Annotated in this window: 50 protein-coding genes, 1 other RNA gene and 1 pseudogene (2 of these 52 running past the window's edge); 24 read left to right on the top strand and 28 right to left on the bottom strand. The window is 63.5% G+C overall.

The genetic code is table 11. From position 1 onward, the window contains the following. A protein-coding gene (mltG, locus tag AACZ65_RS04495; protein WP_339668377.1) for an endolytic transglycosylase MltG crosses the window boundary here: on the top strand, positions 1-861 show its 3' portion. 297 nt of this gene lie to the left of the window's left edge; 861 of the gene's 1,158 nt are visible here — the last part of the coding sequence; its start codon lies off the left edge, out of view; it ends in the stop codon at positions 859-861. Positions 862-928: 67 nt separating this feature from the next. Here mltG and AACZ65_RS04490 read toward each other — a convergent pair whose 3' ends face one another. The 3 genes from AACZ65_RS04490 to AACZ65_RS04480 form a co-directional block, all read right to left on the bottom strand. Next, on the bottom strand, positions 929-1,861 hold the full coding sequence (locus AACZ65_RS04490; protein ID WP_339668376.1) for an ABC transporter permease: 933 nt from the start codon (positions 1,859-1,861) through the stop codon (positions 929-931). Further along, entirely contained in the window at positions 1,854-2,861 is a 1,008-nt protein-coding gene (locus AACZ65_RS04485) for an ABC transporter permease (RefSeq protein WP_339668375.1), read from the bottom strand. Before AACZ65_RS04485 ends, AACZ65_RS04490 begins: the two co-directional genes overlap by 8 nt. 89 nt (positions 2,862-2,950) lie before the next feature. After that, complete coding sequence (locus AACZ65_RS04480; RefSeq protein ID WP_339668373.1) at positions 2,951-4,651, bottom strand: peptide ABC transporter substrate-binding protein; 1,701 nt, start codon at positions 4,649-4,651, stop codon at positions 2,951-2,953. A gap of 252 nt (positions 4,652-4,903) precedes the next feature. Here AACZ65_RS04480 and AACZ65_RS04475 point away from each other — a divergent pair, with 252 nt between their 5' ends. The 5 genes from AACZ65_RS04475 (at position 4,904) to AACZ65_RS04455 (ending at position 11,557) form a co-directional block, all read left to right on the top strand. Beyond that, positions 4,904-6,724, top strand: a complete 1,821-nt coding sequence (locus AACZ65_RS04475; protein ID WP_339668371.1) for an ABC transporter ATP-binding protein — start codon at positions 4,904-4,906, stop codon at positions 6,722-6,724. Between the two features lie 2 nt (positions 6,725-6,726). Then, positions 6,727-7,890, top strand: a complete 1,164-nt coding sequence (argE, locus tag AACZ65_RS04470; protein WP_339668369.1) for an acetylornithine deacetylase — start codon at positions 6,727-6,729, stop codon at positions 7,888-7,890. An 80-nt stretch (positions 7,891-7,970) separates the two neighbouring features. Beyond that, positions 7,971-9,326 (top strand): proline--tRNA ligase, encoded by a 1,356-nt coding sequence (gene proS, locus AACZ65_RS04465; protein ID WP_339668368.1) that lies wholly within the window; start codon positions 7,971-7,973, stop codon positions 9,324-9,326. Positions 9,327-9,594: 268 nt separating this feature from the next. After that, positions 9,595-10,881, top strand: coding sequence for a lipoprotein-releasing ABC transporter permease subunit (locus AACZ65_RS04460; protein ID WP_339668367.1), 1,287 nt, complete (start codon positions 9,595-9,597; stop codon positions 10,879-10,881). Then, positions 10,874-11,557: an ABC transporter ATP-binding protein gene (locus tag AACZ65_RS04455; RefSeq protein WP_339668365.1), complete on the top strand. Its 684-nt coding sequence runs from the start codon at positions 10,874-10,876 to the stop codon at positions 11,555-11,557. Before AACZ65_RS04460 ends, AACZ65_RS04455 begins: the two co-directional genes overlap by 8 nt. 10 nt (positions 11,558-11,567) lie before the next feature. Here the strand turns inward: AACZ65_RS04455 and AACZ65_RS04450 are convergent, their stop codons facing one another. Together AACZ65_RS04450 and AACZ65_RS04445 are read right to left on the bottom strand one after the other, a co-directional pair. Beyond that, on the bottom strand, positions 11,568-12,497 hold the full coding sequence (locus tag AACZ65_RS04450; protein WP_339668363.1) for a dihydroneopterin aldolase: 930 nt from the start codon (positions 12,495-12,497) through the stop codon (positions 11,568-11,570). A gap of 196 nt (positions 12,498-12,693) precedes the next feature. After that, positions 12,694-12,891: a hypothetical protein gene (locus AACZ65_RS04445; RefSeq protein ID WP_339668361.1), complete on the bottom strand. Its 198-nt coding sequence runs from the start codon at positions 12,889-12,891 to the stop codon at positions 12,694-12,696. Positions 12,892-13,046: 155 nt separating this feature from the next. Between AACZ65_RS04445 and AACZ65_RS04440 the strand changes: the two genes are divergently transcribed. Continuing rightward, entirely contained in the window at positions 13,047-13,673 is a 627-nt protein-coding gene (locus AACZ65_RS04440) for a LysR substrate-binding domain-containing protein (protein ID WP_339668359.1), read from the top strand. Here AACZ65_RS04440 and AACZ65_RS04435 read toward each other — a convergent pair whose 3' ends face one another. The 10 genes from AACZ65_RS04435 to gatC all read right to left on the bottom strand — a co-directional run bounded on the left by AACZ65_RS04435 (position 13,674) and on the right by gatC (position 22,085). Next, positions 13,674-14,060, bottom strand: coding sequence for a hypothetical protein (locus tag AACZ65_RS04435; RefSeq protein ID WP_339668357.1), 387 nt, complete (start codon positions 14,058-14,060; stop codon positions 13,674-13,676). Between the two features lie 121 nt (positions 14,061-14,181). After that, entirely contained in the window at positions 14,182-14,592 is a 411-nt protein-coding gene (locus AACZ65_RS04430; RefSeq protein ID WP_037268202.1) for a DM13 domain-containing protein, read from the bottom strand. 224 nt (positions 14,593-14,816) lie between these two features. Next, positions 14,817-16,490 (bottom strand): cytochrome c oxidase subunit I, encoded by a 1,674-nt coding sequence (gene ctaD, locus AACZ65_RS04425; RefSeq protein ID WP_339668353.1) that lies wholly within the window; start codon positions 16,488-16,490, stop codon positions 14,817-14,819. A gap of 418 nt (positions 16,491-16,908) precedes the next feature. Continuing rightward, positions 16,909-17,688, bottom strand: coding sequence for a 23S rRNA (adenine(2030)-N(6))-methyltransferase RlmJ (gene rlmJ / locus AACZ65_RS04420; RefSeq protein WP_339668351.1), 780 nt, complete (start codon positions 17,686-17,688; stop codon positions 16,909-16,911). A gap of 198 nt (positions 17,689-17,886) precedes the next feature. Continuing rightward, positions 17,887-18,387: a DUF2244 domain-containing protein gene (locus AACZ65_RS04415; RefSeq protein WP_339668349.1), complete on the bottom strand. Its 501-nt coding sequence runs from the start codon at positions 18,385-18,387 to the stop codon at positions 17,887-17,889. Between the two features lie 34 nt (positions 18,388-18,421). Then, positions 18,422-18,835: RNase P RNA component class A (rnpB, locus tag AACZ65_RS04410), an RNA gene on the bottom strand. A gap of 12 nt (positions 18,836-18,847) precedes the next feature. Further along, on the bottom strand, positions 18,848-19,480 hold the full coding sequence (locus tag AACZ65_RS04405; protein ID WP_339668486.1) for an N-acetylmuramoyl-L-alanine amidase: 633 nt from the start codon (positions 19,478-19,480) through the stop codon (positions 18,848-18,850). Positions 19,481-19,544: 64 nt separating this feature from the next. After that, the gene (locus AACZ65_RS04400; protein WP_339668347.1) at positions 19,545-20,273 is read right to left on the bottom strand and encodes a hypothetical protein; all 729 of its coding nucleotides are present in this window, start codon (positions 20,271-20,273) and stop codon (positions 19,545-19,547) included. A gap of 37 nt (positions 20,274-20,310) precedes the next feature. Further along, positions 20,311-21,798, bottom strand: a complete 1,488-nt coding sequence (gene gatA, locus AACZ65_RS04395; protein ID WP_339668345.1) for an Asp-tRNA(Asn)/Glu-tRNA(Gln) amidotransferase subunit GatA — start codon at positions 21,796-21,798, stop codon at positions 20,311-20,313. Next, positions 21,798-22,085 carry an Asp-tRNA(Asn)/Glu-tRNA(Gln) amidotransferase subunit GatC gene (gatC, locus tag AACZ65_RS04390; RefSeq protein WP_037268196.1) on the bottom strand — a complete coding sequence of 96 codons (288 nt, stop codon included), beginning with the start codon at positions 22,083-22,085 and terminating at the stop codon, positions 21,798-21,800. Before gatC ends, gatA begins: the two co-directional genes overlap by 1 nt. 144 nt (positions 22,086-22,229) lie before the next feature. Here gatC and AACZ65_RS04385 point away from each other — a divergent pair, with 144 nt between their 5' ends. Beyond that, on the top strand, positions 22,230-22,922 hold the full coding sequence (locus AACZ65_RS04385) for a metal-dependent hydrolase (protein WP_339668340.1): 693 nt from the start codon (positions 22,230-22,232) through the stop codon (positions 22,920-22,922). 118 nt (positions 22,923-23,040) lie between these two features. Here AACZ65_RS04385 and AACZ65_RS04380 read toward each other — a convergent pair whose 3' ends face one another. The 4 genes from AACZ65_RS04380 to betI form a co-directional block, all read right to left on the bottom strand. Continuing rightward, positions 23,041-23,721, bottom strand: a complete 681-nt coding sequence (locus AACZ65_RS04380; protein WP_339668338.1) for a thermonuclease family protein — start codon at positions 23,719-23,721, stop codon at positions 23,041-23,043. A gap of 63 nt (positions 23,722-23,784) precedes the next feature. After that, on the bottom strand, positions 23,785-25,443 hold the full coding sequence (gene betA / locus AACZ65_RS04375; protein ID WP_339668336.1) for a choline dehydrogenase: 1,659 nt from the start codon (positions 25,441-25,443) through the stop codon (positions 23,785-23,787). A 73-nt stretch (positions 25,444-25,516) separates the two neighbouring features. Continuing rightward, a complete protein-coding gene (gene betC / locus AACZ65_RS04370; protein ID WP_339668335.1) occupies positions 25,517-27,025 on the bottom strand; it encodes a choline-sulfatase in 1,509 nt (502 codons plus the stop codon). Next, on the bottom strand, positions 27,022-27,609 hold the full coding sequence (betI, locus tag AACZ65_RS04365) for a transcriptional regulator BetI (protein WP_339668334.1): 588 nt from the start codon (positions 27,607-27,609) through the stop codon (positions 27,022-27,024). Before betI ends, betC begins: the two co-directional genes overlap by 4 nt. 241 nt (positions 27,610-27,850) lie before the next feature. Here betI and AACZ65_RS04360 point away from each other — a divergent pair, with 241 nt between their 5' ends. The 4 genes from AACZ65_RS04360 to choV all read left to right on the top strand — a co-directional run bounded on the left by AACZ65_RS04360 (position 27,851) and on the right by choV (position 32,363). Continuing rightward, entirely contained in the window at positions 27,851-29,404 is a 1,554-nt protein-coding gene (locus AACZ65_RS04360; protein WP_339668333.1) for an ABC transporter substrate-binding protein, read from the top strand. A gap of 100 nt (positions 29,405-29,504) precedes the next feature. Beyond that, the gene (locus tag AACZ65_RS04355; protein ID WP_339668332.1) at positions 29,505-30,434 is read left to right on the top strand and encodes a choline ABC transporter substrate-binding protein; all 930 of its coding nucleotides are present in this window, start codon (positions 29,505-29,507) and stop codon (positions 30,432-30,434) included. Between the two features lie 67 nt (positions 30,435-30,501). Beyond that, positions 30,502-31,338, top strand: a complete 837-nt coding sequence (choW, locus tag AACZ65_RS04350; RefSeq protein ID WP_339668331.1) for a choline ABC transporter permease subunit — start codon at positions 30,502-30,504, stop codon at positions 31,336-31,338. After that, positions 31,335-32,363 carry a choline ABC transporter ATP-binding protein gene (gene choV / locus AACZ65_RS04345; protein WP_339668330.1) on the top strand — a complete coding sequence of 343 codons (1,029 nt, stop codon included), beginning with the start codon at positions 31,335-31,337 and terminating at the stop codon, positions 32,361-32,363. Before choW ends, choV begins: the two co-directional genes overlap by 4 nt. Before the next feature lie 6 nt (positions 32,364-32,369). On the opposite strand, the gene AACZ65_RS04340 is transcribed toward choV, so the two are convergent. Next, positions 32,370-33,290, bottom strand: coding sequence for a DMT family transporter (locus AACZ65_RS04340; protein ID WP_339668328.1), 921 nt, complete (start codon positions 33,288-33,290; stop codon positions 32,370-32,372). Between the two features lie 95 nt (positions 33,291-33,385). Next, the gene (locus tag AACZ65_RS04335; protein WP_339668326.1) at positions 33,386-33,979 is read right to left on the bottom strand and encodes a LysE/ArgO family amino acid transporter; all 594 of its coding nucleotides are present in this window, start codon (positions 33,977-33,979) and stop codon (positions 33,386-33,388) included. 118 nt (positions 33,980-34,097) lie between these two features. Between AACZ65_RS04335 and AACZ65_RS04330 the strand changes: the two genes are divergently transcribed. Then, positions 34,098-34,988, top strand: coding sequence for a LysR family transcriptional regulator ArgP (locus tag AACZ65_RS04330; protein WP_339668324.1), 891 nt, complete (start codon positions 34,098-34,100; stop codon positions 34,986-34,988). Here AACZ65_RS04330 and dusA read toward each other — a convergent pair. The 3 genes and pseudogenes from dusA to AACZ65_RS04315 all read right to left on the bottom strand — a co-directional run. Beyond that, entirely contained in the window at positions 34,978-35,991 is a 1,014-nt protein-coding gene (gene dusA, locus AACZ65_RS04325) for a tRNA dihydrouridine(20/20a) synthase DusA (protein ID WP_339668322.1), read from the bottom strand. The genes AACZ65_RS04330 and dusA overlap by 11 nt on opposite strands. A gap of 362 nt (positions 35,992-36,353) precedes the next feature. Then, a complete protein-coding gene (locus tag AACZ65_RS04320; protein WP_339668320.1) occupies positions 36,354-36,623 on the bottom strand; it encodes a hypothetical protein in 270 nt (89 codons plus the stop codon). A gap of 365 nt (positions 36,624-36,988) precedes the next feature. Next, positions 36,989-37,384, bottom strand: a pseudogene (locus tag AACZ65_RS04315) (molybdopterin cofactor-binding domain-containing protein); the annotation flags it as partial. 82 nt (positions 37,385-37,466) lie between these two features. Between AACZ65_RS04315 and AACZ65_RS04310 the strand changes: the two are divergent. Beyond that, positions 37,467-39,653, top strand: coding sequence for a molybdopterin cofactor-binding domain-containing protein (locus AACZ65_RS04310; RefSeq protein WP_339668319.1), 2,187 nt, complete (start codon positions 37,467-37,469; stop codon positions 39,651-39,653). 369 nt (positions 39,654-40,022) lie between these two features. Here AACZ65_RS04310 and AACZ65_RS04305 read toward each other — a convergent pair whose 3' ends face one another. Both AACZ65_RS04305 and AACZ65_RS04300 read right to left on the bottom strand, forming a co-directional pair. After that, entirely contained in the window at positions 40,023-40,724 is a 702-nt protein-coding gene (locus AACZ65_RS04305) for a GntR family transcriptional regulator (RefSeq protein ID WP_339668317.1), read from the bottom strand. After that, positions 40,721-42,088 (bottom strand): formimidoylglutamate deiminase, encoded by a 1,368-nt coding sequence (locus AACZ65_RS04300; RefSeq protein WP_339668315.1) that lies wholly within the window; start codon positions 42,086-42,088, stop codon positions 40,721-40,723. The genes AACZ65_RS04305 and AACZ65_RS04300 overlap by 4 nt, the downstream gene beginning before the upstream one ends. A 114-nt stretch (positions 42,089-42,202) precedes the next feature. Here AACZ65_RS04300 and hutI point away from each other — a divergent pair, with 114 nt between their 5' ends. The 10 genes from hutI (at position 42,203) to AACZ65_RS04250 (ending at position 54,560) form a co-directional block, all read left to right on the top strand. Beyond that, a complete protein-coding gene (gene hutI / locus AACZ65_RS04295) occupies positions 42,203-43,363 on the top strand; it encodes an imidazolonepropionase (protein WP_339668484.1) in 1,161 nt (386 codons plus the stop codon). Continuing rightward, on the top strand, positions 43,360-44,886 hold the full coding sequence (hutH, locus tag AACZ65_RS04290; RefSeq protein WP_339668313.1) for a histidine ammonia-lyase: 1,527 nt from the start codon (positions 43,360-43,362) through the stop codon (positions 44,884-44,886). The genes hutI and hutH overlap by 4 nt, the downstream gene beginning before the upstream one ends. A 2-nt stretch (positions 44,887-44,888) precedes the next feature. After that, a complete protein-coding gene (gene hutG / locus AACZ65_RS04285; RefSeq protein ID WP_339668482.1) occupies positions 44,889-45,674 on the top strand; it encodes an N-formylglutamate deformylase in 786 nt (261 codons plus the stop codon). Then, the gene (hutU, locus tag AACZ65_RS04280; protein WP_037273959.1) at positions 45,671-47,344 is read left to right on the top strand and encodes a urocanate hydratase; all 1,674 of its coding nucleotides are present in this window, start codon (positions 45,671-45,673) and stop codon (positions 47,342-47,344) included. Before hutG ends, hutU begins: the two co-directional genes overlap by 4 nt. A gap of 68 nt (positions 47,345-47,412) precedes the next feature. Continuing rightward, complete coding sequence (locus tag AACZ65_RS04275; RefSeq protein ID WP_339668310.1) at positions 47,413-48,498, top strand: TRAP transporter substrate-binding protein; 1,086 nt, start codon at positions 47,413-47,415, stop codon at positions 48,496-48,498. A 60-nt stretch (positions 48,499-48,558) separates the two neighbouring features. Beyond that, a complete protein-coding gene (locus AACZ65_RS04270) occupies positions 48,559-49,056 on the top strand; it encodes a TRAP transporter small permease subunit (protein ID WP_339668308.1) in 498 nt (165 codons plus the stop codon). Beyond that, positions 49,053-50,603 (top strand): TRAP transporter large permease subunit, encoded by a 1,551-nt coding sequence (locus tag AACZ65_RS04265; RefSeq protein ID WP_339668306.1) that lies wholly within the window; start codon positions 49,053-49,055, stop codon positions 50,601-50,603. Before AACZ65_RS04270 ends, AACZ65_RS04265 begins: the two co-directional genes overlap by 4 nt. Positions 50,604-51,091: 488 nt before the next feature. Beyond that, on the top strand, positions 51,092-51,931 hold the full coding sequence (locus AACZ65_RS04260) for an alpha/beta hydrolase (RefSeq protein ID WP_339668304.1): 840 nt from the start codon (positions 51,092-51,094) through the stop codon (positions 51,929-51,931). Positions 51,932-51,960: 29 nt separating this feature from the next. Then, entirely contained in the window at positions 51,961-53,013 is a 1,053-nt protein-coding gene (locus tag AACZ65_RS04255) for a hypothetical protein (RefSeq protein ID WP_339668302.1), read from the top strand. Beyond that, positions 53,013-54,560: an ABC transporter ATP-binding protein gene (locus tag AACZ65_RS04250; protein ID WP_339668300.1), complete on the top strand. Its 1,548-nt coding sequence runs from the start codon at positions 53,013-53,015 to the stop codon at positions 54,558-54,560. Before AACZ65_RS04255 ends, AACZ65_RS04250 begins: the two co-directional genes overlap by 1 nt. 70 nt (positions 54,561-54,630) lie before the next feature. Here AACZ65_RS04250 and AACZ65_RS04245 read toward each other — a convergent pair whose 3' ends face one another. Then, positions 54,631-55,584, bottom strand: coding sequence for an FAD:protein FMN transferase (locus tag AACZ65_RS04245; RefSeq protein WP_339668298.1), 954 nt, complete (start codon positions 55,582-55,584; stop codon positions 54,631-54,633). Next, a protein-coding gene (locus tag AACZ65_RS04240; protein ID WP_339668296.1) for a PepSY domain-containing protein crosses the window boundary here: on the bottom strand, positions 55,565-57,671 show its 3' portion. The gene runs 101 nt beyond the window's last position; 2,107 of the gene's 2,208 nt are visible here — the last part of the coding sequence; its start codon lies beyond the right edge, outside the window; the stop codon is at positions 55,565-55,567. The genes AACZ65_RS04245 and AACZ65_RS04240 overlap by 20 nt, the downstream gene beginning before the upstream one ends.

The raw sequence follows: 57,671 nt of genomic DNA, 5'->3' as shown, positions 1-57,671 counted from the left end.
ACCGACATCATCACGCGCGGCGGGGCCAGCACCTGTGGCACCGAGGTTGTATATCGCCTGGGCGTGACCAGCGCCGAAGTGGTGGTGCGCGAGTTGGATGCCGCCACCGGGCGCTATGAAGAGCGGGCCAAGTTCGATCCCAATGCCGAGGGCGCGCCACCGGCGGAGTTTACGGATGTGCGCGAACAGGCCGATACGCGCTATCGCGTGGCCCTGGCCGAAGGCGTGACAAGCTGGCAGGTGGTCGAGGGGTTGAAGGCGGTTGATGTGTTGACCGGCGAGGTGGCCGAAGTGCCGGCCGAGGGCACGCTTGCGCCCGACAGCTACGAGGTGCGCGCGGGCGATACGCGCGAGAGCGTGCTCACCCGCATGAGCGAGGCGCAGGCGGTCATTCTGGCCGCGGCGTGGCAAGGGCGGGCCGAGGGACTGCCGCTGAAATCGGCGGAAGAGGCGCTGATCCTTGCCTCGATCATCGAGAAGGAAACCGGCGTGGCGGATGAGCGGCGGCAGGTGGCGAGCGTGTTCGTCAACCGCCTCAACCGTGGCATGCGGCTCCAGACCGACCCGACGGTGATTTATGGCGTGACCGAGGGCAAGGGCGTGTTGGGCCGGGGCCTGCGGCAGAGCGAATTGCGCGGTGCAACGCCTTGGAATACCTATGTGATCGAGGGGCTGCCGCCCACGCCTATCGCCAATCCGGGCCGCGCCAGCATCGAGGCGGCGGTGAACCCGGACAGCACGGATTACGTGTTCTTCGTGGCCGATGGCACCGGCGGCCATGCCTTTGCCGAGACATTGGACGAGCACAACCGCAACGTCGCCCGCTGGCGTCAGATCGAGGCGGAGCGCGGGAATAACTGAGGGGCCATTCGCCCCAAGCCCCCGCGCGGAACAAGGCGCATAGCGCCGCCACGCGGATCCAGTCCCCTCACCGCCCCCTTATTCTCGGGTCCAGCGCGTCGCGCAGGCCGTCGCCCATGTAGTTGATCGACAGCACCGTGAGCGAGATGCCAAGGCCGGGCCAGAACACGCGTTCGGGGTAATCCTGCAGATACTGCACCGCGTCATTCAAGAGCCGCCCCCATGTCGGGAAATCGGGGGGAAAGCCCAAGCCCAGAAAGCTGAGCGCGCTTTCGGTGATGATCGCATTGGCGATGCCAAGCGTGGCCGAGACCATGATCGGCGACATCACATTGGGCAGGATATGCCGGGTGATGAGGCCGAAATTGGTGGTGCCGATGGACCGCGCGGCGAGGATGAATTCGCGCTCTTTCAGCGCCAGAACATCGCCGCGCACGATCCGCGCCGTGGGCATCCAGCTTGTGACGCCAATGGCGACCACGATCAGGATGAAAATCCCGGTCTCGGGGCCAAAGACACCGTTCAGGCTCTCGCGAAAGAGGAGCACCATCACGAGCAGGAGCGGCAGAAGCGGCAGCGACAGGAAGAGGTCCGTGAGCCGCATGAGCGGCCCGTCAAGGCGGCGAAAGAATCCCGCCAGAACCCCCACCAGCGAGCCCAGCACCAGCGCCAGCAGCATCGCCGTCAGACCCACCGCAATCGAGGTCTGCCCGCCCGCCATCATCCGCGCCAGCGTGTCGCGGCCAAGCTGGTCGGTGCCAAAGGGATGCGCCCAGCTTGGCCCCTGATTGCGCGCGCGAATGTCGATGAAGGTGGCGTCATAGGGCCAGACCAGCGGGCCAAGAAAGACGGCGGCGCTGATCGCGATCAGCACAATACTGCCAATGAGCGCGCCGCGATGGCTGCGGAACTGATCCCAGACGTCGCGCCACTGGCTGCGCGGCGGGGCGGTGGGGCCGGTGTCGGCGAGGGCCGCGATGGGTTTGGGGGTCTCAGTCATAGCGAATCCTCGGGTCGAACACGCCATAGAGCACGTCGGCGACGATGTTGAAAAAGACGATCAGCACGGCAATCATGAAGGTCACGGTCTGCACCATCGGCAGGTCGTTGGCCTCGATCGCGGTGATCAGAAGCTGGCCCAGCCCGTTCACCTTGAAAATCTGTTCGGTGATGATCGCGCCGCCAAAGATCGAGGGCACGCCAAGGGCGATGACCGTGATCACCGGGATCATCGAATTGCGCAGCACATGCACCATGACCACCGACCATTCCGACAGCCCCTTGGCACGCGCGGTGCGCACGTAATCCTGATTGAGGTTGTCCAGCATCGAGGCGCGCATGAAGCGGCTGATCTGCGCCGTGGTCTGCAGGGCGAGCACCATCACCGGCATGACCATCTGCATCAATTGCTGTTTGAAGGTGGCCCAGTCCACCACCACCAGCGTGGTGTCGTAGATCGAGGGCAACCAGCCCAGTTGCACCGAAAAGATCACGATCACCAGCACGCCGGAAAAGAACGGCGGCACCGAATAGCCGACCATGGTCACAAAGGTGCCGGTCTGATCGAACACGGAATATTGCCGATAGGCGGAATAGATGCCGATGGGCAGGGCGATGAGGATGCCCACCACATAGGACATGGCCACCACCCAGAGGGTCTGCGGCATGCGCTGCACGATCACATCCATGACCGGCGAGCGGAATTGCCAGCTGAGCACGCGCTGTTGCCCTTCGGCCCAGGCCGTACCGAAAAGCCAGTCGATGAACATCATCGGCTCGACCACAAAGAATTGCCACATCCATTTGACAAAGCGGATATGCGTGGGCTCGCCCAGACCGAGAGCGAGGCGCATCTTTTCCTTGACCTCTGGGGGCACGGTCAGGGGGACCTGTGCCATGGGATCGCCGGGGGCCAGTTCGAGCAAGAGAAAGATCACGAGGCTGATGAACAGCAACGTCGGGATCGCGAGGACGAACCTTCGGATCGTATAGGTCAGCATGCGCGGCGCCTTATGCGGGTCGTTCTTATTGGTGTCTGACAGTCAAAGCGCCGCCCCGGAGATGCTCCGGAGCGGCCTTTGCCGTCAGATCACTTGATCCGGAACCAATCCGCGGCGTTCCAAAGCTCGGTGTCCCAAGTGTTCAACTCGACCCCGCCCAGCGAGTTGGAGCGCGCAGAGACGCGGCCCCGGTCAACCAGCGGCACGATGGTATAGCTGTCCTTGGTCAGCATGTCGTTGAGTTTGCGGGCAATCTCGCCGCGCTTGTCCAACTCGGCGGTGCGGCCCAGTTCCTTGACCAGTTCGTCATAGGCCGGATCGCAGAAGCGGTTGATATTCTCGCCCTGCCATTGGGTTTCCGGGCGCGGGGCCTTTTCACAGGTATAGCCGGCCAGATAGCTCTGCGGATCGGTTCCGTCGAAGTTGTTGGCATACATTTCCACATCGGCGTAGAACTTGGGGAAGGTATCGGGGCTGCCCGGATCGCTGCCAAAGAACACGGAGGCAGAGATGTTGCGCAGCTCGGTTTCGACGCCGATTTCGGACCACCACTGTTTGATCAGCGCCTGAAAGTCCTGACGCACGGCGTTGGTCGACGTTTGATAGAGCAGCGAGAGTTTCTTGCCGTCCTTCTCGCGGATGCCACCGGCGCCCACGGTCCAGCCCGCCTCTTCCAAGAGCGCCTTGGCGCCTTCGATGTCCTGCGTCAGGCAATCGGTGTTGTCGGAGGCAAAGATTTCCGGTGCCGGCACGAGGTTGCAGGTGGGCCGCCCCGCCTTGCCATAGCCGATTTCGGTCAGCAATTCGCGGTCTATCGCCATCGACAGCGCCTTGCGCACGCGTATGTCGGTCAGGATCGGATGCGGATGCTTGGCGGTCGAGCGTTCACCCTCGGGCAGGTCGGGCGAGGGATCGGTGAGGTTCATCTCGATCCGTTCGACCAGCGTGCCAAAGGCCGACATGGCCACGCCCTTGCCCGCCGCCTCCATATTGGCGATCACGTCGGGGGCGAGTTGCAGGTTCCAGGCATAATCGAATTCGCCGGTTTCCAGCACCGCACGCCCCGCCGCCGTGGCATCGCCGCCACCCTTGAAGGTCATGGTGGCAAAGCGCGGCTTGGCCGGGTCGCGGTAATTGGGGTTGGCCGAGAGCGAGATCACGTCATTGGGACGGAATTCATCCACCTTGAACGGGCCGGTGCCGATGGGGGCGAAGTTGGCATCGGCACATTCCTGCGCCTTGGCCCCCAGACAATTGGCGAATTGCGCCGCCTGAATGATCGGGGCCTGCCCACCCATGAAGGGACCATAGGGCACCGGAGTGGGTTGCGAGAAATTGACCTTGACGGTCAGATCGTCGATCACCTCGACCGAGGACACGCCCTCATATTTGCCAAGCTGGGCGCAGCCGCCCTCGGGGTGCATGCAGTATTCGGCGGTGAATTTCACGTCATTGGCGGTAAAGGGCGTGCCATCCGACCACAATATGCCCGGCTTGATCTTCCATGTGATCGAGGTGAGATCCTCGGACACACCGCCATTGCCGACGGTCGGGATTTCCTCGGCCAGATAGGGGATCATCTCGCCCTTGGTGTTGTAGCGGCCCAAGGGTTCGATCACGAGGCTGGCGGCCTCGACCTCTTTGGTGCCGCCCGAGAGATAGGGGTTCATGATCGACGGCGCTTGCCAGTAGATCAGATTCACATGGCCATCGGCGCCGCGCTCGGCTTGCGCCATGGTGGCGAGACCGGCAAGGGCCGTCGCGCCCAAAAGCAATGGTTTCAGGGTCATTTTGGTTCTTTCTCCACTGTTGGACAGCTCTTTGCGCCGTCTCGTTCGCACTTTTTCAGGGAAAACAGGCCGCGATGGCGCGTGCCGCATCCCCTGATCGGCACGAGCATCACAGACTGGATCAGAATAAAATGCAAGCATTCCATTCATGGCGCCGCTCAACATCGCGTTATGCGTGCGGCGTTATTTGACAGGCGCGCGCGAAAGTGAGTAGCGTTTAGGCATCATCCCCTGAATGCAGAGGCCGCCCCCATGCTGGATACCCCGATTGTCCGGATCGAGAATCTCCGGGTCGAGTTCGAGACGCGGGATGGACCGGTGGTGGGGGTCGAAGATGTGTCCTTTGCCGTCAACCCCGGCGAGACGGTCTGTGTCGTGGGCGAGAGCGGATCGGGCAAATCGGTGTCGTCGCTGTCGCTGATGCGGCTGATTGATTACGGCGGCGGCACGATTGCGGGCGGGCGCATCCTCTTTGACCGCAGAGAGGGCGGCGCGGTCGATCTGGCCCAAACGGATCAGAGCCTGATGCGCACGATCCGGGGCAATGAGATCGGGATGATCTTTCAAGAGCCGATGACCGCGCTCAACCCGGTCTTTACCGTGGGGCGGCAATTGTCCGAGGGGCTGCGCGTGCATCGCGGCATGGACAAGGCGGCGGCACGGGCGCAGGCGCTGGAATTGCTGCGCGAGGTGCGGATTCCAGAGCCGGAGCGCCGGTTGGAGCAATATCCGCACGAGTTGTCTGGCGGGATGCGGCAACGGGTGGTGATCGCCATGGCGCTGGCCTGCAAGCCGCGCCTTCTGATTGCGGACGAGCCGACGACCGCGCTCGACGTGACCATTCAGGCCGAGATTCTGGCACTGATTGACCGGCTCAAGCGTGAGACCGGGACGGCGGTCATTTTCATCACGCATGACATGGCGGTCGTGGCGCAGATGGCTGACCGGGTGGTCGTGATGTTTCGCGGCAACAAGGTGGAAGAAGGGCCGGTCGAGCAGATTTTCGAGGCCCCGAGCCATGACTATACCAAGGCGCTGCTCGCGGCGGTGCCCAAGCTGGGCGAAATGCGCGGCAAAGCCTACCCCGAGCCCATGCGCCTGTTGGGCGCGGACGCCCATGAGGTCAAGCCGATCAAAGGGCAGGATCAGGAGCTGTTGCGCGTCAAGGGGTTGATCACGCGGTTCCCGGTCAAGGGCGGGTTCTTTCGCAGGACGCTGGCCAATGTCCATGCGGTCGAGGATCTGTCCTTTACCCTGCAAAAGGGCCGCACGCTCAGCCTTGTGGGGGAATCGGGCTGCGGCAAATCCACCGCGGGCCGCTCGATTCTGCGGCTGGTCGAGCCGATGGCAGGCGAGGTGGTGCTGGACGGTGTCGATATCATGGCGCTTGGGCCCGCCGATCTGCGCCGTGCCCGCGTGGATATGCAGATGGTCTTTCAAGACCCGTTCGCCAGCCTCAATCCCCAGATGAAGCTGGCGGCGCAGGTGGCGGAGCCGATGAAGAATTACGGGCTGGTGTCAGGGTCCGAGATCGAGGACCGGGTGGCGATGCTCTTTGACCGGGTGGAATTGCCGCGCTCTTTCCTGCGGCGGTTTCCGCATGAGCTCAGCGGCGGTCAGCGGCAGCGGGTGGCGATTGCCCGCGCGCTGGCGCTCAACCCCAAGCTCATTGTCGCGGATGAGGCGGTGAGCGCATTGGATGTGAGCGTACAGGCGCAGGTGCTCAACCTGATGATGGAATTGCAGGCCGATCTGGGGCTGAGTTACGTCTTTATCAGCCATGACATGGCCGTGGTCGAACGGGTGAGCCATGATGTCGGCGTCATGTATCTGGGCCGGATCGTCGAGCGGGGGCCGCGCGCGGCGGTGTTCGAGAACCCGCAGCATCCCTATACGCAGGCCCTGATGAAGGCGGTGCCGATCGCCGATCCGCGGCGGCGCAAATCCGAGAAGGACCTGAATTTCAAGCCGATCCCCTCGCCCATCCACCGGGTCGGGTACGAGCCGGGGCCGTCGGTTTATGAAGAGGTCACACCGGGGCATTTCGTGCTGACATCCGAAAGCGGATATTGAGCATGACCGCGCGTTTGACGCCGTTCGAGATCATGGAGCGGCTGGTGGGTTTCCCCACCGTGAGCCGCGACAGCAATCTGCCGCTGGTGGATTGGGTCGAGAACTATCTGGCGAGCCACGGCATCGCCGCGCATCGCCATTACGACGAGACCGGGCAGAAGGCCGCGATTTTCGCCCATGTCGGGCCCGAGGTGGCGGGGGGTGTCGTCCTGTCGGGTCATACCGATGTGGTGCCCGTGGATGGCCAGCCCTGGAGCAGCGATCCCTTTCGCGTCGTCGCGCGCGACGGCAAATATTACGGACGCGGCTGCTGCGACATGAAAGGCTTTGACGCGCTGGCGATCTGGGCGCTGGTCGAGGCGCATCATTCGGGCGTGGCGCGGCCTCTGCAACTGGCGCTCAGCTATGACGAAGAGGTGGGCTGCATCGGCGCGCCGCCGATGATTGCGGCGATGCAGGGCGTTCTGCCGCGCGCCGACCTCGCCATTATCGGCGAGCCGTCGATGATGCAGGCGGTCACGGGCCACAAGGGCGGGCTGGGTTACGAGGTGCATGTGGTGGGCTATGAGGTGCATAGCTCGATCCTGCATCTGGGCGTGAATGCGATCATGGCCGCCGCCCCGCTGATCGACTGGGCCAATGCGCGCAATGCCGAGAACCGGGCGAAGGTGCCAACGGATCTGGCCGCGATGTTCGAGCCACCTTGGACCACGCTGCATGTCGGGCAGATTTCGGGCGGCACGGCGCATAACATCACCGCCAAGGATTGCCGCTTTGGCATGGATTTCCGGGTGGTGCCGGGCGAGGATGCCGAAGGATGGGGGCAGCGGTTTGTCGACGCGGTGCGCGCCGCCGAGGCCGCGATGCAGGCGGTGCGCCCCGAGGCGCGGATCGACCTGCGCCCGAGGTTCCGCGTGCCGGGCCTGCAACCCGAAGAGGCGGGCGCGGCGGAGGGTCTGGTGCGCCAGATCACCGGCGACAATGGCCGCCATGTGGTCAGCTACGGCACCGAGGCGGGGCAATTCCAGGAGGCGGGCTATTCGGCGGTGATCTGTGGCCCCGGCGACATCGCACAGGCGCACCAGCCCGATGAATATATCACCGTGGCGCAGTTCGAGGCCGGGCACGCCTTCATGCGCGCGCTCTTGGGGAGGTTGGCGGGGTAAAGGCCCCTGCCCCTTGCCCCGCCCCGTGCCCTAGGATACTCCGACGGCATCAAGCATTTCATCTCGAAGGTGCCCTGCCCATGCGTCTGAGCCGTTACTTTCTGCCCGTTCTCAAGGAAACCCCCGCGGAGGCGCAGATTGCCTCGCACCGGCTGATGCTGCGGGCGGGGATGATCAAGCAGGCGAGCGCCGGGATCTATTCCTGGCTGCCGCTGGGCTTCAAGATCCTGCGCAAGCTGGAAAACATCGTGCACGAAGAACAGGTGCGCGCGGGCCATATCCCGGTGCTGATGCCCACGCTGCAATCTGCGGACCTGTGGCGCGAGTCCGGGCGCTATGACGATTACGGCGCGGAAATGCTGCGGATCAAGGACCGGCATGATCGTGACATGCTCTACGGTCCGACCAACGAAGAGTTGATCACCGATATTTTCCGGGCCCATGTCGGCAGCTACAAGGACCTGCCGCTCACGCTCTATCATATCCAGTGGAAATTCCGCGACGAGGTGCGCCCGCGCTTTGGCGTGATGCGGGGCCGCGAGTTCCTGATGAAGGACGGGTATAATTTCGACCTGACCAAGGAAGACGCGCTGCATGCCTATAACCGCCACATGGTCAGCTACCTGCGCACCTATGAGCGGATGGGATTGCAGGCCATCCCGATGCGCGCCGATAGCGGGCCGATCGGGGGCGACGACACGCATGAGTTCCTGGTGCTGGCCGATACGGGCGAATCGGAGGTGTTCTACGACAGCGCCATCACCGATCTGACCCTTGGCAACCGGGTGGTGGATTATGCCAGCCGCGAAGAATGCGAGGCCATCGTCAAGGAATGGACCACGCCCTATGCACGCACCGACGAGACCCATGACGCAGCACTCTACGACGCCATCCCCGAGGCGCGGCGCAAGGCCAGCCGGGGCATCGAGGTGGGGCAGATTTTCTACTTCGGCACCAAGTATTCCGGGCCGATGGGGGCCAATGTGCAGGGGCCGGATGGCAAATCCGTGCCGGTGCATATGGGCAGCCATGGCATCGGCGTGAGCCGTCTGATCGGCGCGATCATCGAGGCCAACCATGACGACAAGGGCATCATCTGGCCCGAGGGCGTGACGCCGTTCCATGCCGGGATCGTGAATCTGAAACAGGGCGACGCCGAGGCGGACGCCGCCTGCGAGGCGCTGTATGCGTCGTTGGTGGCCTTGGGGATGGAGCCGCTTTACGATGACCGCGACGAGCGGGCGGGCGGCAAGTTTGCCACGATGGACCTGATTGGCCTGCCGTGGCGGATCACCGTGGGACCGCGCGGGTTGAAGAATGGCGTGGTCGAGGTGACCTGCCGCCGCACCGGCGAGAGCGAAGAACTGCCGCCCGAACAGGCGGTGGAGAAGCTGGCGCTGGCCTATGCGGGCCATGTGCTGCGGCCGAGTTTGTGAGGGTGTGAGCGGGGGGAGAGCCGCGCGGTCGCTGGGCCGGGGTCTGGCGAGGCAACGGGTTTGGCTGCCACTTTATGCGAGCCAAACCCGTATGACCCCTCAGCAATGCGCTCCCTCTCAAAATCGCTAGGCCGCGGGACGGCCCAGCGATCCGCGCGGCGGCGCTACGCGCCTTGATTCCGCGCGGGGGAGATCCCATCCCCCCTCCCTTGACGCCCCCATCCGAAACCCCCACTCTCCGCCCAGACCCGAGACCGAAGGAACCGGAATGGCCAGAACGCCCACCCCCTTTGCCGCCTTTGAATGGCTGATCGCCTGGCGCTATCTGCGCGCCAAGCGGGCCGAGGGCGGCGTCAGCGTGATGACCTGGATCAGCCTGATTGGCATCACGCTGGCGGTCTTTGCCCTGATTGCCACGCTCGCCGTGCGCTCGGGCTTTCGCGCGGAATTCGTCGATACGATCCTTGGCGCCAATGCCCATGTGACGGTTTACAATTCCGGCGCGGTCGATGCTTCGGGGCGCGTGGACCGCAGCCTTGAGGATTACGCCGCCATGGCCGAGCGCGTGCGCGCGGTCCCTGGCGTGACCCGCGTGGCCCCGCTGGTCAAAGGGCAGGTCATGGCCAATGCCCGCGATCGCAACGCAGGGGTGCAGGTTTTTGGCATCATGGCCGAGGATCTGAAAACCATCCGCCGCGTGGCCGATCCCGAGACCTCTCAAGGGGACATTGCCCGCTTTGAGCAGGGCATCGCCATCGGTTCCGGCGTGGCGCAGGAACTCGGCGTGACAGTGGGCGACCGGATCAAGCTGATCTCGCCCAACGGGGTCAAGACGCCGCTGGGAACCAGCCCGCGCGTCAATGCCTATGAGGTGGTCTATATCTTTACCGCCGGGCGCTATGACATAGACCGGGTGCGTGCCTACCTGCCCTTTGCCGAGGCGCAGACATTCTTCAACCGCGACGGGCGCGCGGATGAACTGGAAGTGATGGTGAGCGCGCCCGAACGCGTCGATGACCTGACCCTGCCGCTGCTGGAGGCGGCGGGCGAGCGGGCCATGCTCTGGACATGGCAAGACGCGAGCGGCGCCTTCCTGCGCGCGCTCGAGGTGGAGGATAACGTGATGTTCGTGATCCTCTCGATCCTCGTGCTGATCGCGGCCATGAACATCACGAGCGGCCTGATCATGCTGGTCAAGAACAAGGGCCGCGACATCGGCATCCTGCGCACCATGGGGTTGACCGAGGGGTCGATCCTGCGCGTCTTTTTCATCTGCGGGGCCTTTACCGGGATGATCGGCACGGCGATGGGGGTGATCCTGGGGTGTCTCTTCGCGCTCTATATCGACCCGATCTTCAGCTTTGTGAACATGGCCATGGGCGGTCAGGTCTGGGATCCGTCGATCCGTGGCATTTACCGGCTGCCCGCAGAATTGCGTGCCGAGGATGTGATGTCGGCGGTGGTTCTGTCGCTGGGCCTGAGTTTCGTGGTCACGATCTTTCCGGCGCGGCGTGCGGCGCGGATGAACCCGGTGGAGGCGCTGCGCTATGAGTGAGGCGGTGTTGCGCCTGAGCGGCGTCGAGAAGATCTACAATCGCGGTCAGACCTCTGAGGTGCGGGTGCTGAATGGTGTCGATCTCACGCTCGCGCGCGGCGAGATGGTGGCGCTGGTGGCCCCGTCAGGGGCCGGCAAATCCACGCTGCTGCACATCGCGGGGCTGCTCGATACGCCCGACGCGGGCCGGGTCGAGATCGGGGGCGAGGATATGACCGGCCTCAACGACCGGCGGCGCACCATGGTGCGGCGGCAGGAGGTGGGCTTTGTCTATCAGTTCCACCACCTCCTGCCCGAGTTCAGCGCGCTGGAAAACATCGTGCTGCCGCAACTGGCCAATGGCGTGGCACGGCGCGAGGCCGAGACGCGGGCACAGGCGCTGCTGGAAGAGGTGGGTGTCGGGCCGCGCGCCGCGCACCGGCCCTCGGCCATGTCAGGGGGCGAGCAACAGCGCGTGGCCTTTTGCCGGGCGCTGGCCAATGCCCCCCGCGTTCTCCTGGCAGACGAGCCGACGGGCAATCTCGATCCCGGCACCTCGGATCAGGTCTTTGCCGCGCTCACGGGGTTGGTGCGCGGCACCGGCCTCTCGGCGCTGATTGCCACGCATAACCTTGATCTGGCGGCCCGGATGGACCGTATCCTGCGGCTGGATCAGGGGCGGGTCGTGCCGGGCTGAACGGCCGGGCTTACAAACCCGATTGCGCCACGTCCTGAAAGAGCACCGGCACGCGGCAGGATTTGGGCGGTGTCTCGCCGATCATCAAGAGGTCCGACGCCTCGATATGGCCCGCGAACCACGCCGCGAGCGCCACGGGGTCATCGGTCGCGACCCCCGGCCCGTCCACGGCATCGAGCACGATCTTGGACGGGGCCCAGACGCTGATCTGTCCGTGTTTCATCGACCAATCCAGCTCGGTCCGAGTGGCCACCACGACGCAGCGCTCATCCTGCCCGGCCAGAACCCAGGCATTCTGCTCCATCGCCAAAAGGTCGACACGGCGCTGTGTCATGCGGTGCCCTGTCTGGGGAGCTGCCACATCGGCACGGCCCACACAAAGGATCACCGGCTCGGCCCGCGCCTCGAGCTGATCAAGCCAACGGGCCAGATTGGGCGAGCGGATCGCGGTATTGGTCAGGAACACCACATGCGGATGCGGCGTGGTCGCGGCATGGGGCGTGATCGGCTTGGTCTTGAGATCATTGACCGAGCGCACGATTTCGACGCCCAAGGCCCCCGGACCCCGATCCAGTTTCTCGATGCGGACGAAGGTGCGCACCGCCTGCGGCTCCCACAGGATACGCTCGGCGATACGTTCCGCGAGGGTTTCGAGCAGGTTCAGCCGCTCTTCGGCCAGTTCGGCGGTAATCGCCTCTGTCACCTTGTCATAGCTCAGGATGCGGTCGACATCATCCTCGATGGCATCGGTCAGCGGGCGCACCTCGACCACCACGTTAAAGCAGATGCGCTGTGTCGTGCCGCGCTCGGCCTGAAAGGCGCCGATCTCGACCTCGACCACGTGATCGCGCACCGAAATGCGGTCCAGCGGCCCATCGGGCGAGGTGGCGCGCGCGCGGGCAGAGGGATGCTCGAAGGCGAGGCGGATTTCGTGTGTCATAGTATCGGTCCTGCGTATCTTGGGCATGGGGATAGCACGCAGGGTCAAGCCCTTGAAAGGGCGAATACGACCGCCAAGCGTGCGGAGGCGGCAGTGACACGCAGGAATGGGCAGACACCGCAACAGGCCCCGGATCGCTCCGGGGCCTGTTCTTCGCACGGCACATGGCCCGGCGGGCGGGCCTAGATCGCGGGCCTCAGGCCTTGCATGCGGGGCAAGGCGCGTCTCCGGCAGAGGGCTGTCGCGGAGACTGGACAAGGACAGGGAGCGACCCGGCGTGCGGACCCTGTTGGCGCTCGGTCTCTGGCATCTCGGCCAAGGCTTCGTGCAGCCCATCGAGATCGGCGCTGTGAAAGAGGCGCGAGGACATCATAGAGAGATAGAGATAGGACATGGGTGTGGCTTTTCGGTCTGCGCCGGTCAGCCGGTGCGTACGGTATCGGGCTGGATGCGCGCCAGCATCATGCGGGTGACGTGAATGGCATCCTTGAGCCCGAGACGTTCCTGTTTCAGCCGCTTCAACATGGCCATGTCAGGCATCGGGCGCTGGTGTTCGGTCGTGATACGGGCGTCGATATCCTGATGGCGGCGGCGCAGGGTGGCGATCCGGGATTGAAACTGATCATCCGCGATGCCGCACCGACGGTCCTGCAAGAGGAATTGCTCGAGGGGCGGCATGATCTCATCCTCGCACAATTGCCGCTCCATTCGGGGGATATCGCCGTGGAGCGGCTCTTTCGCGAACCGCTCAAGCTGGTGGTGGCGCAGGATCATCCGCTGGCCGTCAAGGACATGGCGCGGGATGAGGATCTGACCGGGCAGGACATTCTGGCGCTGCCGCGCGGGTATCCGCTCCATGCGCAGATGGTTGCGCTCTGCGAAGAGGTGGGGGCGCAGTTGCGGCAGGATTACGAGGGCTCCAGCCTTGATGCGCTACGGCAGATGACGGCGCTGAATATGGGGATATGCTTTCTTCCTGCGCTCTATGTGCAGTCAGAGGTCGCACCAGAAACCGGCGACGTGGCGATCCTCAGCTTTCGGCGGGACAGGTTCCTGCGCTCGGTCGGGGTGGCGTGGCGCAGGCGGTCGGCGCATGGGCCGATGGTGGAACAGATCGTGCGGGTGATCCGGGATGTCGCGCGTGACCGTTTTGCCGGTCTGGTGCGGCTGGAGTGATCACGCGCGGCGCTTGCGGGACACGCGCACGAAGGGGGCCGCCAAGAGAGACCAGCCCAACAGCGCCTGACCATGAGCAGACAGGCTGTGCGGACCTTGCAACGCGAGAAGTGCCAGCGCCTCTGCCGGGGTGCGCGGCGGCCATATCACCCATTGCGCAGGCAGGCTTGGGATCAGAAGGCGGTAGTATTCGTAATAGACTTGGGGGGATAACCAGACAAAGAGCCAATAGAGGCTGAAAGCGCCCAAGAGCCGAACCCAGATTGCACCGGTCCGCAACAAAAGCCGGGCCACCAGCAGAAAGGCAATAGACAGCAGGAGGCTCAGAGCGACAAGGCCGCATTGCCCCGCGAGGGACAGATCGAAAAAGGAATCCCGCGCATACATCGGCAAGCTATTTCATAGGGGGCACGCGTGATCGGCGCTTGGGATACCTTGCGCCCCGAATTGGCAGGAAAGGGAAAACCGCCGTTTCCGGCGGTTTTCGGTGTCACGCGCCGACAGCGGATCACTTGAGCGGGGCGACGCCCAAGATGACGCTGAACTGTTCGCAATAGATGTAGAGCTCATCATAGTTGTCGACGTCGATCGATGCAGGCACCTCAAAGCTGGCGGCGCCTTTCTTGACGGTCAGCTTGTCATGGATCTTGGAGCCCTTGGCATATGTCTCGTGATTGCCAAAACCGATCTTGATATCCGGTGGGTTCTTGCTGGGATCAAAGACGTAGTCTTCTGCGAGGTGGACGACGGTCTTGCCATCCTGTTTTTTGATCTTGACCGTTCCCGACACCGTATAGCCCTGCCGGCCCGACAGCGTGCCCTTGCGGATGTCCGGGCCAGCAAAGGACGGCGCGGCCCCGAGCGTGGTGGCAGCAGCGGCCAAAGTGAGGCCAGCAAAGTGTCGACGCGTGATGTGCATGGAAATTTCCCTTTATGACTGTATGGAAACCGCACTTAGGCACCGCTTGGCCGCATGGCAATTACGGGGCCGCTCACGGGTGATCACCTTGGTGATAGCGCGGCAATTGCGGGGTCGCGCAACGGATGCGATGCTTGGGCAATGCCCTGCGGCGCAGGATTGGGCCGCTGCCATGCAAAAGGCCCCGGATTTCTCCGGGGCCTTTGTGTTTCATGCGGTCCGCCTTAGTGCGCGGGCTGTTTGTCCCAGTCTTCACGCTTGGGGAGCTGTTCAAAGGTGTGCTCCGGCGGCGGCGACGGCAGGGTCCATTCCAGCGTGTCGGCATATTCGTTCCACGGGTTCGGACGGGTCTCGCGTGCGCCCCGGAAGAGGGCATAGATCACGAGACCGAAGAAGAACACGAAGGACGCGAAGGAGATGAAGGCACCGATCGACGACCACCAGTTCCAGACCGCAAAGGCCTCGGGATAGTCGATATAGCGGCGCGGCATGCCCTGACGACCCAGGAAGTGCTGCGGGAAGAAGGTCAGGTTCGCACCGATGAACATCGCCCAGAAGTGCAGCTTGCCGCCCCATTCGGGGATCATGCGCCCGGTCATCTTGGGGAAGTAGAAGTAGATCCCCGCAAAGATCGCGAACACCGCGCCCAAGCTCATCACATAGTGGAAATGCGCCACGACATAGTAGGTGTCATGATAGGCACGGTCCACGGCGGCCTGGCTGAGGACAATGCCGGTCACGCCACCCACGGTGAAGAGGAAGAGGAAGCCAAAGGCCCAGAGCATCGGAGTGCGGAATTCGATCGACCCACCCCACATGGTCGCAATCCAAGAGAACACCTTGACCCCTGTCGGCACCGCGATGACCATCGTTGCCAGCATGAAATAGCTCTGCTGCGTCAGCGACATGCCCACCGTGTACATGTGGTGCGCCCAGACAACAAAGCCCAGAACCCCAATCGCGATCAGCGCCCAGACCATCGGCAGATAGCCAAAGATCGGCTTGCGCGCGAAGGTGGCGATCACATGGCTGATGATGCCGAAACCGGGCAGGATGATGATATACACTTCCGGGTGGCCAAAGAACCACAGGATGTGCTGATAGAGGATCGGATCGCCGCCGCCCGAGGGATCAAAGAAGGTAGTCCCGAAATTGCGGTCGGTGAGCAGCATGGTGATCGCCCCCGCCAGAACCGGCAGCGACAGCAGGATCAGCCAGGCGGTGACAAAGATCGACCAGGAAAACAGCGGCACCTTGAAGAGCGTCATGCCCGGCGCGCGCATGTTGAGGAAGGTGGTGATCATGTTGATCGCACCCAGGATCGACGAGGCACCCGACACGTGAACCGCGAAGATCGCAAGGTCCATCGACATTCCGCCCTCATTGACCGAGAGCGGTGGATAGAGCACCCAGCCCACGCCCGAACCCAATTGACCATTGCCACCCGGTGCCAGCAGCGAGGCGACGCCCAGCGAGGTGCCCGCAACATAGAGCCAGAACGACAGGTTGTTCATGCGCGGGAACGCCATGTCCGGCGCGCCGATCTGCAAGGGCATGAAATAGTTGCCAAAACCGCCAAACAGCGCGGGAATGACGACAAAGAACATCATCAGCACGCCGTGATAGGTGATCATCACGTTCCACAGGTGGCCGTTGGGCGTACATTCGGCGACGTCAGAGGCGATGAATCGCGCGCCTTCCATGCACATGTATTGAACGCCCGGTTCCATCAGTTCCATCCGCATATAGACGGTGAACGTGACCGAGATCAGGCCGACGAATGCCGAGACGATCAGATAGAGGATACCGATATCCTTGTGGTTCGTGGACATGAACCACCGGGTGAAAAACCCGCGCTGATCTTCGTGTTCGTGGCCGTGAATGGCTGCATCTGCCATTGTCTGCCTCCTGCTGGTGTTGGTGCCGGAGCATGGAGTGCTTGAGTCTCACATGCCCGTGATGTTTCAGGGTTTTAGAATGTCTGGGGGGGCGCGGCAATGCGCGAATTTGATGCAGATCAAAGAATTTTGTCGCACCCCCTTGCGGTCGGGGGCAGGAATGACGGGGGGTTTGGGGGAGGTAAGCATGGGCAGTCGCCCGCCCCTACGCCTAAACTCAGCCTTAACCAGACCCCGCCCATCATGGCGGGGCGAGACAGGCGGGCGGGCGCGATGAATCACCTCTATTATGGCGACAATCTGAGCGTGCTGCGCCCCATCGAAACCACACCCGTCCCGGGCTTGCCCCGGGACCTCACCGAGGCAGCGCAGAGGCTTCGGCGCGGGGGCCGGGGCGATATGACCCCGATCAGACCCCTCACCCCTTCGCCGCGAACACCTCTGTTATCCGCGCAAGTTCGGCCTCGAGCCCATAGGGCGGGTTGACCACGAAGAGGCCGGAGCCGCCCATCCGGTGCCCGGCGCGGACGGGGGGAAAGGCGACCTCGTGGCGCAGGCCCTCGGGAAAGGCCGCGCCGAGGTGGGTCAGCATCCCCTCATGCGCCCCGCTGGTCAGGATCGGATACCAGAGCATCAGGATGCCCACGTTCCATTTGCGGGCGATCTGGGCGAAGTGTCTCGGGATGCTGTCATACTCGGTCTTGACCTCATAGCTGGGGTCCGCGAGCAAGAGGCCGCGCCGGGGCGTAGGCGGGCAAATTTCTTGTGCCATTTCGAACCCGTCCTGCTGGCGGATGCTTACATCATACCCCGCGAGATTGCGGCGCAGATGCGCGTGCTCTCCGGGGTGCAATTCGGCCAGATGCAGGCGGTCCACGCTGCGCAAGGATAGGGCAGCCATCAGCGGCGAGCCGGGATAGGCGGTGGCGCCATGCGCCGCGCGGGTCTGGGTCAGGCAGCGGCGAAACGGGTGATCGGGGGCAAAGCGCGCCTCAAGCCGCGCCACGCCCTGCGCCGCCTCGCCGGTTTTCAGCGCCGCGGCATCATTCAGATCATAGAGCCCGCGCCCGGCGTGGGTCTCGATATAGCTGAGGGGCTTATCCTTTTGGCACAGATAGGCCAGCACCCAGGCCAGGGCCGCGTGCTTGTGGACATCCGCCGGATTGCCCGCGTGATAATGGTGCTGATAGCTGAGCATGGCGGTTGGTAGCAGGTCGCGGTGGTGTGGAAAAGGGGGCGCTTGGCGTTCCCGTCCCGGGCCTGACCCGGGACCCCTCTGCCAAATCCAGAGGCCCCGGCTCAGGGCCGGGGCGGCAAATACACCCGTCCCGGGCTCGACCCGGGACCTCGTTCGCACCAACCCAAAGCCCGCTGGCTCAGGGCCGGGGCGGTTTCCCTAGCCCGCCGCAGGCGCGCGCAGCGCACGGAGCAATTCGCCGTAGAGCGCCACCCGCTCTTCTTCGGACAGGAACGCGCCGATCTCGACCTCGCGCCCCGCCCCCTTGAGCGTGAGGTAATGCGCGACCGGCCCGCCGGTGTCATGCATGTTGACCTGCGCCCAATAGCGGTTGCAGGCCCATTCCTGCACATCGCCGCGAGGGTTGGTGCGCAGCAGATGCACCTCTTCGGGCGCGATGGTCAGCACCTCGCTCAGCCGCGCGCTGCGATAGCTGTGTTCCAGCGCCCACCACATCCCCGCCAGCGCCAAGAGCAGAAACGGCAACAGCCCCCAGAGCACCGCCGTGCCAAGAAGCGGATAAAGCGGCACGGTGATGAGCGTGAAGGTGGCCAGCACAAAGGCGGCAAAGCCCCGGCGCGGCAACGAGCGGTGCGGCCAGAGCGAGAGGGTCATATCTGTGTCGGCCTCGGGGTGAGGCGTGGTCCATTCATACGGCATGTCGGGGTTTTAATCCGCCGGTGCAAAATGAAAAGAGCGCGGAGAGCCTGTAAGCCGGATTCTGTCCACCCCGGACCGAAACCCGGGGCTGGATGACCATTCCTCTTGAGACGCTGTTGCCACCGCCCCTCTAGCTGCCAACCCGGACCGCCGGGCCAAGACATGCCTGCGGGCGGTATCCCGGGCCGAAGCCCCGGACCAGCCCCCGCGCGCGGTCCCTATTTGGCATTGCTCCCGGTGGGGCTTGCCGTGCCGGTCCGGTTGCCCGTCCCGCGGTGGGCTCTTACCCCACCGTTTCACCCTTACCCCGGATCGCTCCGAGGCGGTCTCTTCTCTGTGGCGCTTTCCCTTGGGTTACCCCAGCCGGGCGTTACCCGGCACCGTTGTCTTGTGGAGTCCGGACTTTCCTCGTCACCCTCGCAGGTGCCGCGGCCATCCGGCCCTCCGCGCAAGGGCTGACTTAGGCGCTTGGGGCGGCGCGGTCAACGGCGAAGCGTGCGGCGAGGTCCGCCATCATCGCGCAATCCTGCGCGTCCAGTGGCCCCGTGACATGCGGGCTAAAGCGCAGGCGAAAGGCGCGCAGGATGTCGGCGTCGCTGACACCCTCGGCCCGGACATAGCCAAATCTCGCGGCATCGCGGGCGAATTGCGCAGGCGCGGCCCCGTCCCCTGCCCCGACCTCTGGCCAGATCGACAGCCCCTGCCGCGCCAGCCGCCGCCAGTCAAACCGCGGTCCCGGATCGCCCTTGCGCGCGGGGGCCATGTCGGAATGGGCAATGACGCGCGCGGGCGCGATAGCCCAGCGCGCCATGATCCCCGCCATCAGGTCTTCCAGCGCCGCCATCTGCGGCTCTGGAAACGGCTCTTCGCCGGGGTTGGCCAGTTCGATGCCGATGGAGCGCGAATTGACATCCGTCACATCCCCCCATTGCCCGGCCCCGGCATGCCAGGCGCGCGCGGCCTCATCGACGAGATGCCAGACGCGGCCCTTGGGGCAGATGAGGTAATGCGCCGACACCTCGGCAGCGGAATCACACAACCGCTCAAGCGCGGCCTCGGGCGTGGCCATCGCGGTATAATGCAACACGATCATGTCCGGCCGCGCGTCGCCCCGGCGCGGGCCGAAATTGGGCGACGGGTGCCGGATCACCGCAGGTTCAGCCGCGCACCGCGTTGCGGAACGGGCGCGGGTCCCAGTTGCAGGCATAGCCATCGCCATCGGGGTCGAGCCCCTGACGATCCCGCTCGGGGCCGCCACGGCGGAGGAAATCAAGCTGCGCCTGATCGGCAGAGGGGTATTGCGCGCAATTGCGCTCGAACTTCGAGGCGGCATTGATGCCAAGGCGGCGATAGACCGGCGTGCCCACGGCATGTTTCGTGCTCAGCGCGTAGTCCACGATATTTGGGCCCACATCGCTCGGACGGCTGCCGATCGCCTGTGGTTGCACCACTTGGTATTGCGCGCGGTTGTTGGCGATGCGTTCGGCATCCTCGGCGATCGAGCGTTCGGCCCCCACGGCGTCAAAGTTGTTCTCTTGCGAGATCCCGGCGGCATTCTCGACCGCGGGGGGCGGGTTCGAGGGGCTGGCATTCAGCGGCGGCACGCCGGAATTGGCCTCTGCCGCCTCAAGGGCGGCGCGCGCCTCGGCGGCGATGGTGGCGGCGTCGTCGGACTGCGCCGCGGTCTGGCCCGTAGCGCTCAGCGACTCGGTCGAGACGGCATCGGGCGGCGGCAGAGAGCCACGCGCCAGCGCCGCATCGCGCGCGGCCTTGTCGCGCTGATAGCTGTCATAATCCTGAAAGCCGACCCCGGCGCCACTATCGGGCACGGCGGGCGCACAGGCCACCAGAGCCATCAGGGCAACCAAACCAACAGTGAACCGCATGTCTTTCATCCTGCCAAAAGCTTTTTCGACCCGCGCCTTACCACCATTTCGCGGGCTTGGCCACAAAACCCGCAGCCTGTTCCAGCGCATAGGCGGTGTTAAGCAGATCGCCCTCTTCCCAAGGCCGCCCAATGAGTTGCAACCCGAGCGGCAGCCCCTTGCCATCCAGCCCGGTCGGCACGGCAATGCCCGGCAGACCGGCAAGGTTGACGGTCACGGTAAAGACGTCGTTGAGATACATCTGCACCGGATCGGCATCCGCCATCTCGCCCAGACCAAAGGCGGCGCTTGGCGTGGCGGGGGTGAGGATCGCATCGACGCCCGCGGCAAAGGCCTCGTCAAAGTCGCGCTTGATCAGCGCGCGCACCCGGCGGGCGCGGTTGTAATAGGCGTCATAGAACCCGGCAGAGAGCACATAGGTCCCCACCATCACGCGGCGCTGCACCTCGGACCCAAAGCCTTCGGCGCGGGTTTTTTCGTACATTTCCGTGATGCCATCGCCCTGCGACAGCTTGGCCCGGTGGCCATAGCGCACCCCGTCATAGCGCGCGAGGTTGGATGAGGCCTCGGCGGGGGCGATGACGTAATAGGCGGGCAGCGCGTATTTCGTATGCGGCAGGCTGATGTCGCGGATCTCGGCCCCGGCCGCGCGCAGCATATCCGCACCATCGGACCACAGCTTTTCGATCTCGGCGGGCATACCCTCCATCCGGTATTCGCGCGGGATCCCGATGACCTTGCCGCGAATATCCCCCGTGAGCAGCGCCTCGAAATCCGGCACGGGAATATCGGCCGAGGTGCTGTCCTTGGGATCATGCCCGCACATCGCCCCCAGCATGATGGCAGAATCGCGCACCGTCTTGGTCATCGGCCCGGCCTGATCGAGGCTCGAGGCAAAGGCCACAATGCCCCAGCGCGAGCAGCGCCCATAGGTGGGCTTGATGCCGGTGATGCCGGTAAAGGCCGCAGGCTGGCGGATCGAGCCGCCGGTATCGGTGCCGGTCGCACCAAGGCAGAGATCGGCGGCCACGGCACTGGCAGAGCCACCAGACGAGCCACCGGGCGTCAGCGCCGCCTCATCATTGCCGCGTCGCCAGGGGTTCACGGCATTGCCATAGCACGAGGTCTCGTTGCTCGATCCCATGGCAAACTCGTCCATGTTGAGCTTGCCCAGCATGACCGCGCCCGCATCAAACAGGTTCTGCGTCACGGTCGATTCGTATTCCGGGCGGAACCCCTGCAAAATCCGGCTTGCGGCCTGAGAGGGCACGCCCTTGGTGCAAAAGAGGTCCTTGATGCCCAGCGGGATGCCGCACATCGCGGGCGCATCGCCCTTGGCAATCCGCGCATCCGCCGCAGCGGCCTGCGCGCGGGCAATCTCGGGTGTGTGATGCACAAAGGCGTTCAGCGCCCCGGCCCCCTCGACCGCCGCAAGACAGGCCTCGGTCAGCTCGACGCTGGTCACGTCGCCCTTGCGCAGCGCATCGCGCGCCTCGGCAATCGTCAGTTTGTTGAGATCGGTCATCATTCCACCACTTTCGGCACGGCAAAGAAGCCCTCGCGCGCATCGGGCGCGTTGGACAGCACCGCCGCCTGCTGATTGCCATCGCTCACCACATCCTCGCGCCGCTTGAGGCGCATGGGCGTGACGCTTGTCATCGGCTCGACCCCCTCGACATCGACCTCGTTCAACTGCTCGATGAACCCGAGAATGGTGTTGAATTCATTGGCCAGCGCCGGCAGCGCGTCTTGCGGCACAGCGATCCGTGCCAGCTTGGCCACCTTGGCGGCGGTTTCGAGATCAATCGACATGAGCCTCTCCCACGATCCGTTTGGCTTGCGTTTACCGCCGGGACCGCGCGGGCGCAAGCGGATCGGGCCGGCACATCGCCCCCTTTCCTTGCCCGACATGCTTGCTAAGGTATGGGTCAACATGAAACCCTAGCGGAGACACCAATGCACATCACATGGCTCGGCCACAGCTCTTTCCGGATCGAAATCGGTGGACAGGTTCTGCTTCTTGACCCTTGGCTCAACGGCAACCCGATGCTGCCCGAGGATCAACATGGCCCCGCCACCGAGGGGGCCACCCATATCCTGCTGACCCACGCGCATTTCGACCATGTCGCCGATGTGCTGCCCCTGGCCAAACGCCTCGGCGTGCCGGTCGTGGGTCAATATGACCTCATGTCCCATTGGGAGGCCAAGGAGAATATCCAGACCGTCGGCTTCAACAAGGGCGGCACGGTCGATCTGGGCGGGGTGCAGGTGACGATGGTCCATGCCACCCACTCCACCTCCATCGCGACCGACGCCGGACCGCAGGTCACGGGCAGCGAATGTGGCTATATGATCGCGGGCGAGGGGCATGTGATCTATGTCTCGGGCGATACCGATGTGATGGCCGATATGGGCGTCTTCAACGCGCTCCATGCGCCCGACATCGGGATTCTCTGCGCGGGCGGGCATTTCAACATGGACATGCGCCGCGCCGCCTATGCGGCCAAGACCTTCTTTGACTTCAAGACGGTGATCCCCTGCCACTACCGGACCTTCCCGATACTGGAGCAATCCGCCGAGGCGCTGGCGGCGGCCCTGCCGGGGGTCGATGTGATCGAGCCGCAAGTGATGCAGCCGATCACTCTCTGAGCACGCCGCGCCTTTCACTGTTCCAAAAATACTCAAAAACGCCCCGGGCTCGCCCCGGGGCGGCGCACATCTCTCCGCCCCGGCCCTGAGCCGGGGCCTCGCGCACCGCTCTTCATGCTCAGCGCTTGGCGCGGCGCCAGCCTGCGGCGCGGGCCTCGGCCTCGGAACAGAACCAGCGTTCGCCCTCGGCCTCGTTGATGCGCGTCGCGTCATAATCCGCCTGTCCGGGCATGTGATAGATCCGGTTGCCGGATCCGCTGCGGTTGCCCTTGATCACACAGCCCCCTTGCGGCGCGGGCGCGTTTGCCGGGGCCTCTGCCGCGCGGTTTTCGCGCACCATGCGGCGGTGATCCTCGGGGCGCGCCATCAGCACCTCGTGCAGGCCGCGCCCCGCCACAACGGCGGCTTTTTCATCCAGATCATAGGCCATCGAATATTTGCGATAGGCCAGCGCCAGACCATCCGCCACCAGCATCCGGCCCACATCCTGCCCCACCACCGTGCAGCGCGCGACGGTGCGGTCATAGCGGTCCTTCTCCACCGCCTCGCAACGCGCCTCGCGGCCCTCGATCCGGGCGCGCACCTCTTCGGCCACCCATGTGCCGCAATCCCAGGTCTCGCCATCGGGGTTGGTGCAGATCTGCCCCAGTTCCGGCGCGTCGATCCCATGCAGCCGCACGCGGGTCTCGCCCACGTCGAGCGTATCGCCGTCGATCACCCGCACCGGGCCGCCAAAGCCCTCTGCCCCCGCCGAAAGCGGGACCAGACCGAGAACGATGAGTAAACAAATCCTTAACATACCCCCTTATGCCGGAGGCCGCCGCCCGCCCGCAAGACAGAAGGTGAACAAAAGGTTAACGCCTCAGCGCTGGCTTTGCGCCCAGTCGGCATGCATCCACGGCTCTGCATTCTCGGGCGGCAGCGGGCTGCGGCCCAGCACGGCATCGGCGATCTTTTCGCCCACCATGATCGAGGGCGCGTTGAGATTGCCGTTGGTGATGCGCGGAAACAGGCTCGAATCCGCCACGCGCAGCCCCTCGACACCGATCACCCGTCCCTCTGGATCGACCACCGCCATCGGATCGCTCGCGCGCCCCATCTTGCAGGTGCCGCAGGGGTGATAGGCGCTCTCGGCGTGTTCGCGGATGAAATCGTCAAGCTCATCGTCGCTCTGTACCGCCGCACCGGGCTGGATCTCGTGCCGGACATAGGGCGCAAAGGCGTCTTGCGCAAAAATCTCGCGCGTGAGGCGAATACATTTGCGGAAATCCTCCCAATCCTGCGCCTCGCTCATGTAGTTGAAGCGGATCACGGGATCGTCGGCGGGATTGGCGCTGCGCAGGGTCACGGCGCCGCGCGAGGGGCTGCGCATCGGCCCGACATGCGCCTGAAAGCCATGCCCCTCCGCTGCCGCCTTGCCATCGTAGCGCACGGCGATGGGCAGGAAATGGAACTGGATGTCGGGATAGTCCACGCCCGCGGCCGAGCGGATGAAGCCGCAGCTTTCAAACTGGTTGCTGGCCCCCGGCCCGCTCTTGTTCAAGAGCCAGCGCGCGCCCACCCAGGCCTTGCCCATGAGGTTCCAGTATTTGTAGAGGCTCACGGGCTGGCTTGCGGCCATCTGGATATACAGTTCCAGATGGTCCTGCAGGTTCTGGCCCACGCCCGCCCGGTCCGCGACCACCGGAATGCCATGCTCGGCCAGATGTGCGGCGGGACCGATGCCCGACAGCATCAGGATTTTGGGCGAGTTGATCGACGAGGCGGCAAGGATCACCTCGGCGCGCGCGCGCACCACTTCCTTGCGTCCCTTGATCACCACCTCGACGCCCACGGCGCGGCCCTCTTCCATCACCACGCGGGTGACAAGCCCCCGCACCAGATCGCAATTGTCGTGTTTCAGCGCAGGCCGCAGATAGGCATTGGCCGCCGACCAGCGCTGCCCCTTCCAGACGGTCATCTCGAAGGGGCCAAACCCCTCTTGCTGATGGCCGTTGTAATCATGGGTCTCGGGATAGCCCGCCTCTTTGCCCGCCTCGACAAAGGCGCGCACCAGCGGGTTGTCGCGCCGCCCCCGGCTGACGTGCAGCGGGCCATCCGTGCCGCGCCAGCCCGCATCGCCGCCATGGCCGCCGTCGTGCCAGCTTTCCATCCGCTTGAAATAGGGCAGCACATCGGCATAGCCCCAGCCATCGCAGCCCTGATCGCGCCAATGGTCATAATCGCGCGCATGCCCGCGCACATAGACCATGCCATTGATCGAGCTTGACCCGCCAATCACCTTGCCGCGCGGACAGGCAAGGCGGCGGCCTCCCAAATGCGGCTCAGGCTCGCTCTGATAGCCCCAGTCATAGCGCTTCATGTTCATCGGATAGCTCAGCGCGCCGGGCATCTGGATAAAGGGGCCGGCATCGGTGCCGCCATGCTCGATCACCAGCACGGATTTGCCCGCCTCGGCCAGACGATAGGCCATGGCACAGCCCGCGCTCCCTGCGCCCACGATGATGTAATCGGCTTGCATCAGTTTCTCTTTCCTTCAGGGCAATTCCCGCCGCGAGGGGCGGAAAACGCGTATTCACAGAACGTTGAAAGCATCACTCGCCCCGCGGGAAGCGCTTGCTTTCCTCCAGCACGTTGAGGTCCATGTGGTTGCGCATGTAGCGCTCGGACGCCCTTTGCAGCGGCTGGTAATCCCAGGGGTAATAGCCGCCCTTGCGCAGCGCCTCGTAAACCACCCAGCGGCGCGCCTGGCTCTCGCGCACGGCGGCGTCAAAGGCCGCCAGATCCCAGCGCGCCTCGGCCTTGGCCTGCAACTGCGCCAGGGTGCCGGCATGGGCGGGATCATCCGCCAGATTGGTCAGCTCATGCGGATCGGCCTCAAGATCGAAGAGCTGATCGGGGTCGAGCGCGCAGCGGTTGAACTTCCACTTGCCATAGCGCAGCGACACCAGCGGCGCTTGGGACGCTTCGGCGGCATATTCCATCGCGACGGGCGCGTCGCGCCTGCCGCCCTGCCCCAGATAGACCAGCGATTGCCCCTCGACCCAGGGCATCACCTCGGACATATCCGCCCCGGCCAATTCGCAGAGCGTCGGGCAGACATCGATATTGCTGACCGGATCGGTGATCAGCCCCGGTGCCATGCCGGGGGCCGAAATCATCAGCGGCACGCGGGCTGATCCCTCGTAGAAACACATCTTGAACCACAGCCCGCGCTCGCCCAGCATGTCGCCATGGTCCGAGACAAAGAGGATGATCGCCTCTTGCCGTGTGCTCTCCAGCGCCTCGAGGATTTCACCGATCTTGTCGTCGAGATACGAGATATTGGCGAAATAGGCGCGGCGAGAACGGCGGATGTCCTCCTGCGAGATGTCAAAATTGCGCCAGTCATTCGCGTCGAAAATCCGCCGCGCGTGGGCATCATGCGCCTCATAGGCCATGGCGGGCACCTCTGGCAGCAGGTGATCGCAATCCTCGTAGAGATCCCAGTATTTCTTGCGCGCCACATAGGGATCGTGCGGATGGGTGAAACTGACCGTCAGGCACCAGGGCCGCGCATCGAGCCCCCGCGCCAGATCATAGACCTTGGCGCGCGCGTTATAGGCAACCTCGTCGTCATATTCCATCTGGTTCGAGATTTCCGCGACCCCCGCGCCCGTCACCGAGCCCATATTGTGATACCACCAGTCGATGCGCTCGCCCGGCTTGCGATAGTCGGGCGTCCAGCCGAAATCGGCGGGGTAGATGTCGGTGGTCAACCGCTCCTCGAACCCGTGCAACTGATCGGGGCCCACGAAATGCATCTTGCCGCTGAGGCAGGTCTGATAGCCCGCGCGCCGCAGGTGATGCGCATAGGTGGGAATATCGGCGGCGAATTCGGCGGCATTGTCATAGACGCGGCTGCGCGACGGCAAGAGCCCCGACATGAAGCTGGCACGCCCCGGCGCGCAGAGCGGCGAGGCGGTATAGGCATTGGCAAAGCGCGTGGACCGCGCCGCCAGCGCCTTGAGATTGGGGGCGTGCAGCCACGGCGCAGGACCATCGGGAAAGAGGGTGCCGTTGAGCTGATCAACCATGAAAATCAGGATATTGGGCGCGGTCATACTTGGTCCTTTTGGGGCAGGCTGGTGTCGAGGTAATGCAGCAGCACATCAATCGCGAGGCCGGGCTGCATCGGCCCTTCGCGCAGCGCCTGACGGATATAAAGCCCGTCGATCATCGCCGCGAGACCGCGCGTCAGCGTGCGCGCCTCGGCGGGGGCCAGCACGCGAAAGGCGTGATGCAGGTTCGAGCGCAGCCGCCGCTGATAGATATGCAGCAGACGCCGCGCCTCGTCCGAGCGCTGCGCCTGAACGTAGAAATTCAACCAGGCCGAAACCATTTCGCCGCGAAATTGCGCCGGCGTGAAACTGGCGCGGATGATCGCCTCGATCCGGTCGCGCGGGGTCTTGGCCATGATCAGCGCACCGCGCACCTCGGCGCCATAGAGCGTGAGGATATGGCGCATCGCTGCGGCGAACATCGCCTCCTTGGACCCGAAATAATGATGGGCCAGCGCGCTCGACATGCCCGCGCGCCGGGCAATCTGCGCCACGGTCACATCCAGGCTGCCATGCGCGCCGATCTCGGAAATCGTGGCCTCCACCAGCGCGGTGCGGCGGATCGGTTCCATCCCGATTTTCGGCATGCGCCCCCTCCAAAGACCTGTTGCCAGACTGGCCTAATCGTGTTTAATTGACTCGTCAATCAATAAAAACCACGAGGGACCGCATCACAACACCGCCCCCCTGCCAGAATGGCGTTGTATTTCATGACAGCGTCATATTAGCCTTGGCAGGTATAAACCGACCGCCACGCGGCAGGGGGCCGCGCGATCCTCAGAGGACATAAGGCCGGTTCGGAAAGCAAACCAAAGGGAGAAGACCAACATGACCATCCTCAATTCCGGCCGCATCAACCGACGCGGTTTCATGGCCACCACCGCCGGGGCCGCGCTCATCGCGGGCCTGCCACTGCGGGCCAAGGCGGCACCGTCGCGCGGCGGGCATCTGCGCGCGGCCATCGGCCACGGCCAGACCACCGACGTGCTTGATCCGGGCACCTATTCCAACAGCTTCACCACCTCGCTCGCCTTCGCCATCCACGGCCGGCTGACCGAAGTGGCCGCCGATGGCTCGCTCATCCCCGAAGTCGCCGAAAGCTGGGAAGCCTCGGCAGATGCCTCGGTCTGGCGGTTCAAGCTGCGCTCGGGCGTGACCTTCCATTCCGGCAAGGCCGTCACCGCGGCCGATGTCGTCAGTTCGATCAACTTCCACCGGGGCGAGAATTCGACCTCTGCGGCGGGGCCGCTGGTGGCCAACGTGACCGACATCACCACCGAAGGCGATGACATCGTCGTCTTTACCTTGGATGGCGGCAATGCCGACTTCCCCTTCTTCCTCAGCGATTATCACCTTGTGATCTGCAAGGCCGAAGGCGACAGCATCGACTGGAAATCGGGCGATGGCTGCGGCAGCTATGTGCTCAAGGATTTCAAGCCCGGCGTGTCCTTTGCGGTCGAGCGCAACCCGAATCACTGGCGCAGCGATGTGGCCTGGTTCGACAGCGCCGAAATCCTCGCCATCGTCGATCAGAACGCCCGCACCACGGCGCTTGTCTCGGGCGATGTGGATGTGGTCGACCGGCTCGACCTCAAGACCGTGGGCCTCTTGGCGCGCAACCCCAATATCCAGATCAATTCGGTCGCGGGCACGCAGCATTTCACCTTTGCCATGGACACCCGGGCAGAGCCCTACAACAACCCCGACGTGCGCCTTGCCCTGAAGTACGGCATCAACCGTCAGGAACTGGTGGACAAGATCCTGTTCGGCTATGGCTCGGTCGGCAATGACCATCCCATCGGTCAGGGCCAGCGCTATTTCAACACCGAACTGGCGCAGAAAACCTATGATCCCGACAAGGCCAAGTTCCACCTCAAGCAGGCCGGCCTCGACAGTCTCGATGTCAAGCTTTCGGCGGCGGACGCGGCCTTTGGTGGCGCGGTCGATGCGGCCGTGCTCTACCAGAGCTCCGCTGCGGGCGCGGGCATCAACCTCACGCCGGTGCGCGAAGCGAATGACGGCTACTGGTCGGACGTGTGGATGAAGAAACCCTTCTGCGCCGTCTACTGGTCGGGTCGCCCGGTCGAGGATCAGATGTTCGCCACCGCCTATAAATGCGGCGCGGCGTGGAACGACAGCTTCTGGTGCAACGACCGCTTTGACGAGCTGATGCTCAAGGCGCGCTCGGAACTCGACGAGGCCAAGCGCCGCGAGATGTATTTCGAGATGCAGCAGATCTGTAGCGACGACGGCGGCGTGATCGTCCCGATGTTCGCCAACTACGTCTTTGGCAACTCGAACAAGATTGCACATTCCGACACCCTTGGGGCCAATTGGGATGTGGACGGCATGCGCTTTATCGAGCGCTGGTGGATGGCCTGATCCAGCCCACCTGACCTGACTGCAAGGCCCGGGGGGATTCCCCTCGGGCCTTTGCCAAACCGGGCGCAGCCCCGGAATAATCAACCGTGGGAGACATCACATGACCTTCAAGAAAACCCTGACCGCCATTGCCCTCGCCACCGCGGCCGCCGGGCCTGCGCTTGCCAATTGCGACAGTGTGACCTTTGCCGATGTTGGCTGGACCGACATCACCGCCACCACCGCCGCCACCTCTTTCGTGCTCGAGGCGCTTGGCTATGAGACCGAGGCCAAGGTGCTCTCGGTGCCTGTGACCTATACCTCGCTTGCCGCGGGCGACATAGACGTGTTCCTGGGTAACTGGATGCCGACCATGGAGGCCGATATCGCCCCCTACCGCGACGCAGGCACCGTCGACACCGTGCGCGCCAACCTCGTGGGCGCGAAATACACCCTGGCCACCAATGCCGCCGGCGCCGCGCTTGGCATCACCTCCTTCGAGACGATCGCGCAGCATGCAGAAGCTCTCGACTCGACCATCTACGGCATCGAGCCGGGCAATGACGGCAACCGCCTGATCCTCGACATGATCGAGGCCGATGCCTTTGGCCTCAAGGGGTTCGAGGTCAAGGAGAGCTCGGAACAGGGCATGCTCGCACAGGTCAGCCGCGCCGACCGCCGCGAGGAACCCATCGTGTTCCTCGGCTGGGAACCGCACCCGATGAACGCCAACCACGAGATGACCTATCTGACCGGCGGGGATGACTGGTTTGGTCCCGATCTGGGCGGTGCCACGATCTATACCAACACCCGCGCAGGCTATGTCGCGGAATGCCCCAATGTGGGCAAGCTGCTGGAAAACCTGGAATTCTCGCTCGCCATGGAAAACGAGATCATGGGCGCGATCCTGAATGACGGGGCCAAGCCCGAAGATGCGGCAAGCGCCTGGCTCAAGGCCAACCCGGATGCCGTCACCCCGTGGCTTGCCGGCGTGACCACCAAGGACGGCGGCGACGCGGCAGCAGCTGTCAAATCGGCCCTCGGCCTCTGAGAGCCAAGGGGCGGCGTGCCATGCGCCGCCCTATTCCTTCCAGACAGATCAGATGTGAGGCACCCGCATGGACTGGCTGAGCGATCACAAAATCCCGGTGGGGAAATGGGCCGAAGGCTTCTTCCTCTGGCTTCAGGACAATGCGGCGGGCTTCTTCGATGCGCTGTCAGTACTCATGGAGGGGCTGATCGACGCCTTTCTCTGGGTGCTGCAAACTCCGCATCCCATGGTCATCATTGGCGTCTTTGTCGCCCTCACATGGGCGTTGCAGCGCAATTGGAAAACCTGCCTCTTCGTGCTTCTTGGCTTTCTCTTCATTCTCAATCAGGGCTATTGGGAGGAAACCACCGAGAGCCTGACACTGGTCGTCTCGTCTTGCGTCTTCTGCATGGCGCTTGGCGTGCCCCTGGGCATCGCCGCCGCGCATCGCCCGCGCCTCTATGACGGGATGCGCCCGGTGCTCGACCTCATGCAGACGCTGCCACCCTTCGTCTATCTCATCCCCGCGATCGTGTTTTTCGGCATCGGCATGGTGCCCGGCCTCATCGCCACGGTGATCTTTGTCGTCCCCGCGCCCATCCGCCTCACGCATCTGGGCATCTCCAACACGCCACAACCGCTGCTGGAGGCCGCGCAGGCGTTTGGCGCCACCAACCGCCAGACCCTGTGGAAAGTGGAACTGCCCTACGCCCTGCCGCAGATCATGGCGGGTCTGAACCAGACCATCATGCTCTCGCTGTCGATGGTGGTCATCGGCGCGCTGGTGGGGGCCGACGGCCTTGGCGTGCCGGTGCTGCGCGCAATCAACACGGTCAACATCGCCCTTGGCTTTGAATCCGGGCTGATGATCGTCGTCGTCGCCATCGTGCTTGACCGCATGCTGCGGATGGAGGGACGCAAGTGACCGACGCAATCGTCAATTTCAACAAGGTCTCCATCGTCTTTGGCGATGCCCCACAAACCGCCCTGCCCTTGATGGATCAGGGCAAGACCCGCGCCGACATCCAGCAACAGACCGGGCAGGTTCTGGGCGTGCATGACTGTGACCTGTCGGTCGCACCGGGCGAAATCCTTGTGCTGATGGGCCTGTCGGGCTCGGGCAAATCCACGCTCCTGCGCGCGGTCAATGGCCTCAACCCTGTGGTGCGCGGCACGGTCGAGATTCACGACGGCAGCGGCATGGTGGATGTCACCAACGCCAACCCCGCCACGCTGCGCCGCTTGCGCCAGCACCATATCGCCATGGTGTTCCAGCAATTCGGCCTGCTTCCCTGGCGCTCGGTGCGCGAAAACGTGGGCCTCGGCCTCGAACTGGCGGGCATCCCCAAACCCGAGCGCGCCGAGCGCGTCGACCGGCAACTGTCGCTCGTCAACCTCTCCGACTGGGCCGAGCGCCGCGTGGGCGAGCTGTCGGGCGGCATGCAACAACGCGTGGGCCTCGCCCGCGCCTTTGCCACCGATGCGCCGATCCTTCTGATGGACGAACCCTTTTCGGCCCTCGATCCGCTCATCCGCAACCATCTTCAGGACGAACTCATTGACCTGCAAAAGACGCTGGGCCGCACCATCATCTTTGTCAGCCACGATCTCGACGAGGCGTTCAAACTGGGCGACCGCATTGCCATCATGGAGGGCGGGCGCATCGTGCAATGCGGCACGCCGCAGGACATCTTCACCAATCCCGCCACCGATTATGTGGCCGAATTCGTGGCCCATATGAACCCGCTTGGCGTGCTCTGCGCGCGCGACGTGATGGAGCCTGCGGTGGGCACGCCCGAGACCTGCGTCGGCCCCGATGCCAGCATTCAGGACGTGATGGAATGTGCCCAAGGGCATGACCGCCCGGTTGGCGTGTCCGAGAATGGCCAACTCCTGGGTCAGATCACCCGCAACCGCATTCTGGCCAAGCTGCTTGATCCGCGCGCCTGAGCGCTCTCAGACCTTGGTCGCCGAAACCGTCGGCGTGATCCGCCGCTTCAGCACCGCCTCGCGCCAGCTGATAAAGCTGACCGCACCCACGATCACCATGCCGCCCAAGACCACGAACACATCCACCCCCTCGCCAAAGACCAGCGCCCCCAAGAGCACGGCCCAGACAAGTTGCAGGAAGGTCACCGGCTGCGTGACCGCCAGGGGGGCGGCGCGAAACGCCAGCGTCATCGTGTAATGCCCCGCCGTGGCCAGCGTGGCCACCGCAAAGAGGATCGCCAATTCCCACGGCGTCGGCGTAACCCATACCGCCGCCGCCAATGGCGCCAGCCCGATTGTCACCGTGATCGACAGCATGGCCACCACCACGCCGGGGCTGCTGCGCCCCGAGACGACCTTGGCAATCAGATAGGACGCGCCAAAGAAAATCGCGGTAAAGATCATCGCCAGATGCCCCGACCCGACCTCGCGAAATCCGGGCCGCAGAATGATCAGTGCCCCGATCAGGGCCACGCCCACCGCCAGCACACGCCGGAGCGCCAAGCGCTCACCGAGGAAAAGACCGGCCCCCAGCGTCACATAGATCGGGGCAAGGTAATTCATCGCCGTCACATCGGCGATGGGAATCCGCGCCATGGCATAGAACCACAGCGCAACGCCCACCGTGTGCACCAGTCCGCGCGCGGCGAAAAACCCCCAGGTGCCGCGATCCAGCCGCAAACGCCTAAGCGATCCCAGCATCGGAATGAGAAACACAAGGCCCATGGCATAGCGCAGGAACGCCGCCTGCGGCGCGGGCACCCGTGTGCCCAATACCTTGACCAGCGCCGTGACCCCGACAAAGAGAAGCCCCGTCACGACCATCCAGAAGATGCCCCAGCCCGGCCTTGCCGTGCTCTCTGCCTTGCTTGCCTGTTGCGCGCTCATGGCTGCATTAATTCACGCCTCTGCCCGGCTGTCGAGGCTGGCTTGGGGCTTTGCCATGCGATTTGCGCAACGCACCCTGCCACCTGACGCATGCCTCAGCCACGCAAGAGCCCGATGGCAATCGCCCACATCACACAGCCCACCCCGGCATCGAGCACCCGCCAACTTTCCGGACGGCGAAAGAGTGGTGCCAGCAGGCGCGCGCCATAGCCCAAGGCAAAGAAGAACACGAAACTCGCCGTGACCGCCCCCAGACCAAAGGCAAAGCGATCCGCATATTGCGCCGAGACCGACCCCAGCAAGACCACCGTATCGAGATAGACATGCGGATTGAGCCATGTCAGCGCGAGGCATGTCAGCACGGCGCGCCGCAGACTGCCTGCGCCTTCGCCCGCCTCAAGGGCTGCCCCACCACGCCAAGCCGCAAGAAAACTGCGCGCGCCATACACCAGCAAGAACGCCGCCCCGCCATAGCGCATGATCCGCTCCAGCCCCGGCACCGCCTCGGACAACACACCAAAGCCGGTCACACCTGCCGCCACCAGCACCGCATCGGACAGCGCACACACCAGCACCACCGCCAAGACATGCTCGCGCCGCAACCCCTGCCGCAGCACAAAGGCATTCTGCGCCCCGATGGCCATGATCAGGCTCAACCCCAATGCAAATCCCGCCAGCCCCGCCTGCATCCGCCCGCCCTTTCATCGTTCTTCAAATACGCGATCGCGACCGCGCCGCCGGGGCTTGCCTATCGGGTCGCATATCATTACTCAAATTTAATATGCTTATTCGGAATTAGATTTCTTAATGTCGCTGCCCCCCGATCACCTCGCCACCCTCTCGGCCATCCTGCAAACCGGCAGTTTCGAGGGCGCGGCACAGGTGCTTGGCCTCACGCAATCGGCCATCTCGCAGCGGCTCAAGGCGCTTGAGGCCCGCGTCGGCGCGCAGCTCGTGCATCGCACGACGCCGTGCACGGCAACCCCCGTGGGCCAACGCCTTGCCGCCCATGCCGATCAGATTGCCCTGCTTGAAACCCGGCTTCGCGAAGATCTCACAGGGCTTGCCCCTGCACCGCAAACCCGGCTGCGCCTCGCCGTCAATGCAGACAGCCTCGCCACGTGGCTGCCTGCGGCCTTGGCCAGCCTGCCCGGTCATCTCTTCGATCTGGTGATCGACGATCAGGATGTGTCGCACGACCGGCTCTTGCGCGGCGAGGTTCTGGGCGCGCTGACCACCCGCGCCAGCCCCCTGCCCGGCTGTGATGTGACGCCGCTCGGAGCGCTGCGCTATCAGGCCATCGCCAGCCCCGAATTCATGGCCCGGAATTTTGCCGACGGGGTCACGTCGGACAGTCTTGCAACCGCACCGATGCTGCAATTCAATATGAACGATCAGTTACAGCATCGTTGGATCACGCAGGCGACCGGGGCCACACTCTCGCCGCCCTGTCACCGCTTGCCATCGTCCGAGGGGTTCGTGACCGCCGCGCGGCTTGGCATGGGCTGGGGCATGGCCCCCGAGGCGCTCTTGCAGGATGATTTGGCGCGTGGCACGCTCTGCCTCCTGCGCGCCGATTGCCCTTTTGATACGCCGCTCTATTGGCAATGGACCCGGCTTCTGGGCGGGGCGCTCGCCCCGCTCACCCGCGCGCTGCGCCGTGGGGCGAGGCTGGGGCTGCGCGACCTTACAAAATAGAGGGGTATTCCGTAAGGTCTGTAACCTCGCCCAAGGCCCGCTCGACCAGCTCCGGCCCTGCACCGGGCCGCGTCGCGCCTTCTGACAGGTGCCGCCGCCATGCCCGCGCACCCGGTTTTCCGGCAAAAAGCCCCAACATATGCCGCGTGATCTGGTGCAACCGCCCACCGCTTGCGAGATGCGCCTCGATATAGGGCAGCATGTCCCGCACGGCCCCTTCTGCTGTGGTATCCGGCCCGGTGGCCCCGTAAATCCGCCGGTCCGCCGCACAAAGAATATCCGCCGGTTGATGATAGGCCGCGCGCCCGACCATCACCCCGTCCAACCCCTGATCGAGCAGGCTAACCGCTTGATCAAGCGATGTAATTCCACCGTTGATCGAGATGTGCAGATTGGGGAAAAGCATCTTCATCCGCTGCACCAAATCATAATCCAAGGGCGGAATGTCGCGGTTTTCCTTCGGGCTCAGACCGTCAAGCCAGGCCTTGCGCGCATGGATCTGCACCCGCTGCACGCCCGCCGCGATGATCCGTGCCAAGAACTCCGGCAACACTTCCCCGGGGTTCTGGTCATCCACCCCGATTCGGCATTTTACCGTAACTTCAACAGGTTGCGCGGCAATCATGGCGGCGCAACACTCGGCCACAAGCGCCGGCTCGGTCATCAGGATCGCCCCGAACCGCCCCGACTGCACGCGGTCCGACGGACAGCCACAGTTGAGGTTGATTTCGGCATAGCCCGCCTCTGCCCCCATCCGCGCCGCCAGCGCCAACTCCGCAGGGTCCGATCCCCCCAGTTGCAAGGCGACCGGATGCTCCTCGACAGAAAAGTCCAACAAATGCAACGCATTACCCCGCACCAAAGCAGGCGCCGTCACCATCTCGGTATAGAGCAAGACATGCCGACTGAGCCGCCGATGGAGGTAACGGCAATGCCGGTCGGTCCAGTCCATCATCGGCGCAGTAGAAAACCGCGCGGCCTCGGTGGCTGCGTTCAGGGGCATTCTGCGATCTCCTTGGGTCCGAAACTTTTTGAACGGACCCACTTCATACACCATACGCTCACGATAAGCGTAGTGCCACCCTGCCCCGTATAAAGACAGGCAAACGGCGACGTTCGGGAGGTGCGTTCACCTGGACCGCGAACTGCGGAGCTCCGGTGGTTTTTCCGATCCTCCGTGGTCTACGTTTACACACCAACGAGACCCGGCAATTGCCTCGGGAGCGTCCGGGTCGGGAACGCCTATGCGCCCCCAGCTAATGTGCCCAGTGCTGAGTATTATTTGTGGGCAATCCCTTGGGATGGATTTGGGCCGTTCACGCCATTCTGCCGCAGATCAAGACAGGTCTATTGTCTTCACGAAAATCATCCTTGTGGGCACGGCATGCCCGCGGCTGTCCAGGCGGTCATGTCTTCAAGATGGGCCTGCAGACTGCCCGGGGCAGGCTCGCGACCGGCACCCGGCGCGAAGCTCCAGGTGATGAAGCCGATCAGCCCGGCATCATGCCGGATGTGTTCGATGAGACCCGCCCCGTCGCGTCCGCCATTGCGGTCAGGGTCGCGCAACTGGGCACAGATCTCGGCGCTGGTGCGGTCGGTCCACTGAAACTCGACCGGCGCGAGGCGCCAGTCCATGCCCGTGTGCGGGGGCGCGTGGGGGGGCGCGTTGGGGCGCGTGGCTGATCTGGTGGCAGGCGTTGCAGGACAGACCCTGGGCCCCGATCCGACTGTCACCGGCGTTTATCGACATGCCATGGATCTGGTCGGGGTCGCGGGTCGTGCCCCAAAGCGGGATGTTATCGGCACCCACGTGGCAATTCAGGCAGCGCGGATGGGTCAGCACATCGTGGATCCGGTCCCAGGCCAGCAGTCCGTCGGAGGCCGAGACCGTCCCGGCCGCCGGCAATCCAGAGAGATCGAGATGAGGGCCCTCCTGCGCGAGGGCGACCGTGGTGGCCATGAGGCCCATGGCGAAGATCGGGAAACGGCGCATGGCGACCTCAGACAAAATCGATGGACTTGTTGAACGGCATCTCGCGCAGGCGCTGGCCTGTCGCGGCGAAGATGGCATCGGCGAGGGCGGGTGCGGCGGGGGCCGTTGCAGGCTCTCCCAGCCCCCTCACCCGCTCAGCCTGCCCAAGGAGCCGGGAGTGGAAAACCGGGGTCTGATACAGGCGCATCCCCTCAAGCGCATGGAAATTGGTCTGTTGGAACGCGTGGTCCTCGTAGGTCAGTTCGCAGTTCATGGCATGGCCAAGGCCAAAGATCGCGGCGCCGGTCAGTTGCGCCTCGGCGTTCACCGGGTCGAATACCGTGCCGCAATCGGCGGCGATCCAGACCTCGTCGATGCGGATGCCGCGATCTGTCATGGTGACGTCGATCACCTCGGCCATGGGCGGCAACATCTGCAGGTGCGCCACATATGCCCGCATCCGCAAGGGCGTGCGCGCCGCATCCGACGCTTTGGAGGCTTGAGGCATGTACCCGATCTCAACCGTCAAAACCCCGCAAACCCAATCGGCGCCTGTATCCTCGCGGCTCGATTTTCTCGCAGGGTCGACCGGGTTGGTCATCACCCTCGCCCTCCCGGTCAAGGGTAGAGCCCAGGCGCTGGTGGACGGATCGGGAGCATTTGCACCGAATGCCTTTATCAGGGTCGCGCCGGACGATACCGTCACGGTCCTGATCAAGCATATTGAGGTGGGGCAAGGGGCAAACACCGCCCTTACCCTGTTGGCCGCCGAAGAAATGGACGCCGACTGGGATCAGATGCGGGCAGAACAGGCCCCCAACAATCCCCTTCTCTATTGGAATCCGGCCCTCGGAGGTGTTCAAAGCACCGGTAGTTCCACGGGCCTTGCCAACAGTTACATGACCATGCGCCGAACCGGCGCTACGGCGCGCGCCTTGCTGGTCGAGGCCGCAGCACGGCTCTGGTCCGTGCCTGCGGGTGAGATCACCGTGACGGCCGGTGTGGTTCGTCACGCGGCGTCCGGGATGAGCAGCGGCTTTGGGGCGCTTGCCGAGCGCGCCGCTGGCCTGGAGATGCCGCAGAATGTGACGCTGAAAAATCCCGCTGATTTCACCCTAATCGGCGCCGAAGGAATCACGCGGCTTGATGCGGTGGAAAAGGCGCGGGGGTTGGCCACCTTTACCATCGACGTAATGCACGACGAAATGCAGGTGGTTGCGGTACTGCATCCGCCGAAGTTCGGAGCGAAAGTCGCATCGTTCGATCCGGTAGAGGCCCTGGATGTGTCAGGTGTGCTTGCCGTGCGCGCAATACCCTCGGGCATCGCCGTTTACGCTGTGGATACCTATTCTGCCCTGCGCGGTCGCGAGGCGTTGGTTGCGGCATGGGACGAAAGCGCCGCCGAGACGCGGTCATCCGAAGGAATAGAGGCGGAGTTTATCGCCGCGGCCCGCGCACCCGCCACCGTCTCGGAGGAAACCGGCGATGTGGAGGCGGCCCTGAGCGAGTCCGCGCAGACCTTTGAGGCGGAATACGTCTTTCCCTACCTCGCACATGCCGCGATGGAGCCGTTGGATGGTGTCGTTGAATGGACACCTGAGCGCGCCGAAATCTGGTCGGCGATCCAGATCCCGACTGTCGCTGGTCCTGTGTTTTCTGCGGCTCTTGGAGTGGCGGAAGATGCTGTGTCGGTTCACACGATGTATGCGGGCGGAAGTTTCGGTCGCCGCGCAACAGCCAGCGGTCAATTCGAGGCCGAGCTTGCCGCAGTCGCGGCGGCAGGGGGGCCTGGTGCCTACAAACTCCAATGGACCCGCGAGGATGATATGACCCAAGGGTACTATCGCCCTCTGACCGTTCACCGCCTTCGTGCGGGCCTTGACACGGACGGGAACATCACAGGATGGGACAACACGATCGTCAACCAGTCGATTGCTTTTGGCACGATTTTCGAACAGGCCGTCATGAACGACGGCGTGGACCGAATGGCCGTGGAGGGCTCCGTCGATCTGCCTTATGGGCTGCCTCGGCGCAGAGTATCCTGGGCGCAGATGATCAATCCGATCCCGGTGCTTTGGTGGCGCGCAGTGGGGCACACCCATACAGCCTATGCGACAGAGACCTTTCTGGATGAATTACTGGCAGCCGCCGGGCGCGATGCCGTACAGGGACGACTGGAGTTGATCACACCGGATCGCGCACGGGACCGTGCCGTGCTGGAACGTGTGGCGGACATGGCGGCATGGAGCGGTCCGGGCAACGGCGATCGCCGTCTTGGCGTGGCGTTGCACAAATCCTTCGGCAGCTACGTGGCGCAGATTGCCGAGGTCGAGAACCGTGATGGCGCACCCCATGTCACCCGCGTCTGGTGTGCGGTGGATTGCGGTGTTGCCGTGACCCCAGACATCATTCGCGCGCAGATTGAGGGGGGAATAGGCTTTGGCCTGAGTGCTGCACTTTATGAGCGGTTGACGCTGGAGCCAGGCGGCACCGTGCGAGAACGCAACTACGACAGTTATCGCGTGCTGGGTTTGGAGGACATGCCACAAATCATCGTGGATATACGACCCAGCACCGACATACCGACGGGTGTTGGCGAGATCGGCACACCGCCAATCGCACCTGCCGTGGCGAATGCCTGGCGGTCATTCACTGGAGAGACACCGCGTCGTCTGCCAATGATCAGGGCTTGACCACGACTATGTCAATAATTTGAGCACGGACGGAACTGCACGCGGCACCCCACAACCAATTAATATTTCGTCAAACTATCCACCATCCATCATAAGCGCAGAAAATAACAGCGCGGCCTCGGTGGTTGCGTTGGTGGGCGTTCTTAGCTCTCCTATGGTCCACGATCCGATTTTCGCGCCCGTATTGTAGCAGACATACTGCACACCAATTGGGACAGTCCAACCCAGGAGGGTGAAGTCAGGCGCGCAGCGGCGAAGGTCGGTGTCTTTGCATTTAGGTGCTGCTGATTTCAAGTCGGTGGCATTCACCTTCAAGGGAGAACGTGCATCTTCATTGCTTAAAAGAACCGGATCCGCGGGTTTGCTTGGTCAGTTCAGCGCTGTCAGCTGATACCCTGGCGCTGCCACAGCTTGTACAGACGTGATTGGATCTTGTCCGATCCATGTCGTCCGCTCGATTACAAGTAACGCAGTGCCAGCGGTCGTGGACAAGTATTTGGCGCTTTCGCCTTGGGCATTCATTGCGTAGAACCGTACGTCAACGCGGCTGTAGGGCTTGTTACGCACAAGCCATTCGTTCGCGCTTTCAACCTCCAGATCAACGTTCAGAATATCGGGGGTCGATCGGGTATCCACCCAACGGTCCTCAAAGATATAGGGGCGATTATCCGCCAGATGCAGCGCTTTGACATGCAGCATCTGGCTGGGTTTATGGATCCCAAACCGCGCCATGACTGGCATCGGCGTGTCATCCAATGTGCTGCTGATCAATTGGTATCCATATTTGCTGCCGCGCTGTTCCACCTCGCGACGGGTGATCGGAATGTCAAAGGTTGCGCGCGTGACCGGATCGGTCATCACATGCGTGCCGCCTTTGCGCTTCCGCTCGACCAAACCGATCTGCGACAGGTCTTGCATGGCGCGATGGACCGTCGTGCGCGCGCAGCCAAGCTCGATCGCGATGTCTTCGTCGCGGGGCAACTTGTCACCAGGGGCATAAGTACGGCTGAGAATCCGCGCTCGGATTTCATCACGCACATCAGTCCAGGAAAGGCGCGTTTGCCCGTTCAAATGTTGGTCTCCAGCTGACTCATCGTTGTCTTGAAGGTGTTGAGTATCGCGTCCCGCCGGAAATGACGACCTTGCTGGACCACATGTCGTCCCGCGCTCCAGACATCCGAGATACACGCCTGCCCGCCACCGCCAAATATCAGGCTGTCGATGCTCGCATCACGCTGCCGGTTGCAGAGCCATTGATTGTCGTCATCAAGCCCCAGCAAGTCGGCCCAGAAACCTGCTTCGATCACACCGCAGTGCCGCCCGCCCGCCTGCGCGCCTCCCTTGGCCGCCGACTCGAACAGAACGCGCCCGGTTGAACGGTCCTGCGTCGCCAGTGCCGCCCGCGACAGATCGCGCAAGCGTTGGGAATACTCCAGCGTCTTGAGTTCTTCGAACAGTGTGATGTGTACGTTTGAGTCCGAGCCAAAGCCGATCGTACCGCCCTGCCCGAGGTAAGCCGTCCCGTTGAAGATACCGTCGCCGAGGTTTGATTCCGTCAAGGGGCACAGACCTGCCACCGCACCGCTCGCGGCGAGGGCGATGGTTTCAGCTTGCGTCATCTGCGTGCAATGGATCAGACACCAGCGCGCATCTACATTATGATTGGCCAGCAACCATTCGGTGGGTCGGGCACGAAGATGGGCGAGCACCTCATCGACTTCGGCAACCTGTTCGGCAAGATGCATGTGGATTGGGCCGCATGTGGCCTGTTCAAGGATCGTGGCCAAGCCGTCGGGATCAACCGCACGCAGCGAATGGGGGGCAATGCCGACGGCGAAGTCTGCCGGACCGGCGGCAACAGCAGCCACGGCATCTTGATGAAGGCGCAAGAACCGTTCGGGGTCATTTCCAAACCGCCTTTGCCCGCCATTCAAAGCCCGCAGATCGCAACCACCGAATTGGTAGTGAACCGGCAGAAGCGTCAGACCGATACCGGCCTGCTCAGCCGCGGCAGTGATCCTGTGCGACATTTCAGCAAGGTTGGTGTAGGGCACTCCACCGACATCATGGTGCAGATAGTGAAACTCGGCCACCGCGCCATACCCAGCCTCCAGCATCTCCATGAACACCAGCGCGGCGATGGCTTGGACGTGGTCGGGCGTGAGTTGGTCAAGGAATTTGTACATCAGCCGCCGCCAACTCCAGAAACTGTCCCTGGGGTCAGGACCGCGCGCTTCGGTCAGGCCTGCCATGGCGCGTTGAAAGGCGTGGCTGTGCAGGTTCAACGGCGCGGGCAATAACAAAGACACGCGGTCGGTTGGCGCTTGGCGTTGCATCCCGACATGTGCGATTCGACCATTCGCATCGATCGTGATCTCAAGATCATCTTGCCAACCTTGTGGGGTAAGCACCTGTTTTGCGTGGATGATTTGCACAGAAACAACTCCGTTGACAAAATTAAGTAGTTACATATTAATATTAAGTACGCTTTTTAGCAAGGAATCTTGATGTCTCGTTCCTATATCCTCACTGACATCACCGCTGCCACGATGGCACCCCTGGCAGGTGACTATGGCCTAGTCCGGGAAGCGGCGATTGCCGTGTCTGACGGGCAGATTGCGTGGGTTGGTCCGGCGTCCGAATTACCACCCGACTACGCGGATCTTGACCTGCGGTCTTTTGACGGGCGCCTTGTCACGCCTGCGCTGATTGATTGCCACACGCATATCGTTCACGGCGGCAATCGCGCGCGGGAATTCGAGATGCGCCTGAAAGGGGCCAGCTACGAGGAGGTCGCACGCGCGGGTGGCGGTATCGTCTCAACCGTTGGTGCGACACGGGATGCCTCTGAGGCTGACCTGCTGGCAAGCGCGCTGCCCCGCGTCGATGCCCTGATTGCCCAAGGCGTCAGCGTGATCGAGGTCAAGTCCGGCTATGGGCTGGACACGGAAACCGAACTCAAGATGCTGCGTGTTGCACGCGCCCTTGGTAAACAGCGCCCTGTTCGCATCGTAACCAGCTTTCTGGGCGCGCACGCAGTGCCAAAGGGGATGGATGCTGACACCTATATTGACACCGTCTGCGTGCCGACGCTTGAGGCCGCCCATGCGGCAGGGCTGGTCGACGCGGTGGACGGGTTCTGCGAAGGTATCGCCTTTGACACCAGGCAAATCGCGCGGGTGTTCGACAAAGCGCGCACGTTAGGCTTGCCCGTCAAACTGCACGCCGAACAGCTCAGCCACATCGGCGGCACAGCGCTCGCGGCGAAATTCGGTGCATTGTCCGCCGATCACGTGGAATACGCCACCCCCGCAGATGCCGCCGCATTGGCCGCCAGCGGCACCGTGGCCGTGCTATTGCCCGGCGCGTTTTACACCATTCACGAAACCCAAGCGCCGCCCGTCCAGGCCTTTCGCGACCATGCTGTGCCGATGGCCGTCGGCACCGATTGGAACCCCGGATCGTCGCCCTTGGGTTCGATCCTGCTGGCGATGAACATGGCCTGCACCCTGTTCCGGATGACCCCTGCCGAGGCGCTCGCGGGCACGACGCGAAACGCGGCACGCGCCCTTGGCTTGACCGATTGCGGCGTCATCGCGCCGGGCATGCGCGCCGATCTGGCGATCTGGAACGTCAGCGATCCGGCGGAACTGTCCTATGGCATCGGGATCAACCCACTACACACACGCATCTTTGGAGGTGCTGAATGACTCTGACCCTACGCCCGGGCGGGGCAACACTGGCAGACCTGGAAACGATCTGGCGCGGGCAAGGCCCCGTGCGACTTGACCCCACAGCACGCGGTGCGGTCGAGGCATCCGCCCGTACTGTCGCGCTGGCGGCAAGTGGCGACACGCCCGTTTACGGGATCAACACGGGCTTCGGCAAACTCGCCTCCGTCCGCATTGCGCCCGAAGACACGGAAACCCTGCAACGCAATCTGATCCTGTCGCATTGCTGCGGGGTCGGTGATGCGCTGGAGCCAGAGACAACCCGCCTGATGATGGCGCTGAAGCTGCTTTCATTGGGACGCGGTGCCTCTGGCGTGCGGTGGGACATCTGCGCATTGATAGAGGCGATGCTCGCGCGCAACGTCATGCCGGTGATCCCCGTGCAGGGCTCGGTCGGGGCTTCGGGCGATCTGGCGCCGCTGGCGCATATGGCGGCCGTGATGATCGGGATGGGCGAAGCGACGTATGAAGGCCAGACGATGGACGGCGGCGCGGCGCTGACCAAAGCTGGGCTGGCGCCGGTGGTGCTTGGCCCGAAAGAGGGCCTCGCATTGATCAACGGCACGCAGTTTTCGACGGCCCTCGCCTTGGCTGGGTTGTTTGAGGGCTGGCGCGCGGCACGGGCTGCAGTCGTGACATCGGCGCTTTCAACAGATGCGATAATGGGCTCCACCGCACCCCTTAATCCCGCCATTCACAGCCTGCGCGGCCATCAAGGCCAGATTGACGTCGCAGCGGCAATGACTCGCCTGCTGGACGGCAGCGTGATCCGGGAAAGCCACCGGGACGGCGACACCCGCGTCCAGGACCCCTATTGCATTCGGTGCCAGCCGCAGGTGACGGGCGCGGCCATCGATTTGTTGCGCTTTGCTGGGCGGACTTTGGAGATCGAGGCGAACGCAGTCACTGACAACCCACTCGTCATTGCCGAGACGGGTGAAATTCTGTCGGGCGGCAACTTTCATGCGGAACCCGTCGCCTTTGCCGCCGATCAGATTGCGCTGGCTCTTGCCGAGATCGGGGCCATCGCGCAGCGGCGTGTTGCCTTGATGGTGGATCCGACCTTGTCATTTGATCTGCCGCCCTTCCTGACGCCAGAACCAGGGCTGAATTCGGGCCTGATGATCGCCGAAGTGACCACCGCCGCCTTGATGAGCGAAAACAAGCACTTGGCGAATCCCTGCTCGACCGACAGCACGCCGACATCAGCCAACCAGGAAGATCACGTCAGCATGGCCGCCCATGGCGCACGCCGCTTGCGGCGGATGACCGCAAACCTGAACGGCATTCTTGGGATCGAGGCGATCTGCGCCGCCCAAGGGATTGAACAACGCGCGCCTCTTGTCACGTCGCGGCCCTTACAGGCGGCGATGGCCCACCTGCGCACGGTTGTCCCGACCTTGCAGAAAGATCGCTATCTGGCCCCCGACCTGCGGGCTGCGGCGGACTGTATCAGCAACGATAGCCTTGCAGCGGCCTCTGGCCTGGAAATGTCACTATGAGCCTGATCGACATCACCCAAGGCGATAGCCCCTTGGTTCTTGGCCTGCCCCATACCGGCACCGATATTCCCGACGATTGCCTTGCCCGCCTGAACGACACGGGCCGAGCCATGGCCGATACCGACTGGCATATTCACCAGCTTTATGATGGTCTCGTGGTGGATGTGACCTATGTGCGCACGCCCGTGCATCGCTATGTGATTGACGTGAACCGCGACCCTTCGGGCGCAAGCCTTTACCCCGGCCAAAACACCACCGGCCTTTGCCCGACGACCGATTTCGACGGCGTGCCGATCTACCCCTCGGGCGAAGAGCCCGACGACACGGAAGTCGAACGCAGACGCATCGCCTATCACGCCCCTTATCATGCCGCTCTGGCCGCCGAGCTGGAGCGCGTGAAAGCGATCCATGGTTTTGCGATCCTATACGACTGCCACTCGATCCGGTCGCATATTCCGTTTTTGTTTGACGGCACATTGCCGGACTTCAACATCGGCACCAACAACGGTGCCACCTGCACCCCCGAACTTGTGGAACGAACGATGCAAATTTGTTCGAACGCAAAAGGTTACACGGCCATCCTCAATGGTCGCTTCAAGGGCGGATGGACCACGCGGCACTACGGTCAACCGGCGGACGGCATTCATGCCATCCAGATGGAACTGGCCCAATCCACCTATCTGGCGTCAGAAACACCGCCCTGGAGTTATGACCCCTCTCGCGTGGACCGCCTGCGCCGCCACCTCACATCCATTCTCGAATCCCTGTCTGACTGGAGGCCTCAATGAGCGACCCGCGCAAGAACACTCGCGACATCTATCCCGCAACGGGGACTGAACTGAGCGCGAAGAGTTGGCAGACCGAAGCCCCCTTGCGGATGCTGATGAACAACCTGCACCCCGATGTCGCCGAGAACCCGCATGAGCTGGTGGTTTACGGTGGCATCGGACGCGCCGCGCGCACTTGGGCGGACTATGATTGCATCGTCGCCAGCTTGCGCGATCTGGAGGCGGACGAGACACTTGTCGTGCAATCAGGCAAGCCCATCGCCATCGTCAAGACACATGTAGACGCGCCGCGCGTTCTGATTGCCAATTCAAACCTTGTGCCGCATTGGGCGACTTGGGATCACTTCAACGAGTTGGATAAGAAAGGTCTGGCCATGTACGGTCAGATGACGGCCGGATCGTGGATTTACATCGGCTCCCAAGGCATCGTGCAGGGCACTTATGAGACCTTCGTTGAGGCAGGCCGTCAGCATTACGGCGGCGATCTGACAGGCAAGTGGATCCTCACGGGCGGTCTGGGCGGCATGGGCGGTGCACAGCCTTTGGCGGCTGTGATGGCCGGCGCCTGCTGTCTTGCCGTTGAGTGCAACCCCGACAGCATCGATTTCCGCCTGCGCACCAAATATGTCGACGAACGCGCTGACACGCTGGACGAAGCGCTGGAGATGATCGACCGATGGACCAAAGCCGGAGAGGCCAAATCTGTCGGCCTTTTGGGCAATGCCGCTGATGTCTTTCCCGAACTGTTCCGCCGCGGTATCCGCCCTGATATCGTGACCGACCAGACCAGCGCCCATGACCCGCTAAACGGCTATCTGCCCCAAGGCTGGACCATGGCGGAATGGAAGGCCAAGCGCGAAAGCGACCCCAAGGCGGTTGAAAAGGCCGCCCGCGCGTCGATGAAAACCCATGTTGCGGCGATGGTTGATTTCTGGAACGCCGGTGTGCCGACGTTGGACTACGGCAACAATATCCGTCAGGTGGCGCTTGAGGAAGGGTTAGACAACGCCTTTGCTTTCCCGGGCTTCGTGCCAGCCTATATCCGCCCGCTGTTCTGCCGTGGCATCGGACCATTTCGCTGGGCCGCGCTCTCGGGTGATCCCGAGGATATCTACAAGACCGACCAGAAGATGAAGGAATTGTTCCCCGACAACACCCATCTGCACAACTGGCTCGACATGGCGCGCGACCGGATCGCATTTCAAGGCCTGCCGGCCCGTATCTGCTGGATCGGTCTTGGGGACCGGCACCGTGCGGGCCTTGCGTTCAACGAGATGGTGGCAAGTGGCGAGTTGAAGGCGCCCGTCGTCATTGGTCGTGACCATCTCGACAGCGGGTCAGTTGCTTCGCCCAACCGCGAAACGGAAGCGATGAAAGACGGATCTGACGCCGTATCTGATTGGCCGTTGCTGAACGCGCTGGTCAACACTGCGTCAGGTGCCACTTGGGTTTCCATCCACCATGGCGGCGGTGTTGGTATGGGGTTCAGCCAGCATTCCGGCGTCGTGATCTGCGCCGATGGCACGCCAGAGGCGGCCAAGCGCATCGAACGCGTACTGTGGAACGATCCGGCCAGCGGCGTCTGGCGTCACGCTGACGCCGGCTATCAAGAGGCGATCGACTGTGCGCGAGAAAACGGGCTGCGCCTCCCCCGCATTCTGGGGAACTGAAGAACCAAGAAGGCTGCGTCAGACGGTCAAAACCCAACCAAGAGAAAACCCAACAAGGAGACGACATTATGGATAGACGGAAATTTATTGCGACAGCCGGTATTGGCGCTGCAGCCACTACATTGGCAGCGCCCGCCATCGCGCAGGATGTGCGCAACTGGAAACTGGTCTCGGCATGGCCCAAAAATTTGCCCGGGCCCGGTGTCGCGGCGCAAACACTTGCCGATCGTATCACCACGCTGTCCGGCGGACGGATCAACGTCACGCTTTACGCCGCTGGTGAAATCGTGCCCGGCAACGGCGTTTTCGATGCCGTAGCAGAAGGCACGGCAGAGCTTTACCACGCTGTTCCGGCTTATTGGGGCAGCAAGTCCAAGGGTATCCTTTTGTTCGGCTCGCAGCCTTTTGGTTTGCGCGCGGATGAACAGTTTGGCTGGATGTATCACGGCGGCGGTCAGGCACTTTATGACGAAATGTATGGCCGTTTCGGCATCAAGCCGTTCCTGTGCGGCAACTCCGGCCCGCAATGGGCGGGCTGGTTCAAGACCGAGATCAACTCGGTCGAGGACCTCAAGGGTCTCAAGTTCCGAACCACCGGCATCGCATCGCAGATGGCCACCAAGCTGGGCATGGCGGCAGAGGCCATGTCAGGTCCCGCGATGTTCCAGGCTCTGCAAACCGGGGCGCTGGACGCTGGCGAATTCATTGGACCGTGGACGGACTCGGCGCTTGGCTATTACCAGGTCGCGCCTTACTACTACTGGCCCGGCGTGGGCGAGCCGTCGTCAGCGGAGGAATGCGGCGTGAACGCAAATGTCTATGCCGAGCTGCCCGATGACCTCAAGGAGGTGGTCACGCAGGCCTGTCAGGGCCTCTATAACCCCGTTTGGACAGAATACATGACCAAGCACGCGCAGTCTTTGAAGACGCTGGTGTCCGAACACAACGTTCAGCTGCGCAAGCTGCCCGATGATGTGATTGCAGCCATGGGCGTCGCGGCGGACGAGGTCATGCAGGAATATCTGGCCGATGAAGACGAGCTTGTCGTGCGGATCACCGAAAGCTTTATCGCATACCGCGATCTGGTGGGCGGTTACATGCCCTACGCCGACAACGGGCAGATGAATGCCCGCGCAGGCGTGTTCGGTTACTGATGCAGACCGTGGTGCGCGGCCTGTGTCGGGCACCACGTCCATGCCAAAAGAGGGTCCGCCATGCTGCGCTTTGCCAATGCGATTGACCGAATGAACACAGCTGTCGCCGACGTGGTCCGGTGGCTGGCCCTCCTTATGGTTCTGGCGCAATTCTGCATCGTCATCGGGCGCTACGTTTTCGGCGTTAATTCCATCGCCGCGCAGGAAAGCGTTTTGTATATGCACGCAACGCTCTTCATGCTGGGCGCGGGGTTCACGCTGCTGGTGGACAAACACGTCCGCGTCGATGTGTTCTACGCCAAGGTCACGGACGCCACGCGGCGCCGTATCGACATATTCGGCCATATCTTTCTGCTGATCCCATCCATGATCACCCTGCTCTACTGGTCGTGGCCGACCGTGCGAAATTCATGGAAAATCCTCGAAGGGCCGATTTCGGTCGGCGGGATTGAGGCGGTCTTCCTGCTCAAATCCCTGATCCCTGCGTTTTGCGTCTTGATTCTGTTGCAGTCACTGGCGCTCTTGGTGCGCCTCTTTCATGAAAAGAGCGCGACATGACTGGGTATCTTGACCTCATTATGTTCGCCGCCCTCATGGTGGCGATCCTGTCTGGCTTTCCAGTATCGTTCGGCATTGCGGGCGTGGCTATTGCCTTTGCATATCTGGGGTGGATGCTTGGGGTCATGGATGTCTCTCTGCTGGGGGCATTGGGGCAGCGGGCGTTTGGTCTGCTGACCAACACCGTGCTCATCGCCATTCCCGTCTTTGTGCTGATGGGGGCCATTCTTGAAAAAAGCCGCATCGCCGAAGAGCTGCTGGACACCATGGGCCGCAGCTTTGGGCAATTGCGCGGGGGGTTGGGGATTTCTGTCGTTCTGGTCGGGGCGCTGTTGGCGGCGTCTACGGGGATCGTCGGCGCGACGGTGGTCGCGATGGGCATGATTGCCCTGCCCACGATGCTGCGCGCGGGCTATAATCCTGCGCTGTCGGCGGGCATCGTGTGCACCGCTGGCACGCTGGGGCAGATCATCCCCCCCTCAACCTTGCTGATCATCCTTGCGGACGTCATGTCCAACGCCTTCCAACAAGCGCAATACGAACAAGGGAAATTCTCGGTCGAGGCGCTTTCGGTCGGACAGTTCTTTGCCGCAGCGATGATCCCGGGGCTTCTGCTTGTCACGCTTTATCTGCTGTACATCCTAATCCGCGGGGCCTTGCGCCCGCACGACATGCCCCCGGCGGACATCGGTCTCGCACAACCAGACCGGCACGAAGTTTTTGCCGCGATCGTTCCACCGGTTCTGCTGATCTTCGCGGTTCTCGGCGCCATTCTTGGCGGGATCGCCACCCCGACCGAGGCCGCCTCAGTCGGGGCCATCGGTGCGCTGCTGATGGCTGGGCGCAAGATCGGGGTCAACCCGAAGCTGATCCTGCTGGGCGCCGCAGCTTTGGTGGTTCTGGGCCTTCTCGCAGGGGTTTATCCCGTCCGGCTGCAGCGCAGTGACAACGGCACGCTGGAATGGGCGATCGGAGCTTTTTATGCGCTGTTGGCCATCGTTGGCCTTGTCGCTGTCCTTCTGGCATTGCGCGCCGCTGTGCGCGAGAAAATCATCCATAATGCGCTGTCTTCAACACTGACCATGACATCGATGATCTTTGCCACCATTCTGGCCGCTGGTTTCTTTTCGCTGGTCTTCATCGGGCTGGGCGGTGAAGAGCGCGTGGCCCATATGCTCGAGAACCTACCGGGTGGTCCGACCGGCGCATTGCTCTTCGTGATGCTGTTTGTCTTCGTGCTGGGCTTCTTTTTGGATTTCGTCGAGATCTCGGTGATCGTGCTGCCGCTTGTTGCGCCTTCGTTGATCCTGATGGGGCATGATCCGATCTGGCTGGGCGTGCTCTTGGCGATCAACCTGCAAACCAGCTTTCTGACCCCGCCGTTCGGGTTCTCGCTGTTCTACCTGCGCGCTGCGGCGCCCAAGGAAATCACGACCGTCCATATCTATCGCGGCGTTGTGCCCTTCATCGGGTTGCAGGCTGTTGGCATTCTACTGGTCTGGGCCATGCCATTCCTGGCCACATGGCTGCCGTCACTTTTGTTCTAGATGCTCAAGGCTTAGGCGTCAGGCGGAGACATACCTGAAGCCAATGTGGCTTGAGCGGCAGTAAATTCCTACTTGGCTGCAGCGGGCAGCCGTTTCTTGGGCTGATCGGCATAAGCCATCGCATTGATGCAAGACACATGGCCGACAGGATGGTCGCCCGCCCTTCCAGGGTGCTGCCATTCCTTTCGGGTTGACGCCAGAATGTGCCGCGGACAAAAGCCCACCCTTGGCGGGGATCGTTCCGCCCCATGCGCGGCACAAACGCCTCCAGCCTTGTCTCGGCTTCGGCGCGGGCCGCAATCATATCGGTCATCGCTACTCGGGTCTCTCGCAAGACATCAGCGGACAGAACAGATGACCGAGCGCGCCCAGATTCAAAGCAAGATTCAACACAGGCGCTTCATCGCGCGTTTTGAAAAATTTCAGGGCGGTGGAATAATCCCACCGGTGCCCCGTTTCCCTAGCAGAACATCATGCAGGAGACGCACATGCATCGCCCCACATTCGCAACAATCGTCACCGCGCATCGCGCAGCTTCGCCGTCGGGCACGTTACCTGCGCGGATCATCAAACCGGCAGGACGATCCGGTCTGCCGCCGCTGGTGGTTCTTCACGGCATTTCGCGCAACGCAGATGAACTGGTCGATCTGTTCACACCAGAGGCCGAGACAAGCGGGCGTGTCGTGGTCGTACCGCATTTTTCCGAACCGGACTGGCCGCATTTCCAACGCCCCTGCCGCGCTGCGCGGCCCGATCAGGCGCTTTTGGCGGTGCTGTCACATCTGGCCCGGGGCGACGCTGCCTTTGCCGGGCCCGTCGATGTCTTTGGTCATTCCGGGGGCGCGCAACTCGCCCATCGCTTTGCAATGCTCTATCCGCATCGCGTGGGGCGCCTCAGCCTCGCGGCTGCCGGGTGGTATTGCCTGCCTGACGCCAGCATGGCCTATCCCTATGGGCTCGGGGTCGATGAAGATCCCGCAAGCCTGTGCTGGGCACGGCGACATGAGCAGGCCCTCGGCGCATATCTCCGCCTGCCGGTTCAGGTCTTCGTCGGGCTTGAGGATTCCCTTCGCGACGACACTCTGCGCAAGACCCCCCGGCTCGACCGTCTTCAGGGGCCGACACGGATCGCAAGGGCCCGGACCTATGTCGCGCACTTCCGCAAAGCGGCGCAGGCCAAGGGGATCACCCCCGACATCACCCTGACTCATCTGCCGGGGATTGGTCATGACGTGACCCAAGCCATTCGCGACGCCGGACTGGCGACCAAGGTGGCACGGACCCTCAACACATCCCGCACCTGGTTTCCCCTAGAAGTCGCAAGCTGATCTCACACCCTCACCTCAGGATAACGCCCATGACACATGACATGCTTTCTTGCCTTGCAGATGCCAAATGGACCTTTTCGACCCGGCGGGTCGATCACGGCGACATTGCCGGACTGGACACCAACTTTGGCGCGGCCCGTGCCGGGGATCTGATCCTTGCGCAGGTCGCAAGCCTTGGACAGCACCACCGTGTCCAGCTTGCCACAGGGCGGCCTTCCCTGATCTATCCGGGGGATATGGTGGTTCTGGCCTGCGGCGCGCGCTATGCGCCCGATCAGTTCGAGGGCCTTGCCGAAATTGATCCCAAAGGGGCCGACCTCTTGGCAGGTGGCGGCTGTATCGGGCGGATGGTATCCCGAAATGAACGGATCAAGACTGCGACCCGCCTTTTGCCCGTTGGCCGCCTGCTTGATGACGCGGGGAAGCCCGTGAACCTTGACCGCTATGCCCTTTCGCCCCTCGCCGGCACCCGCGACATTCCGGTGATCTTTGTTCTTGGCACCGCGATGAACTCGGGCAAGACCTTGGCCACCGCGCAACTGTCGCTTGGGCTGCGGCGGGCGGGCTACAAGGTGGCCGCGCTCAAAGGAACCGGCACAGGGGCCTTTGGCGACTTCAACGAATATGCCGACACCGGCGCGCATTGGGTGGCCGATTTCACTGATGCGGGTATGGTCACGACCTACCGCGAACCGCTCGAGCGGGTGAAGGCCGGGCTTGACCTCTTGTTGGGGCATGCGGCGCAACGGGGGTGCCAGATCGCCGTGATGGAAATCGCCGACGGGCTTTTCCAGCGTGAGACCGGCGCATTGGTCGCGGACCCTTGGTTGCGCGCGCGGCAGTCGGGCCTGATCTTTGCCTGCGGCGATGCCGTCGCGGCAGCGGGTGGGATGGCCGAACTGGCCCGGCACGGGCTGCGCCCCGATGCGCTGACCGGCATCCTGAGCTGTTCGCCGATGGCTGCGGCCGAGGCAGAGACCGCCACCGGCGTGCCGGTCCTGCGCAAAACCGATCTGGCTGATCCGGCTGAGGCGAATGTCTTTGCCTTGCGCGCGTTGGGCACGGATCGGCGGGCCGCGTGATGGCGCTGCCCCCGCTTCTGGATCGCGGACGCGGGCGCGGCCTTGCCCTTGTTGCCGCGCTGACCCTGGTGCAGGGCGCGGCGGCCGGGGCCGCCGCCTTTGCCACCCGCGCGCTGTTCGAAGGGATGCACAGCGGCGGCCCGCTGTCGCTGACCGGCCTGACCGTGCTTGCAGGGGCTGGGGCTATGATCGCCGTCACCCGCATCGCCGCACGATACCTGGGCGAAAGCATCGGTCAGGACTATGCCCGCCAGATCAGGGCGGCCCTGTTCGAGCATGCGGCACGCATGCCCGCAAGCGCCGTGGCGGAGCGGCGCGCCGGCTATATGTCGCTGCGCTTTGTCGGCGACATGACAGCCTTTCGCAACTGGGTGGGCTTGGGTCTGCCGCGGCTTGTCGCGGGGTCCGTGCTGATCCCGGCGATGCTTGTCACCCTCTGGCTGCTTGACCCGATTTTTGCCCTGGCCGTGGTGCCGGTTTTCGGGATCACACTGCTTGCCATCGCGCTTGGGGGTTTGCGGCTGATCCCGTTGCAGCGCCGTCTGCGGGTGCGGCGCGCCCGGATCGCAGCCGACATGGCCGAGCGGATGCCGCTGGCACCACGGCTGGACCGCCTGGGCCGACGCGGCAAGGAACTGGCCCAGCTGGACAAGCGCACAGAGGCGATGATCCGTGCCGCCCTGCGCCATCGCCTGAGCGCCGAAACCCTCAACGCCCTACCCGATCTTGCGGCGGGGATTGCCGCGGCGCTGGTCATTCTGACGGGGCACCGCGCGGGGCTGGGACCAGGCAGCATTGCCGCTGCACTGGCCGTGCTTGGCCTCTTGCTGTCGCCCCTGCGCGATCTGGGGGGAGTCTGGAACCATCGGGCCGCCTTTCGGGCCGCCGCGATCAAGGCGCATGCCGCGCTGTCGCGGCAGAAACGCGATCTCTACCGGGCTGGTCAGGGTCTGCCCAAAGGGCCGGTCGATGTCACGTTCGAGGATGTGCCCCTGCCCTCCGGGCCGTCGTTGAATCTGCACACCAAGGGCGGAACAGAAACCCATCTTGCCATTGACGAGCTCGATGCGCGGGCTGTCCGCGACATGCTGCTCGGGCTCGATACGCCGACGGCGGGGCGGATACTGCTGTCCGGCGTTGACCTGCGCGATCTGAGCCGCGGCAGCCTGCGCCGCAATGTGCAGTGCCTCAGCGCGACCCCCGAGCTTTTGCAAGGGTCCTTGCGCCGTGCCCTCTTGATGGGGTGTGACCATCGGCCAGATGAGGCAACGCTTGAGCACCTGGCGCGCGACCTGGGGCTCGGCCCCCTGCTCGACCGGCTGGGGGGATTGAGCGGAACCGTTCTGGAGGGCGGCAAGAACCTGACCCACACCGAGCGCCTTGCGATCAGCCTTGCCCGTGTCCGGCTTTCGCAACCCAAGCTGCTCTTGCTGGGGCCCGAGGTCGATGAGAGTATCCGGATGCGATTGTCCAGTCACCTTCGCAGGCGGAACACGACCGTCATCCAGCTTGGCAGTGCGCGGCAGGCGATATCCACTGCGGCGTGAACGGGCACGCACGGCATGGCAAACTGCGCTTGGAGCATGAGGGCGGCGGATTGCATCTCCGGTTCCAGTCTCAAGGCTCTGCGGAAAACAATCGCCCAACCCCGATGCTTCGCAGGGACTGCCCCTCCTCCCGCAAGAGAAAGAGCGCATCAAGCCCACGTTGTCGCGCAAGCGTGACACCCGCATCCGGCCCCAGCACCATCAACGCTGTCGCCCAAGCATCGGCTTCTGCACAGGTCCGGGCCACAACGGTGACAGAGGCGGGCGCGGTCATCAGGGGCGCGCCGCGCGTCGGGTCCATCGTGTGCGACAGACGCCGCCCCCGCACCTCGACCCAGTGGCGATAATCCCCCGAGGTGGCCACGGCGGCATCTGAAAGCGCGAGGATGGAGTGGGGCGCTCGGCGCGCACTGTCCGGCGCTTCGACGGCGATAGTCCAAGCCTCCCCATCGGGCCGCAGACCAAACGCACGCATCTCGCCGTCGATCCCGACCAGGCCATCGGAAACCCCATGACCGCGCAAGACCTCAGCCAGTCGGTCGACCCCATAGCCCTTGGCAATTCCATTGAGGTCAATCGCAATGGGCGCTCGCTTGCAGGCCTGTGTGTCGTCAAGATCCAGCACCTCGTGCGCCGGGCATCTTTGAGCGGCCATCGCCGCACGAATTTCCTCGGGCATGGCGACCTTCGGGCCAAAACCCCACGCCGTGACCGCATTGCCCATGCCGATATCAAAGGCCCCACCCGAGGCGCGCCCGATCCTGAGGCCAAGGCGCAAGACCTCTGTCAGCCGCGCGGGCACCGCCACCCATTGACCCACCCGGGCTGCGTTGAGACGCATCAGGTCGCTCCCCGCCTTCCAGGTGGACATCTGTGCATCGACCTCATCGACCGCCGCTTGCAGTGCAGCCTTGATCACATCCGTGTCAAAACCGGGTTCCATGAAAAACAGCGCCGACCACCGCGTGCCCATAGTTGGACCGTTGAGCGCTACGCGCTCCCGTTCAGTAAACGTCTTCGACATACCGCCCCTCCGCCTTGAGACCCGCAGGCGTAAGCCCGGTTGGCGCCAGAATGTCAGCCAACGCATCGGCCACACCCGCCGCCATGTCGCGCCCGCCACAGACCATCACGCGGGCTCCGTCGCAGATGAGGCGCACAACCTCGGCGGCATCACCGCGCAACGCGTCCTGCACATAACGGGGCCGCGCCGAGCGCGAGACCGCCGTAACCAGCCGCGTAAGACGGCGCTGTGCCTGCCAAAGAGGCATCTCTTCGCCATAGAGCAAATCACTATCGGGATGGCGCAGGCCAAAGAACAGGTGAATGGGCCGATGGCGGGCATTGCCACGCACAAAACCTGCCAACGGGGCGATACCGGTGCCCGCACCAATCAGGATCAGCGGCGCGCGGTCCCGCCCTGCGTGAAAACCGGGATTGGGACGTAGAAATGCGCGCACCGTGTCCCCTGGCTCCAACGCTGCGAGTTGACCCGAACAAAGGCCGCCAGGCTGCTTTTTCACGACAATCTCAAGAAATCCATCACGGCGTGCAGAGGCAAGCGAATAGAGCCGAGGCAGCGCGCTGCCCTCGGGCAGAATGCCGATCAGATCACCAGCCTCGAACCAGGCAAAGCCGCCCCCGATCAGCCGTTGCCAGAGAGAGACCCGCGGCAGAGCGAACCGCAGGATCGCGGTTGGAGCCTGAACCTCGGCCCCGTAATCCCGGCGTGACACGAGCGTCAGCGTCTCGGTGTGCGGCGTCACAGGCTGATGCGTGATGTCGAGGTCGATCCCCAAAACCTCGCCAAGCGCGCGGCACCAGCGGGCAAAATCCTGCGGCGCTTGGCGATCGACCGTATCCAGCGGCACGAGTTGGGACCAACCCTGTGCTTGGGCCACCTCCGCGACCTCTTCGGCATAGGCGCAATAGGCCGGAAAGGTCCGGTCGCCAAAGCCAACCACGGCCAGCGGAATGCGGCGGGCAGTTGCGGCCCTTCGCAAGCGCTCAAGAAACCCGGTGGCAGAGGTCGGCGCCGCCCCGTCGCCATAGGTCGCGGCAAGCAGAATGATTCTCTCGGCGGCATCATAACGCTCTGGAGCAAAGCCTGACATCGCGCCGACATGAACGCGGTGCCCGGCCCGTTTCAGCGCGGCCTGCAATGTCGCGGAAAAGCCCCAGGTGCTGCCCCCCTCGCTGCCGACCAAGACGATCGTATCGGCGCGTGCCATCGATATGTTGCCCCGTATCCGAGGCCGCCCACGTCGCCCGGCAAGCCAGACCCAAACGCCCGTCACGCCCATCACCGGCACCCCAAGCGCCAAGAGGCCAAGGATCAGCCCCAACACCGCTGCACCCTGTCCGGTGTGCAGCATGACAAGGGTGTCCGACACACGCGCCCATCCGGTCAGGTCCGCCCACCCCAAAAGCGCGCCCGTGCCCTGATCAAGATACCCGGTGCCCTGATCCGTCCGCAGCGTGTAGACATCCGTCGCATCGCCCGGGAAGGGAAAATTCAATTCGCGAAGAGCGCTCACAGGCGTCTGGTTCAGAACCGGGATACGGGCCAATGCGACCCCGGTCTCTCCGCTCACCTCTGCCGGCATGGCAAGCGCGGGATCACTGTCCGGAAGCAGATCAAAGGTGGAGGCCGCCATCCAGAGGGCCGTGCCGGACGACAGGACAAGGCCAATCACCGCAATGCGCGCGACTTCTACATGAAGACGATGGGCGCGCGGCCCGCGCAACCGCGCAAACCAGTTCCGCCAGCCCCCCACCCGGCGCATAACCAGCACCCCACCCGAGGCCGAAAGAACCAAGAGCGCCGCTGCCCCCATCGCCATGGCGATGCGGCCTGCATCCCCCAAAAACAACGAACGGTGCAGGTTCGTGAGCCAACGCTGAACCTGGCTTGGATCGGCCGAGGCCACGCCCTGCCCGGTCGCAGGGTCGATTACGGCCGCGCCGGGCGCGCCCTGATCGAACCAATAGGCCGTGATCCGCCCCGAGGGCGCGCGCCGGATCTGTTCGACACCCGGATAGGCGGCCTGAATGCGATCCGCCAGACGGGCAACCGTCAGCCCTGCCTCGGCCTGCGGCGCAGTCAAACGC

Origin of the sequence: uncultured Roseovarius sp. (genome assembly GCF_963972555.1) — a bacterium.
Classification (GTDB): Bacteria; Pseudomonadota; Alphaproteobacteria; order Rhodobacterales; family Rhodobacteraceae; genus Roseovarius; species Roseovarius mucosus.
The sequence above is the reverse complement of the archived record's forward strand: the minus strand, read 5'-3'. Positions and strand labels throughout refer to the sequence as shown.

What these genes read in the sequence shown, in the direction of transcription:
- AACZ65_RS04480 (WP_339668373.1), bottom strand. Translation starts at nt 4,651, where the DNA reads ATGACCCTGAAACCATTGCTTTTGGGCGCGACGGCCCTTGCCGGTCTC.
- AACZ65_RS04310 (WP_339668319.1), top strand. Translation starts at nt 37,467, where the DNA reads ATGTACCCGATCTCAACCGTCAAAACCCCGCAAACCCAATCGGCGCCT.
- rlmJ (WP_339668351.1), bottom strand. Translation starts at nt 17,688, where the DNA reads ATGCTCAGCTATCAGCACCATTATCACGCGGGCAATCCGGCGGATGTC.
- AACZ65_RS04445 (WP_339668361.1), bottom strand. Translation starts at nt 12,891, where the DNA reads ATGTCCTATCTCTATCTCTCTATGATGTCCTCGCGCCTCTTTCACAGC.
- hutI (WP_339668484.1), top strand. Translation starts at nt 42,203, where the DNA reads ATGGCACCCCTGGCAGGTGACTATGGCCTAGTCCGGGAAGCGGCGATT.
- AACZ65_RS04455 (WP_339668365.1), top strand. Translation starts at nt 10,874, where the DNA reads ATGAGTGAGGCGGTGTTGCGCCTGAGCGGCGTCGAGAAGATCTACAAT.
- AACZ65_RS04435 (WP_339668357.1), bottom strand. Translation starts at nt 14,060, where the DNA reads ATGTATGCGCGGGATTCCTTTTTCGATCTGTCCCTCGCGGGGCAATGC.
- gatC (WP_037268196.1), bottom strand. Translation starts at nt 22,085, where the DNA reads ATGTCGATTGATCTCGAAACCGCCGCCAAGGTGGCCAAGCTGGCACGG.
- gatA (WP_339668345.1), bottom strand. Translation starts at nt 21,798, where the DNA reads ATGACCGATCTCAACAAACTGACGATTGCCGAGGCGCGCGATGCGCTG.
- AACZ65_RS04340 (WP_339668328.1), bottom strand. Translation starts at nt 33,290, where the DNA reads ATGAGCGCGCAACAGGCAAGCAAGGCAGAGAGCACGGCAAGGCCGGGC.
- AACZ65_RS04380 (WP_339668338.1), bottom strand. Translation starts at nt 23,721, where the DNA reads ATGTTAAGGATTTGTTTACTCATCGTTCTCGGTCTGGTCCCGCTTTCG.
- AACZ65_RS04335 (WP_339668326.1), bottom strand. Translation starts at nt 33,979, where the DNA reads ATGCAGGCGGGGCTGGCGGGATTTGCATTGGGGTTGAGCCTGATCATG.
- AACZ65_RS04385 (WP_339668340.1), top strand. Translation starts at nt 22,230, where the DNA reads ATGCACATCACATGGCTCGGCCACAGCTCTTTCCGGATCGAAATCGGT.
- AACZ65_RS04270 (WP_339668308.1), top strand. Translation starts at nt 48,559, where the DNA reads ATGCTGCGCTTTGCCAATGCGATTGACCGAATGAACACAGCTGTCGCC.
- betA (WP_339668336.1), bottom strand. Translation starts at nt 25,443, where the DNA reads ATGCAAGCCGATTACATCATCGTGGGCGCAGGGAGCGCGGGCTGTGCC.
- hutU (WP_037273959.1), top strand. Translation starts at nt 45,671, where the DNA reads ATGAGCGACCCGCGCAAGAACACTCGCGACATCTATCCCGCAACGGGG.
- AACZ65_RS04320 (WP_339668320.1), bottom strand. Translation starts at nt 36,623, where the DNA reads ATGGACTGGCGCCTCGCGCCGGTCGAGTTTCAGTGGACCGACCGCACC.
- AACZ65_RS04460 (WP_339668367.1), top strand. Translation starts at nt 9,595, where the DNA reads ATGGCCAGAACGCCCACCCCCTTTGCCGCCTTTGAATGGCTGATCGCC.
- betC (WP_339668335.1), bottom strand. Translation starts at nt 27,025, where the DNA reads ATGACCGCGCCCAATATCCTGATTTTCATGGTTGATCAGCTCAACGGC.
- AACZ65_RS04400 (WP_339668347.1), bottom strand. Translation starts at nt 20,273, where the DNA reads ATGCGGTTCACTGTTGGTTTGGTTGCCCTGATGGCTCTGGTGGCCTGT.
- ctaD (WP_339668353.1), bottom strand. Translation starts at nt 16,490, where the DNA reads ATGGCAGATGCAGCCATTCACGGCCACGAACACGAAGATCAGCGCGGG.
- AACZ65_RS04360 (WP_339668333.1), top strand. Translation starts at nt 27,851, where the DNA reads ATGACCATCCTCAATTCCGGCCGCATCAACCGACGCGGTTTCATGGCC.
- AACZ65_RS04265 (WP_339668306.1), top strand. Translation starts at nt 49,053, where the DNA reads ATGACTGGGTATCTTGACCTCATTATGTTCGCCGCCCTCATGGTGGCG.
- hutH (WP_339668313.1), top strand. Translation starts at nt 43,360, where the DNA reads ATGACTCTGACCCTACGCCCGGGCGGGGCAACACTGGCAGACCTGGAA.
- AACZ65_RS04275 (WP_339668310.1), top strand. Translation starts at nt 47,413, where the DNA reads ATGGATAGACGGAAATTTATTGCGACAGCCGGTATTGGCGCTGCAGCC.
- proS (WP_339668368.1), top strand. Translation starts at nt 7,971, where the DNA reads ATGCGTCTGAGCCGTTACTTTCTGCCCGTTCTCAAGGAAACCCCCGCG.
- choW (WP_339668331.1), top strand. Translation starts at nt 30,502, where the DNA reads ATGGACTGGCTGAGCGATCACAAAATCCCGGTGGGGAAATGGGCCGAA.
- AACZ65_RS04415 (WP_339668349.1), bottom strand. Translation starts at nt 18,387, where the DNA reads ATGCCGTATGAATGGACCACGCCTCACCCCGAGGCCGACACAGATATG.
- AACZ65_RS04475 (WP_339668371.1), top strand. Translation starts at nt 4,904, where the DNA reads ATGCTGGATACCCCGATTGTCCGGATCGAGAATCTCCGGGTCGAGTTC.
- AACZ65_RS04255 (WP_339668302.1), top strand. Translation starts at nt 51,961, where the DNA reads ATGACACATGACATGCTTTCTTGCCTTGCAGATGCCAAATGGACCTTT.
- AACZ65_RS04490 (WP_339668376.1), bottom strand. Translation starts at nt 1,861, where the DNA reads ATGACTGAGACCCCCAAACCCATCGCGGCCCTCGCCGACACCGGCCCC.
- AACZ65_RS04250 (WP_339668300.1), top strand. Translation starts at nt 53,013, where the DNA reads ATGGCGCTGCCCCCGCTTCTGGATCGCGGACGCGGGCGCGGCCTTGCC.
- AACZ65_RS04430 (WP_037268202.1), bottom strand. Translation starts at nt 14,592, where the DNA reads ATGCACATCACGCGTCGACACTTTGCTGGCCTCACTTTGGCCGCTGCT.
- AACZ65_RS04245 (WP_339668298.1), bottom strand. Translation starts at nt 55,584, where the DNA reads ATGTCGAAGACGTTTACTGAACGGGAGCGCGTAGCGCTCAACGGTCCA.
- AACZ65_RS04355 (WP_339668332.1), top strand. Translation starts at nt 29,505, where the DNA reads ATGACCTTCAAGAAAACCCTGACCGCCATTGCCCTCGCCACCGCGGCC.
- AACZ65_RS04450 (WP_339668363.1), bottom strand. Translation starts at nt 12,497, where the DNA reads ATGACACACGAAATCCGCCTCGCCTTCGAGCATCCCTCTGCCCGCGCG.
- AACZ65_RS04485 (WP_339668375.1), bottom strand. Translation starts at nt 2,861, where the DNA reads ATGCTGACCTATACGATCCGAAGGTTCGTCCTCGCGATCCCGACGTTG.
- dusA (WP_339668322.1), bottom strand. Translation starts at nt 35,991, where the DNA reads ATGCCCCTGAACGCAGCCACCGAGGCCGCGCGGTTTTCTACTGCGCCG.
- betI (WP_339668334.1), bottom strand. Translation starts at nt 27,609, where the DNA reads ATGCCGAAAATCGGGATGGAACCGATCCGCCGCACCGCGCTGGTGGAG.
- argE (WP_339668369.1), top strand. Translation starts at nt 6,727, where the DNA reads ATGACCGCGCGTTTGACGCCGTTCGAGATCATGGAGCGGCTGGTGGGT.
- AACZ65_RS04405 (WP_339668486.1), bottom strand. Translation starts at nt 19,480, where the DNA reads ATGATCGTGTTGCATTATACCGCGATGGCCACGCCCGAGGCCGCGCTT.
- AACZ65_RS04260 (WP_339668304.1), top strand. Translation starts at nt 51,092, where the DNA reads ATGCATCGCCCCACATTCGCAACAATCGTCACCGCGCATCGCGCAGCT.
- AACZ65_RS04330 (WP_339668324.1), top strand. Translation starts at nt 34,098, where the DNA reads ATGTCGCTGCCCCCCGATCACCTCGCCACCCTCTCGGCCATCCTGCAA.